At 64.1% G+C, this 55,638-nt stretch carries 52 protein-coding genes, 1 other RNA gene and 1 riboswitch (1 of these 54 only partly in view); of the genes, 10 read left to right on the forward strand and 43 right to left on the reverse strand.

Annotated elements, in window-relative coordinates; translation table 11 throughout:
- The coding region (locus tag B5E65_RS09380; RefSeq protein WP_275532866.1) for a transaldolase family protein at positions 1-234 on the forward strand (234 nt) is incomplete at its 5' end.
- A gap of 70 nt (positions 235-304) precedes the next feature.
- Here the strand turns inward: B5E65_RS09380 and ssrS are convergent.
- Positions 305-496, reverse strand: a non-coding RNA gene (gene ssrS / locus B5E65_RS09385) — 6S RNA.
- A 12-nt stretch (positions 497-508) separates the two neighbouring features.
- Complete coding sequence (locus tag B5E65_RS09390) at positions 509-832, reverse strand: DUF1292 domain-containing protein (RefSeq protein WP_087171515.1); 324 nt, start codon at positions 830-832, stop codon at positions 509-511.
- Positions 833-1,225: 393 nt separating this feature from the next.
- Here B5E65_RS09390 and B5E65_RS09395 point away from each other — a divergent pair, with 393 nt between their 5' ends.
- From B5E65_RS09395 to B5E65_RS09405, 3 genes are read left to right on the forward strand one after another with little or no spacing between them, the layout of a single operon-like run.
- A complete protein-coding gene (locus tag B5E65_RS09395) occupies positions 1,226-1,951 on the forward strand; it encodes a peptidylprolyl isomerase (RefSeq protein ID WP_087171516.1) in 726 nt (241 codons plus the stop codon).
- A gap of 33 nt (positions 1,952-1,984) precedes the next feature.
- Positions 1,985-3,523: a cardiolipin synthase gene (cls, locus tag B5E65_RS09400; protein ID WP_087171517.1), complete on the forward strand. Its 1,539-nt coding sequence runs from the start codon at positions 1,985-1,987 to the stop codon at positions 3,521-3,523.
- A gap of 25 nt (positions 3,524-3,548) precedes the next feature.
- A complete protein-coding gene (locus tag B5E65_RS09405) occupies positions 3,549-3,965 on the forward strand; it encodes a DUF3842 family protein (RefSeq protein WP_087171518.1) in 417 nt (138 codons plus the stop codon).
- 52 nt (positions 3,966-4,017) lie between these two features.
- On the opposite strand, the gene B5E65_RS09410 is transcribed toward B5E65_RS09405, so the two are convergent.
- The 5 genes from B5E65_RS09410 to B5E65_RS09430 form a co-directional block, all read right to left on the reverse strand.
- Positions 4,018-4,569, reverse strand: a complete 552-nt coding sequence (locus B5E65_RS09410; protein ID WP_087171519.1) for a DUF1836 domain-containing protein — start codon at positions 4,567-4,569, stop codon at positions 4,018-4,020.
- Positions 4,570-4,594: 25 nt separating this feature from the next.
- The gene (gene ruvX / locus B5E65_RS09415) at positions 4,595-5,023 is read right to left on the reverse strand and encodes a Holliday junction resolvase RuvX (protein WP_087171520.1); all 429 of its coding nucleotides are present in this window, start codon (positions 5,021-5,023) and stop codon (positions 4,595-4,597) included.
- A 189-nt stretch (positions 5,024-5,212) separates the two neighbouring features.
- Positions 5,213-7,222, reverse strand: a complete 2,010-nt coding sequence (gene lysS / locus B5E65_RS09420) for a lysine--tRNA ligase (protein ID WP_087171521.1) — start codon at positions 7,220-7,222, stop codon at positions 5,213-5,215.
- 176 nt (positions 7,223-7,398) lie between these two features.
- A complete protein-coding gene (gene greA, locus B5E65_RS09425; RefSeq protein WP_087171522.1) occupies positions 7,399-7,881 on the reverse strand; it encodes a transcription elongation factor GreA in 483 nt (160 codons plus the stop codon).
- Between the two features lie 323 nt (positions 7,882-8,204).
- The gene (locus B5E65_RS09430) at positions 8,205-10,283 is read right to left on the reverse strand and encodes an elongation factor G (RefSeq protein ID WP_087171523.1); all 2,079 of its coding nucleotides are present in this window, start codon (positions 10,281-10,283) and stop codon (positions 8,205-8,207) included.
- A gap of 284 nt (positions 10,284-10,567) precedes the next feature.
- Here B5E65_RS09430 and B5E65_RS09435 point away from each other — a divergent pair, with 284 nt between their 5' ends.
- Entirely contained in the window at positions 10,568-10,864 is a 297-nt protein-coding gene (locus B5E65_RS09435; RefSeq protein WP_087171524.1) for a YerC/YecD family TrpR-related protein, read from the forward strand.
- 77 nt (positions 10,865-10,941) lie between these two features.
- On the opposite strand, the gene B5E65_RS09440 is transcribed toward B5E65_RS09435, so the two are convergent.
- From B5E65_RS09440 to B5E65_RS09460, 5 genes are all read right to left on the reverse strand, one after another.
- Positions 10,942-12,060, reverse strand: a complete 1,119-nt coding sequence (locus tag B5E65_RS09440; RefSeq protein ID WP_087171525.1) for an SLC13 family permease — start codon at positions 12,058-12,060, stop codon at positions 10,942-10,944.
- A gap of 155 nt (positions 12,061-12,215) precedes the next feature.
- Entirely contained in the window at positions 12,216-12,602 is a 387-nt protein-coding gene (locus tag B5E65_RS09445; protein WP_087171526.1) for a helix-turn-helix domain-containing protein, read from the reverse strand.
- Positions 12,603-12,796: 194 nt separating this feature from the next.
- Positions 12,797-13,525 carry a pyruvate formate-lyase-activating protein gene (pflA, locus tag B5E65_RS09450; RefSeq protein WP_242957519.1) on the reverse strand — a complete coding sequence of 243 codons (729 nt, stop codon included), beginning with the start codon at positions 13,523-13,525 and terminating at the stop codon, positions 12,797-12,799.
- Positions 13,522-15,750 carry a formate C-acetyltransferase gene (pflB, locus tag B5E65_RS09455; RefSeq protein WP_087171528.1) on the reverse strand — a complete coding sequence of 743 codons (2,229 nt, stop codon included), beginning with the start codon at positions 15,748-15,750 and terminating at the stop codon, positions 13,522-13,524. The genes pflA and pflB overlap by 4 nt, the downstream gene beginning before the upstream one ends.
- A gap of 87 nt (positions 15,751-15,837) precedes the next feature.
- Positions 15,838-15,922: riboswitch (ZMP/ZTP riboswitch) on the reverse strand.
- 229 nt (positions 15,923-16,151) lie between these two features.
- Positions 16,152-19,436 carry a DUF5107 domain-containing protein gene (locus tag B5E65_RS09460; RefSeq protein WP_087171529.1) on the reverse strand — a complete coding sequence of 1,095 codons (3,285 nt, stop codon included), beginning with the start codon at positions 19,434-19,436 and terminating at the stop codon, positions 16,152-16,154.
- Positions 19,437-19,618: 182 nt separating this feature from the next.
- Here B5E65_RS09460 and B5E65_RS09465 point away from each other — a divergent pair, with 182 nt between their 5' ends.
- Positions 19,619-20,461 carry a helix-turn-helix domain-containing protein gene (locus B5E65_RS09465; protein WP_087171530.1) on the forward strand — a complete coding sequence of 281 codons (843 nt, stop codon included), beginning with the start codon at positions 19,619-19,621 and terminating at the stop codon, positions 20,459-20,461.
- A 175-nt stretch (positions 20,462-20,636) separates the two neighbouring features.
- Here B5E65_RS09465 and B5E65_RS09470 read toward each other — a convergent pair whose 3' ends face one another.
- The 3 genes from B5E65_RS09470 to B5E65_RS09480 form a co-directional block, all read right to left on the reverse strand.
- On the reverse strand, positions 20,637-21,689 hold the full coding sequence (locus B5E65_RS09470; RefSeq protein WP_087171531.1) for a substrate-binding domain-containing protein: 1,053 nt from the start codon (positions 21,687-21,689) through the stop codon (positions 20,637-20,639).
- 66 nt (positions 21,690-21,755) lie between these two features.
- Positions 21,756-22,742, reverse strand: a complete 987-nt coding sequence (locus tag B5E65_RS09475) for an ABC transporter permease (RefSeq protein ID WP_087171532.1) — start codon at positions 22,740-22,742, stop codon at positions 21,756-21,758.
- Positions 22,739-24,256 (reverse strand): sugar ABC transporter ATP-binding protein, encoded by a 1,518-nt coding sequence (locus tag B5E65_RS09480; protein ID WP_087171533.1) that lies wholly within the window; start codon positions 24,254-24,256, stop codon positions 22,739-22,741. Before B5E65_RS09480 ends, B5E65_RS09475 begins: the two co-directional genes overlap by 4 nt.
- A gap of 53 nt (positions 24,257-24,309) precedes the next feature.
- Here B5E65_RS09480 and B5E65_RS16205 point away from each other — a divergent pair, with 53 nt between their 5' ends.
- Both B5E65_RS16205 and B5E65_RS09485 read left to right on the forward strand, forming a co-directional pair.
- Entirely contained in the window at positions 24,310-24,654 is a 345-nt protein-coding gene (locus tag B5E65_RS16205) for a hypothetical protein (protein WP_158098555.1), read from the forward strand.
- Positions 24,641-25,552, forward strand: a complete 912-nt coding sequence (locus B5E65_RS09485) for an aldose epimerase family protein (protein ID WP_242957520.1) — start codon at positions 24,641-24,643, stop codon at positions 25,550-25,552. Before B5E65_RS16205 ends, B5E65_RS09485 begins: the two co-directional genes overlap by 14 nt.
- Here B5E65_RS09485 and B5E65_RS09490 read toward each other — a convergent pair.
- Positions 25,534-26,607: a uroporphyrinogen decarboxylase family protein gene (locus B5E65_RS09490; RefSeq protein ID WP_087171535.1), complete on the reverse strand. Its 1,074-nt coding sequence runs from the start codon at positions 26,605-26,607 to the stop codon at positions 25,534-25,536. The genes B5E65_RS09485 and B5E65_RS09490 overlap by 19 nt on opposite strands.
- Positions 26,608-26,772: 165 nt before the next feature.
- Here B5E65_RS09490 and B5E65_RS09495 point away from each other — a divergent pair, with 165 nt between their 5' ends.
- Positions 26,773-27,666 carry an AraC family transcriptional regulator gene (locus B5E65_RS09495; RefSeq protein ID WP_158098557.1) on the forward strand — a complete coding sequence of 298 codons (894 nt, stop codon included), beginning with the start codon at positions 26,773-26,775 and terminating at the stop codon, positions 27,664-27,666.
- 59 nt (positions 27,667-27,725) lie between these two features.
- On the opposite strand, the gene B5E65_RS09500 is transcribed toward B5E65_RS09495, so the two are convergent.
- From B5E65_RS09500 to hisS, 7 genes are all read right to left on the reverse strand, one after another.
- A complete protein-coding gene (locus B5E65_RS09500; protein ID WP_087171537.1) occupies positions 27,726-28,724 on the reverse strand; it encodes a GGGtGRT protein in 999 nt (332 codons plus the stop codon).
- An 18-nt stretch (positions 28,725-28,742) separates the two neighbouring features.
- Positions 28,743-29,435: an iron-sulfur cluster assembly scaffold protein gene (locus B5E65_RS09505; RefSeq protein WP_087171538.1), complete on the reverse strand. Its 693-nt coding sequence runs from the start codon at positions 29,433-29,435 to the stop codon at positions 28,743-28,745.
- 109 nt (positions 29,436-29,544) lie between these two features.
- Entirely contained in the window at positions 29,545-30,759 is a 1,215-nt protein-coding gene (locus B5E65_RS09510) for an MFS transporter (protein WP_242957521.1), read from the reverse strand.
- A gap of 84 nt (positions 30,760-30,843) precedes the next feature.
- Positions 30,844-32,640, reverse strand: a complete 1,797-nt coding sequence (gene aspS / locus B5E65_RS09515; RefSeq protein ID WP_206406298.1) for an aspartate--tRNA ligase — start codon at positions 32,638-32,640, stop codon at positions 30,844-30,846.
- A 153-nt stretch (positions 32,641-32,793) separates the two neighbouring features.
- Positions 32,794-33,120 carry a DUF4234 domain-containing protein gene (locus B5E65_RS09520; protein WP_087171540.1) on the reverse strand — a complete coding sequence of 109 codons (327 nt, stop codon included), beginning with the start codon at positions 33,118-33,120 and terminating at the stop codon, positions 32,794-32,796.
- Between the two features lie 58 nt (positions 33,121-33,178).
- On the reverse strand, positions 33,179-33,547 hold the full coding sequence (locus B5E65_RS09525; RefSeq protein ID WP_087171541.1) for a DUF2752 domain-containing protein: 369 nt from the start codon (positions 33,545-33,547) through the stop codon (positions 33,179-33,181).
- Entirely contained in the window at positions 33,544-34,812 is a 1,269-nt protein-coding gene (gene hisS / locus B5E65_RS09530; protein ID WP_087171542.1) for a histidine--tRNA ligase, read from the reverse strand. Before hisS ends, B5E65_RS09525 begins: the two co-directional genes overlap by 4 nt.
- Positions 34,813-34,957: 145 nt before the next feature.
- Between hisS and B5E65_RS09535 the strand changes: the two genes are divergently transcribed.
- Positions 34,958-36,511 (forward strand): glycosyltransferase family 39 protein, encoded by a 1,554-nt coding sequence (locus tag B5E65_RS09535; protein WP_087171543.1) that lies wholly within the window; start codon positions 34,958-34,960, stop codon positions 36,509-36,511.
- Positions 36,512-36,559: 48 nt separating this feature from the next.
- Here the strand turns inward: B5E65_RS09535 and B5E65_RS09540 are convergent, their stop codons facing one another.
- The 20 genes from B5E65_RS09540 to cbiE form a co-directional block, all read right to left on the reverse strand.
- Positions 36,560-39,229 carry an ABC transporter permease gene (locus tag B5E65_RS09540; protein WP_087171544.1) on the reverse strand — a complete coding sequence of 890 codons (2,670 nt, stop codon included), beginning with the start codon at positions 39,227-39,229 and terminating at the stop codon, positions 36,560-36,562.
- The gene (locus B5E65_RS09545) at positions 39,226-39,909 is read right to left on the reverse strand and encodes an ABC transporter ATP-binding protein (RefSeq protein WP_087171545.1); all 684 of its coding nucleotides are present in this window, start codon (positions 39,907-39,909) and stop codon (positions 39,226-39,228) included. Before B5E65_RS09545 ends, B5E65_RS09540 begins: the two co-directional genes overlap by 4 nt.
- A 109-nt stretch (positions 39,910-40,018) precedes the next feature.
- On the reverse strand, positions 40,019-41,032 hold the full coding sequence (locus tag B5E65_RS09550; protein ID WP_087171546.1) for a sensor histidine kinase: 1,014 nt from the start codon (positions 41,030-41,032) through the stop codon (positions 40,019-40,021).
- Positions 41,019-41,702, reverse strand: coding sequence for a response regulator transcription factor (locus B5E65_RS09555; protein WP_087171547.1), 684 nt, complete (start codon positions 41,700-41,702; stop codon positions 41,019-41,021). The genes B5E65_RS09550 and B5E65_RS09555 overlap by 14 nt, the downstream gene beginning before the upstream one ends.
- Positions 41,703-41,819: 117 nt before the next feature.
- Positions 41,820-43,283 carry a uroporphyrinogen-III C-methyltransferase gene (gene cobA / locus B5E65_RS09560; protein ID WP_158098558.1) on the reverse strand — a complete coding sequence of 488 codons (1,464 nt, stop codon included), beginning with the start codon at positions 43,281-43,283 and terminating at the stop codon, positions 41,820-41,822.
- A complete protein-coding gene (locus B5E65_RS09565) occupies positions 43,276-43,911 on the reverse strand; it encodes a precorrin-2 dehydrogenase/sirohydrochlorin ferrochelatase family protein (RefSeq protein WP_087171549.1) in 636 nt (211 codons plus the stop codon). Before B5E65_RS09565 ends, cobA begins: the two co-directional genes overlap by 8 nt.
- A gap of 12 nt (positions 43,912-43,923) precedes the next feature.
- Positions 43,924-44,679 (reverse strand): ABC transporter ATP-binding protein, encoded by a 756-nt coding sequence (locus tag B5E65_RS09570; protein WP_087171550.1) that lies wholly within the window; start codon positions 44,677-44,679, stop codon positions 43,924-43,926.
- A complete protein-coding gene (locus tag B5E65_RS09575) occupies positions 44,676-45,671 on the reverse strand; it encodes a FecCD family ABC transporter permease (protein ID WP_087171551.1) in 996 nt (331 codons plus the stop codon). Before B5E65_RS09575 ends, B5E65_RS09570 begins: the two co-directional genes overlap by 4 nt.
- Positions 45,661-46,656 carry an ABC transporter substrate-binding protein gene (locus tag B5E65_RS09580; protein ID WP_087171552.1) on the reverse strand — a complete coding sequence of 332 codons (996 nt, stop codon included), beginning with the start codon at positions 46,654-46,656 and terminating at the stop codon, positions 45,661-45,663. Before B5E65_RS09580 ends, B5E65_RS09575 begins: the two co-directional genes overlap by 11 nt.
- 25 nt (positions 46,657-46,681) lie before the next feature.
- Positions 46,682-47,353 carry a precorrin-8X methylmutase gene (locus B5E65_RS09585; RefSeq protein ID WP_087171553.1) on the reverse strand — a complete coding sequence of 224 codons (672 nt, stop codon included), beginning with the start codon at positions 47,351-47,353 and terminating at the stop codon, positions 46,682-46,684.
- A gap of 24 nt (positions 47,354-47,377) precedes the next feature.
- Complete coding sequence (locus B5E65_RS09590; RefSeq protein WP_087171554.1) at positions 47,378-48,847, reverse strand: cobyric acid synthase; 1,470 nt, start codon at positions 48,845-48,847, stop codon at positions 47,378-47,380.
- A 2-nt stretch (positions 48,848-48,849) separates the two neighbouring features.
- Positions 48,850-49,902 carry a pyridoxal phosphate-dependent aminotransferase gene (locus B5E65_RS09595; protein WP_087171555.1) on the reverse strand — a complete coding sequence of 351 codons (1,053 nt, stop codon included), beginning with the start codon at positions 49,900-49,902 and terminating at the stop codon, positions 48,850-48,852.
- A gap of 13 nt (positions 49,903-49,915) precedes the next feature.
- The gene (gene cbiB, locus B5E65_RS09600; protein WP_087171556.1) at positions 49,916-50,881 is read right to left on the reverse strand and encodes an adenosylcobinamide-phosphate synthase CbiB; all 966 of its coding nucleotides are present in this window, start codon (positions 50,879-50,881) and stop codon (positions 49,916-49,918) included.
- A complete protein-coding gene (locus tag B5E65_RS09605; RefSeq protein ID WP_087171557.1) occupies positions 50,878-51,477 on the reverse strand; it encodes a histidine phosphatase family protein in 600 nt (199 codons plus the stop codon). Before B5E65_RS09605 ends, cbiB begins: the two co-directional genes overlap by 4 nt.
- The gene (locus tag B5E65_RS09610; RefSeq protein WP_087171558.1) at positions 51,474-51,812 is read right to left on the reverse strand and encodes a bifunctional adenosylcobinamide kinase/adenosylcobinamide-phosphate guanylyltransferase; all 339 of its coding nucleotides are present in this window, start codon (positions 51,810-51,812) and stop codon (positions 51,474-51,476) included. Before B5E65_RS09610 ends, B5E65_RS09605 begins: the two co-directional genes overlap by 4 nt.
- Positions 51,809-52,588: an adenosylcobinamide-GDP ribazoletransferase gene (locus tag B5E65_RS09615; protein ID WP_087171559.1), complete on the reverse strand. Its 780-nt coding sequence runs from the start codon at positions 52,586-52,588 to the stop codon at positions 51,809-51,811. Before B5E65_RS09615 ends, B5E65_RS09610 begins: the two co-directional genes overlap by 4 nt.
- Complete coding sequence (locus B5E65_RS09620) at positions 52,585-53,133, reverse strand: bifunctional adenosylcobinamide kinase/adenosylcobinamide-phosphate guanylyltransferase (RefSeq protein ID WP_087171560.1); 549 nt, start codon at positions 53,131-53,133, stop codon at positions 52,585-52,587. Before B5E65_RS09620 ends, B5E65_RS09615 begins: the two co-directional genes overlap by 4 nt.
- On the reverse strand, positions 53,130-54,224 hold the full coding sequence (gene cobT, locus B5E65_RS09625) for a nicotinate-nucleotide--dimethylbenzimidazole phosphoribosyltransferase (RefSeq protein ID WP_087171561.1): 1,095 nt from the start codon (positions 54,222-54,224) through the stop codon (positions 53,130-53,132). Before cobT ends, B5E65_RS09620 begins: the two co-directional genes overlap by 4 nt.
- A gap of 19 nt (positions 54,225-54,243) precedes the next feature.
- Positions 54,244-55,596: a cobyrinic acid a,c-diamide synthase CobB gene (locus tag B5E65_RS09630; protein WP_087171562.1), complete on the reverse strand. Its 1,353-nt coding sequence runs from the start codon at positions 55,594-55,596 to the stop codon at positions 54,244-54,246.
- Positions 55,593-55,638, reverse strand: the 3' portion of a protein-coding gene (cbiE, locus tag B5E65_RS09635; RefSeq protein WP_087171563.1) for a precorrin-6y C5,15-methyltransferase (decarboxylating) subunit CbiE. Its footprint extends 1,163 nt past the window's final position; 46 of the gene's 1,209 nt are visible here — the last part of the coding sequence; the start codon falls outside the window, past its right edge; it ends in the stop codon at positions 55,593-55,595. The genes B5E65_RS09630 and cbiE overlap by 4 nt, the downstream gene beginning before the upstream one ends.

The following is a 55,638-nucleotide window of genomic DNA, read 5'->3' on the forward strand; positions in this document are numbered from 1 at the left end:
GGCATCGACCTGATCGAGAGCATCGCGGCGATTTTTGCCAACTACCCGGACATCGAGACCCAGATCATCGCGGCCAGCGTGCGCAACCCCATCCATGTGACCGACTGCGCCCTGGCCGGTGCGGACATCGCCACCGTGCCCTACAAGGTCATCGAGCAGATGACCAAACATCCCCTGACCGATTCCGGCATTGAGAAGTTCAAGGCCGATTACGTCAAGGTGTTCGGGGAATAAGCCCTCCGTCACAGATCCCGATACAGAAAACAGCCGCGAAGCAAATGCTTCGCGGCTGTTTGGATTTTCCACCTATCCCGCCATGGCCGTCTGCAGCCAAATCAAACCTACCGGTATGGCAGGTGGGTGCCCTGCCCCCGGGTTCACGCTCCCTTCGTCCGCCCGAGGGCGGGAGGTCTGCGATCTGCCGGGAGACCCGTGCTCCCTTTAATTGATTAGTAGGATTTTTCAGACTGCAACAAATCGAACCGGGCAGGATGCCTTGTGTCTGCTCTCAGGACTGGATGTCGAAGAAGTCTTCCAGACGCTTCTCGAACTCCTTGCTCACTTCCAGAAGTTCCTCATCGTCCTCCACGATATCCATGTACTCGCCTTCCTCATCCTCGCCCACCTTCATGATCAGCATCTGCAGATCTTCGTTCAGCGAGGCCTCGTCCGCCACATAGGGTACCAGGGCCATGTAGCGGGTTTCCTTGTAGTCCAGCGCGTCGATTACCTCAAAGGTATGCTCTTTGCCGTCCTCATCCTCCAGGGTGATGAGATCAGGTTCGTAGTCTTCTTCCTCCGGCTGCAGGGCCGGGTTGTTGGTTTCTGCCATGGGCTTCTCCTCCGTTTCGGGGGTTATTGTCTATACATAGTTTACCCTGTTTGCCCGCCGCCGTCAAGCGCCCGGACAGGAACAAAAAAGTTTTGCCTGTTTTTTCTATTTTACAGCCAAGTATGCTATAATAACCGCAGAGTGTCTGTTTCACGGCGCCCCTGCGGGGCAACCGAAAAAGATAGCAAATTATAGCATACTCGCTGACGCGGTATGCTATAATAGCCGCAAAGCGGCTATTATCCCTTATTTTAAATGCCCTTTTTCTCGCCCCTGCGGGGCAACCGAAAAAGATGGCAAATTATAGCATACCTGCTGACGCGGTATGCTATAATAGCACCAAAAGCACCAAACTCATTTTAGCACCAAACTCATTTTGCGCGGAGGTATACCATGCATAAATCGATCCTGCGCCTGGCCGGGCTGGCCCTGGCCGCCGGCCTGCTGCTGGCAGGCTGCGGCGGTGGCGGCGTGCTGTCCGGCGGCGTGAACCGCCCGGCTGTGGAGAGCACGGAACGCCAGTTCACGGGCCCGGCCGAAGGCGACACCATTGCTGTATTCAACACCTCCAAGGGGGAGATCCGGGCGGTTCTGTATCCGGACGCTGTCCCCATGGCGGTGGAAAACTTTATTGGTCTTGCCCAGCAGGGTTACTACGACGGCACCGTTTTTCACCGGGTTATCGAAGGGTTTGCGGTGCAGGGCGGTGACGGAACCGGCACCGGGACCGGCGGCACCTCCATCTGGAAGGGCAATCCCTACCCGGTGGAATGGAGCGACAGCCTGCATCACTACGCGGGAGCCCTGTGCATTGCTTTCAGCCCGGAGGACGAGACCAGCGGCCTGAGCCAGTTCTATTTTGTTCAGGCCCATCCCGGCATTACCGATGAGCAGAAAACCCAGCTGGCCGAAGCAGGCTACCGGCAGGAAGTCATTGATGCCTACGCCGCCGCGGGCGGCACGCCGTATCTGGACTATACCGACACGGTGTTTGGCCAGATCTACGAGGGCATGAAGGTAGTGGACGAGATCGCGTCGGTGGCAGTGGATGAGAACAACCGGCCCACTGAGGATGTGATTCTCAACTCGGTAACCATCGAGACCTATACCGCCGGATAAGCGCGGCGGAGACGAAAAAAGGAAGGAGCGTTCATGAAACGTTTATTGCGCGGGGTGCTGACCCGCACCTTCTTCGCGGTGGTGCTGGTCCTGCTGCAGATTGCATTGACCATCGGGCTGTTCCTGTGGGTGGGCAGCCTGGCCCCCTATGTCTACCTGGCATTGATCGTGCTGAGTATCCTGTTTATCGTGGCCCTGCTGGACCGGGACAATGTAAACCCGGCCTACAAGATCATGTGGATCCTGCTGATCGTATCCCTGCCGCCCACCGGAAGCCTGTTCTATCTGTTCTGGGCCAAACCCCGGCACCGGGGCCGCAAGGCACTGCGGTACGCCCAGTGTGAGGCCCGGGGCCGCCGGGCCTGCCCGGTGGACGAGGAACCCCTGCGCCGCCTGCGGGAGTACTCCCCTGCCATGGGCCGCTGCGCCCGCTACCTGGCCGACTACGCCGGCGCGCCGGTATACGGGGACACCTCCAGTCGCTATTTTGCCTGGGGCGAGGATTTCTTCCCGGTATTTCTGGAACAGCTGCGAAACGCCAAGCGGTTTGTTTTTATGGAGTACTTCATCATCAACCCGGGCTATATGTGGGACACCACCCTGGCGATCCTGAAAGAAAAGGCCGCCCAGGGCCTGGACGTGCGGGTGATGTACGACGCGGTGGGCTGTATGTTCACCCTGCCGGAGGGCTACGACCAGGTACTGCGCAGCTACGGCATCAAGTGCGTGGTATTTTCGCCGCTGGAGGTAAGCCGCCGCATCTCGGACTACCGGATGTTCAACCACCGGGATCACCGCAAAATCGCGGTAATTGACGGCAACGTGGGCTTTACCGGCGGGCTGAACTTTGCGGATGAGTACATCAACCGGAAGAAGCGGTTCGGTGTCTGGAAGGACACCGGCCTGATGCTGCAGGGCAGCGGTGTCTACTCGCTGACCTGTACCTTCCTGAGCAACTGGGACTACTGCACCGGTGCGGCCAGCCACTATGAGGACTACGCCCCCCAGCTGCGCTGCCCGGCAGACGGCTATGTGCAGCCCTATGCGGACAATCCGCTGGATCAGGAAAACATCTCGGAAAACGCCTATTTCAACATTCTGCATCAAAGTCAAAACTACGCCTATATCGTGACCCCCTATCTGGTGATCGACAGTGAGATGATCTCCAGCCTGAAGCTGGCCGCCAAGAGCGGTGTGGACGTGCGGATCATCACCCCCGGTATCCCGGACAAATGGTATGTCTACTGGGTGACCCAGAGCTTCTACCGCACCCTGCTGGAGGCGGGCGTCCGCATCTACGAATACACCCCCGGCTTCATCCACGCCAAGATGTATGTGTCGGATGACCGGATGGCGGTGGTGGGCAGCGCCAACATGGACTACCGCAGCCTGTATCTGCATTTTGAAAACTGCTGTGCTTTTTACGGCGGCAAAATGGTGCAGGATGTGCGCCGGGACATTGAGCGCTGCATGACCCAGAGCCGGGAAGTGACCATCGAGGATGTGGACCACACCCCCTGGCCCAAACGGCTGTTCCAGTTGTTCCTGCGGCTGTTTGCGCCGCTTCTGTGACCCATTGTATGCGAAAAGGAGACCTATGGAGACTGCAAAACCAATCCTGATCATTGACGGACAGGGCGGCGGCATGGGCCGCACCCTGATCACCCAGCTGCGGGCCGCGGGCTGCACCCGGGAGATTCTGGCTGTGGGGGCCAACGCGGCCGCAACGGCGGCCATGCGCAAGGCGGGCGCCAATGCCGGAGCCACCGGCGAAAACGCGGTGCTGGTAAACGCCCCCCGGGCGGCCGTGATCGCGGGCCCGTTGGGCATTGTACTGGCGGACAGCCTGCTGGGCGAATGCACCGCCGCCATGGCGGCAGCGGTAGCCCGCAGTCCGGCCCACAAGGTACTGGTACCGGTAAGCCGGTGCGGCGTGTCGGTGGCCGGCGTGGAGGAAAAGCCCCTGGCCGATTACATTGCCGACGCGGTGCAGCGCATTCTGGCGCTGGCGTAAGCACAGAAAAAACGTGCCCTTTTCTGCGGAAAAGGGCACGTTTTTTATTGGATTAAACTGTCTGCGTCTCCTGCTCCTGCCGGGCGGCAAACTGCAGGCGCTTTTGCACATAGACCTTGCCGGCACAGGCCAGCACGATGCGGCGCACCATGGCGCTGAGCTCGGTGGGCACCGAAGCGGTATCCGGCGGCTGGGTAATGTCGTCGCTTTCCAGCACGGCGCGCAGGGCGTTTTCCAGTTCGGCGCAGAAGTAGTCATAGGCCACCTGCGGCGGATATTCCGCCAGACCGGCCCGCAGGATCGCGTCCACCTCCGGGATGCTGAACACCTGCTTCATGACACAGAGCACCAGCAGGCTGGCCAGCTGCTGGCGGTCGTACTTCTTGTTCTGGGGCCGGGCAATCACCTGCTGCTTGACGTAGTTGTTCACCATCGCCTTGGTCAGGTTGTTCTCGCTGCCCACGCCCAGCGGGGCCAGGGCCTCGTTGATATAGCCGGTAAGCTGATCCATATACAGCTGAATTCCGGGCAGTTCCGCCCAGCGGGGGCAATGAAACTGCAGCAGCTGCTCGGCCAGCTGGCTTTGCCGAAAGGTTTGTTCCATCGTCAGTACCTGCTTTCCGGGGCGGTCAGGCCTCGTCCGGGTGGTTCTTGCGCCAGGCCAGGAAGCTGTCCAGAATCACTGCGGCACTCACCGCATCCAGCTTCTGCTTGCGCTTTTTGCCAAAGGTGCCGGCCTCGGTCAGCTGCGCCGCGGCGGTCACGGTGGTGCGGCGCTCGTCCCACAGGCGCACCGGCATCTGGGCGCCCAGTTCCACCAGCGCCGCCAGTTTGCGGGCTTTTTCCGCGCGGGCACCCTCGCTGCCGTCCATATTCCGGGGCAGGCCGATCACGATCATACCCACGTCGTATTCCCGGCTGGCATAGATGATCTTTTCCGCCACCTTGGCCATGCTTTTTTCTTCAATCTGCCCCACCGGAGTGGAAAGAAACTCGGTGCGGTCACAAACGGCCAGCCCGGTGCGGGCATCGCCGTAATCCACTGCCATGATCTTCATTGTTTATTCCGTATCCTCTCTGGAACGGGGCTGCACGCCCGCGTTCCCGGCATTGTGCGGCTCACAACCGCGTATGGTAGTATTGTACACCATATCCCCCGCCTTTTCAAGCGCGGGCAAAACAGCAAACCAGCAGGGTCCGGACGGGCCCTGCTGGTTTTTAGCACCGGCAAACTGCCGGACAATCAATCAATACAGCTTCGCGCCGGCGGGGATGCGGTCGTCCAGCATCAGCAGGTTCAGGCGCTCCTCGCCCTGTTCGCTGTGCACGGCGCTGATCAGCATACCGCAGGAATCGATGCCCATCATCTTGCGGGGCGGCAGGTTGGTGATGGCCACCAGGGTACGGCCCACCAGCTGCTCCGGCTCGTAGTACTCGTGGATACCGCTCAGGATCACACGGGGGGTGCCGCTGCCGTCGTTCAGCTCAAAGGCCAGCAGCTTTTTGCTCTTGGGCACGGCCCAGCACTTGGTGACCTTCACGGTGCGGAAGTCCGACCGGCTGAAGGTCTCGAAGTCCACCATATCCTGGAACAGCGGCTCGATCTCCACCTTGGACAGATCCAGGGTATCGATGGCCGGGGCGGGAATACCCGCGGTGGGCACGGCAGGGTCCGCTGCCGGGGCCGGAGCGGCTTCGGTTTCCTTCTTGGCCGCCTCGCCCGTGCCCAGCGGCTTCATGGTGGGGAACAGAATGACTTCCCGGATGGTGCTGGAATTGGTGAGCATCATGACGCAGCGGTCGATGCCCATGCCCATGCCGCCCGTGGGAGGCATGCCGTACTCCAGCGCGGTCAGGAAATCTTCATCCATCATCTCGGTCTCGTCATCGCCGCGCTCACGCTGCTCCACCTGCTTCTGGAAACGCAGGCGCTGATCGATGGGATCGTTCAGTTCGGAGTAGGCGTTGGCCAGCTCGCTGTGGCAGATGAACAGCTCGAAACGCTCGGTCAGGCGCTTGTCTTTCGGGCTGCGCTTGGTGAGCGGAGATACCTCCACCGGGTACATGGTGATGAAGGTGGGCTGCACCAGCTTTTCCTCGACCTTCTGGTCGAAGCAGGCGTACAGGGCGTTGCCCCAGGTCTTTTCCGCGGCATCGGCCAGTTCCACGCCGATGGCCTTGGCGGCGGCCACCGCTTCGGCGTCGTCGGTGATGGCACCGAAGTCCACGCCGGCGTACTCCTTGACCGCGTCCACCATGGTCAGGCGGCGCCAGCCCGGGGTCAGGTCGATGGTTTCGCCCTGCCACTGCACCTGGTAGGTGCCCAGCAGTTCCTTGGCCGCACCGGACAGAATGCCCTCGGCAATGTCCATCATGGTGTGGAAGTCGGCGTAGGCCTGGTACAGCTCCACGGTGGTGAACTCGGGGTTATGCTTGGGGTCCATGCCCTCGTTGCGGAAGATACGGCCGATCTCGTACACACGATCGATGCCGCCGATGATCAGCCTCTTCAGGGGCAGCTCGGTGGCGATGCGCATGTACATGTCGATGTCCAGGGTGTTGTGGTGGGTGATGAAAGGCCGGGCCGCCGCGCCGCCGGCGATGGTGTTCAGCACGGGGGTTTCCACCTCCATGTAGCCACGCTCGTCCAGGTAACGGCGCATATAGCGGATAAAGCCGCTGCGGACCTCGAAGGTCTTGCGGACTTCCGGGTTCATGATCAGGTCCACATAGCGCTGACGGTAACGGGTCTCCTGATCCTTCAGGCCGTGGAACTTCTCGGGCAGGGGCAGCAGGCTCTTGCTCAGCAGCACGATCTCGGTGACGTGGACGCTGATCTCGCCCATCTTGGTGCGGAACACAAAGCCGCGGACACCCACGATATCGCCGATGTCAAACTTCTTGAAAGCCTGGTACTCGTCAACGCCCACGTCCTCGCGGCGCACATACAGCTGGATGCGGCCGGTGCAGTCCCGCAGGTCGGCAAAGCTGGCCTTGCCCATGACCCGCTTGCTCATCATACGGCCCGCCATGCAGACAGCCGGGCCGTGCTCGCCCTCGGCCGGATCCACAAAGGCGTCCTTGACCGGCTGGGCGTAATCGCTCTGGGGCCAGCTGGTGCGCTCAAAGGGGTCCTGGCCGGCCTGCTGCAGCGCGGCCAGCTTTTCCCGGCGCACCGCTACCAGTTCGCTGTAGGAAGGTTCCGCCGCGCCGTTCTGCGGCTGGCGGGCGTTGGTCGTGTTCTCGTTCTGTTCCATCAAGGATTCCTCCCGTTTTTCACTTTATGGGATGGGCGGGGCAGAATACCCCGTCCCAATATCATACATAGATAGTATTATAGCATATTCCCACGGGCTGCGTACAGGGCTTTTTCCCGGATTTTCCGCCAAAAAACAAAAAAAGAGAGGCCGAAGCCTCTCTTTTTTCGTTGGGATTACAGCTGCGCGCGGGAGATCTCCAGAATCTTGTACACGCAGGTAGCGCCGTTGGGCAGCTGGATCTCGGCGGTTTCGCCCACCTTTTTGCCCAGCAGACCCGCGCCCACCGGGCTCTCGTCGCTGATTTTGCCGTTCATCGGATCGGCCTCGGTGGAACCTACGATGTCGTATTCGTCCACGTCGCCGTCTTCATCCTCGATCTTTACATGGGAGCCTACCGACACCGCGTCCAGATTCAGATCCTCGTTGTCGATCACCCGCACGTGCTTGAGCATGGCCTCCAGCTGGGCGATCCGGCTCTCGATAAAGGCCTGTTCGTTCTTGGCCTCGTCGTACTCGCTGTTCTCGGACAGGTCACCAAAGCCGCGGGCGGTCTTGATCTTCTCCGCCACGTCCTTACGGCGCACCGTCTTGAGTTCTTCCAGTTCCTGCTCCAAAGCGGTCAGACCCGACCGGCTGATCACGATCTCTTTCGCCATAGTATCCATTTCACTCCTTGCTTTGCGGGGGCTTGGACAACTTTCCCTCCGGGCGCCCGCCCCGCTAATTTTGATATTATAGCCTACGCACATACTTCTGTCAACCAAAGTGGGTATTTTTGGACAGATAAATAAAAAACGACTTCTTTTTTTGGCAGACGCTTAGGATCTGCCGGGGGAATTTTGTCGTGCGTACGGCAAAACAGGCGGAAGGGGCCCTTCTTCCACTGTTTTGCCTTTCGCAGGCAGAACGGCAAAAAGCCCCGGGCAGCGCCTGCCCGGGGCTTTGCTGTCGATTGGATTGTATGCGCGGGGTATCCGGATTATTCGTCGTCGGCGGGGCCGTTGCCCAGTTTCTTGGCCTCCTCGATGACCTTTCCTTCCAGCATGGAGGGCAGCGGCTCATAGCGGGTGAACTCCAGGGTGAACCAGCCGCGGCCCTGGGTCAGCTGCCGCATGAAGGTGGTGAAGTCCTGCATTTCGGCCATGGGCACCTCGGCCTCCACGACCTGCAGGCCGTCCTCGTCCGGGTGCATGCCCAGCACACGGCCGCGGCGCTTGGTCACGTCGCCCATGATGTCGCCGGTGTTGTCGCCGGGCACGTGGGCTTTCAGGGTGCCCACCGGCTCCAGCAGGATGGGGCCTGCCTGGGGCAGAGCCGCCTTATAGGCCAGCTTGGCCGCCATGATGAAGGCCATTTCGCTGGAGTCTACCGGGTGATAGCTGCCGTCCAGCAGGGTGGCTTTCAGGCCCACCACCGGGTAACCGGCCAGCACGCCATGGGCGGACGCCTGATGCAGGCCCTTTTCCACGGCGGGGAAGTAGTTCTTGGGCACGCTGCCGCCGAACACCTTCTCTTCAAAGACCAACTCTTCGCTGTCGCAGGGCTCGAACTCGATCCACACGTCACCGAACTGGCCATGACCTCCGGTCTGCTTCTTGTGGCGGCCCTGGGCCTTGCACTTCTTGCGGATGGACTCACGATAGGCCACACGCGGCGTTTCCAGGGTGATCTCCACGCCGAACTTGGCTTTCAGCTTGGCCACCACCACGTCCAGGTGCTGTTCGCCCAGGCCGCTCAGCAGCTGCTGGCCGGTCTCGCTGTCCACACGGTAGCGGACGGTGGGATCTTCCTCGATCAGGCGGGCCAGAGCCGCGCCGATCTTGCCCTCATCCCCTTTCTTGGCCACCTTGACCGCCATGGACAGGGTGGGCACCGGGAACGCCGGGGCGGGCAGCGCCGCCACGCGGGCGGGATCGCACAGGGTATCACCGGTCTGGGCGGCGGGCAGCTTGGTGATCGCGCCCATATCGCCGGCGGGGATCATTTCGGCATCGGTCTGCTTTTTGCCGCGCACGGTGAGCAGCTTGCCCAGACGCTCGGTCTCGCCGGTACGGGCGTTGACCAGGGTGCTGGATGCGGTCAGCTTGCCGCTGAGCACACGCACATAGCTCAGCTTGCCCACAAAGGGATCGGCTACCGTTTTATATACGTATACGGCGGTGGGATCGGCCTCATCGCACTTGAACTCCACCTCTTCGCCGTCGGCGTTGACGCCGGTACGGCCGCCCGCGCGCTCGGCGCTGGGCAGCAGACGGACCATGTTGAGCAGCAGCATATCCAGCGCCTGCAGGTTTACAGGGCTGCCGCAGAACACCGGGGTGATGATGCCGTTCTTAACGCCCAGGCGCATGCCTTCCACGATTTCCTCGGTGGTAAAGGGCTCGCCCTCAAAGAACTTCTCCATCAGCGCGTCGTCGGTTTCGGCCACGGCTTCGCTCATGGCTTCCACCAGGCCTTCCAGGCGGTGGCCCATGTTGGGCAGTTCGATCTGGATCTGCTTGCCGCCCTCATACTTGAAGGCCTTCTGGCTGAACAGGTTTACATAGGCAACCGTGCCGTCGTCCAGGCGTACCGGCACCACGCAGGGGCAGATGGACGGACCGAAACGGGTTTTCAGATCCTCCAGAATCTTATAGAAGTTGGCATTCTCCAGATCCATCTTGGAGATGAAGATCATGCGGCTCTTGCCCTGCTTTTCGGCCATCTTGTAGGCCTTTTCCGCGCCTACCGACACGCCGCTGCGGCCGGACACGCAGATCAGAACGCTTTCCACCGCGGGCAGGCCCTCGTACATGCCCACCTCAAAATCAAACAGGCCGGGCACATCGATCAGGTTCAGCTTGATGTCCTCGTACTGCACGGGCGCCACTGCGGCCGACAGCGAGGCGTGGCGCTTGGCCTCCTCAGGGTCGAAGTCGCAGACGGTGTTGCCGTCCTCCACACGACCCATGCGCTCCAGCGCACCGGTGGTGTAGAGCAGAGATTCCACCAGGGTGGTCTTGCCGCAGCCAGCATGGCCCGCGACGAGGATGTTGCAGATTTTGTTCGCTTGGTTCATGTCGTTACCTCTCCCCGCTGCCGCCTGAGTTTGCCCCGACCGGAACGCGGCAGCGCTTATGCAATAATTTTACCATAATACTTTTCATATTCAAATACAAAACTGGTAACTATGGACGAAAACCCATCCAAAATTTCCCGTATGGCTTTGTACATTGTGCCGAAAGCAGACAAAAAAACAACAAAGTTTTCGTCGATTCAGGATTGTAGAGTGCAGCAAAAGGTGGTACAATATATAAGAGAAAATGCGCGGCCGTGTGTGCCGCGCCAAAAAGGAGAAAGGCTATGCCAAAAAAAATCGCCGCTGAGCGCAACATGGAATTTTACCGGGCGATCCTGCTGCTGAAAGACGAGGACGAGTGCCGCCGCTTTTTTGACGACATCTGCAGCGCCGCGGAACTGAGCTCCATGGAGCAGCGCTACCAGGTAGCCGCCCTGCTTACCGAGGGCAAGGTGTACACCGACATTCTGGAACGCACCGGCGCTTCCAGCGCCACCATCAGCCGTGTGAACCGCATGCTGCAGGGGGGCACCGGCGCCGTATCGGAAATTTTAGAGCGCAGTAAAACTTCGACTCGCTAAATTCAGAAAGCATACTGTCAATTAAAAGCGCGTGCCCTGTACAGAGGGCACGCGCTTTTAATTTGTTGCTTTTGTCGTTACGCCAGGCCCATGGCCCAGGCCATGGCCAGCAGCACCACCAGGCCCGCCAGGTTGACAGCGGCAAACCAGCCCAGGAACCGGCCCATCCGGGCGTTGGGGCTGCGGGCGTACAGTTTCAGAGAGATCAGGCTGGCCAGCGAGGCCACCGGGGTACCCAGACCGCCCAGATCGGTGCCCAGCAGCAGGCCTGCGCCGTCATTGGTGAAACCGGACAGCAGCACCGCAGCGGGCACGTTGCTGATCAGCTGGCTGGCCGCGGCGGCGGTGAACAGGGTGCTGCGGGCCAGCATGGCCTCCAGCAGGCCGCGCACCGCGGGAATGGCCCCCAGATTGCCCGAGAAGATAAAGAAGCAGACAAAGGTGGCCAGCAGGCTGTAGTCCACCGTGCGCAGGGTGCTGCGGGAGAGCAGCAGCAGGGCTGCCAGGGTTACCACGAACACCACCGGCACCGGCAGAACATGCAGCACCGACAGCAGGCAGAGCACAAACAGCGTGCCGAACAATGCCAGGCTGCGGGCCGCAGGGGCCGGGGCGGGGCTGTCCATCCGCACCTGTACCGACTGGTTGGGCAGCAGCAGGCAGGGCAGCAGAACGCCCACCAGGCTTACCGCCGCAAAGGGGCCTACCAGCGCCAGGAACTCGCCAAAAGAAAACCCGTACCGGCTGTACAGGTACAGATTCTGCGGGTTGCCCATGGGCAGCGCCATGCTGCCCAGGTTGGCCGCCGCGGTCTGCAGCACCACCACCAGCGGGGCCTGTTCGGTCCGGCCGCAAAGCCCCAGCAGCAGCACCGCAAAGGGCACAAAGGTAAGCAGCGCCACGTCGTTGGTGATGAGCATGGAACTGAAGAAAGGCAGCAGCACCAGCACCCCGCAGAGCAGCCGGAAGCTTTTGCGGCCTGCCAGCAGGCGGCGGCCCATCCAGTCAAACAGGCCGCTGGCCTGCAGCCCGGCCACCACCGCCATCAGGCAGAACATCTGCATAAGCACGTTCCAGTCGATATACCCCAGCCAGGCTGCGGTGGGCGGCACCCAGAACGCGCTTACCGCCGCGCACACAAAGGCGATGCAGAGCACCGCCTCCTTTTTCATCCATCCCCACACCTTTGCCGCCATCTGCCGCACACTCCTCTTTTTTCCGCACAAAACCCGCCGGTGGTCCTGCCGGCGGGCGTTTTTTCTACAGCCGGTTTTCCGGCGTTTGTTAGCATAGCACATTTGTCCGGGAAAAGAAAGGTTTTTGCGCAAACCAGCGGCAAAAAATCGCATTTTCAGAGGATTTTGGCATACCGCAGAAGCAGCCCCAGCACCAGCGCGAGAGCCGATATGCCGATGATTGCCCAGCCAAACAGGCACAGCCACCGCCAAGCAAGGCGCAGCAGTTCCTCGGCCTTTTCGCTCCTTTGCAGCAGGGCATCCACCTTTTGAATGGTCTGGCTATCGTTGCGCACCGCCTGCAGATCCACATCCCGCACCAGTTCATCCAGCGAAAGCTGAAAGTAATCCCCCAGCAGCACCAGCTTCTGAAAATCCGGGTAGGACTGGCCCGCCTCCCATTTGGATACCGTCTGCCGGGATACCCCCAGCTCCAGCCCCAGTTCCTCCTGGGACAATCCTTTCTGCTTGCGCAGCCGAACGAGTTTTTCACAAAACAGCATGGTTCTCTCTCCTTTTCCGCCGCCGCAGCGGCTCTGTCTGGTTCACAGAATACCCCGGCGTCGTTTTTCCGGCAAGCAACAAGGGTTGGCAATCTGTCAACCGGGCTGTTCATCCGGCCCAAAATCCGCTTTGGGCGGCAAACGACCCGCTTCTCCCCTGCCGGAAACGGCGGAAACAAGCGGGTCGTGGTTTGTCAGCCGGCCAGATTTCCCAGCGCGGCGCGCAGATTGGTCAGATGCTCCGCCGACGCGGCAGGCACATCCGCCAGCGGGAACGGCAGACCCAGATTCTCGTACTTGTGCAGGCACAGTTTATGGAACGGCAGCAGTTCCACCTTTTGCAGGGTGGGCAGGGTGCGGGCCAGAGCGGCGAAGCGGGCGGCGTGTTCCGGCCCGTCGGTCAGGCCCGGCACCACCACATGCCGCAGCCAGACGGGCACCCCCATCTCCCCGGCCAGGGCCAGCACCTCCATCGTGTGGGACAGGCTGCCGCCGGTATAGCGGCGGTAGTCCTCCTCGGTGGAGAATTTCAGATCCGCCAGCAGCAGGTCGGTGTGTTCCAGTGCCGCCCGGGCAGCGGCCAGAGGGGCGGCGCAGGAGGTATCCAGCGCGGTGTGGAAGCCCTCCGTCTGCAGAGCCGCCAGCAGCGCAGCGGCAAATTCCGGCTGGGCCAGGGGTTCGCCCCCGGTGAGGGTGACTCCGCCGCTTTCCTTTATATAGGGCGCACAGCGGCGCACCTTTTGCAGCACCTGTTCCACCGTAGCCGGCTGCCCGCCGGAAAACGCCCAGGTATCTGGGTTATGGCAGTAGGCACAGCGCAGCGGGCAGCCCTGGAAAAACACCACATACCGCAGGCCGGGGCCGTCCACCGCCCCCATCGACTGGAAGGAGTGGACCCGGCCGGTCATCGCCCCGGCGCTCACAGCGCCTCGTGGAAGGTGCGCTGGATGACCTCCCGCTGCTGTTCCCGGCTGAGTTTGTGGAAGTCCACCGCGTAGCCGGATACCCGGATGGTCAGGTTGGGGTACTTGTCCGGGTCGTTGTAGGCGTCCACCAGCTTCTGGCGGTCCATTACGTTTACATTCAGATGGTGGGCCCCCTGGGCAAAGTAGCCGTTCAGCAGCTGCACCAGGTTGGCGTACCGGTCCGCGTCGGTGCGGCCCAGGGCGGCGGGCAGGATTGAGAAGGTGTTGGAGATGCCGTCCTTGCAGTAGTCGTACCGGATCTTGGCTACCGAGTTCAGACTGGCCAGCGCGCCGCTCTTTTCCCGGCCGTGCATGGGGTTGGCGCCGGGAGCAAAGGGTTCGCCCGCCTTGCGGCCGTCCGGGGTGGAACCGGTCTTTTTGCCGTAGACCACGTTGGAGGTGATGGTGAGCACCGACAGGGTGGGTTCGGCGTTGCGGTAGAGAGGATGCTTTTTCAGTTCCTCAAAGAACAGCCGGGCCTGCTCGGCGGCCAGGGAGTCCACCCGGTCGTCGTCGTTGCCATAGGCGGGGTACTCCCCTTCCACCTCAAAGTCGGTGATCAGGCCGGTTTCCTCGTCCCGGATGCAGCGCACCTTCGCGTACTTGATGGCCGACAGGGAGTCCGCCAGCACGCTCAGCCCTGCGATGCCGAAGGCCATATACCGGTGCACGTCGGTGTCGTGCAGGGCCATCTGCAGCTTCTCGTAGGCGTATTTGTCGTGCATGTAGTGGATCACGTTCATGGTGTTGGCGTAAACGCCGGCCAGCCACTCCCGGTAGAAGTCCAGGCGGCGGCAGACACCCTCGTAATCCAGGTACTCGCCCTGCCAGGGGGTGGTGGCGGGGCCCACCTGCTGGTTCTTCTTTTCATCCTTGCCGCCGTTCAGGGCCATGAGCAGCATCTTGGGCAGGTTGGCCCGGGCGCCGAAGAACTGCATATCCTTGCCCAGCCGCATGGCGGACACGCAGCAGGCAATGGCGTAATCGTCCCCGTAGATGGGACGCATCAGATCGTCGTTCTCGTACTGGATGGCGTCGGTCTGGCAGGACACCCGGGCGCAGAACCGCTTGAAGCCCTCCGGCAGAGCGGCGGCCCAGAGCACCGTCAGGTTGGGTTCCGGCGCGCTGCCCAGGTTATACAGGGTGTTCAGTACCCGGAAGGAGTTGCGGGTGACCAGGGTGCGGCCATCCTGGCCCATACCGCCCACCGCCTCGGTGATCCACATGGGATCGCCGCCGAACAGCTCGTTGTACTCGGGGGTGCGCAGGTGGCGGGCCATCCGCAGCTTGAGCACGAACTGGTCCATCAGTTCCTGGGCGCCGGTCTCGTCCAGGATACCGGCCGCCATGTCCCGCTGGAAGTAGATGTCCAGGAAGGTGCTGACACGGCCCAGGCTCATGGCCGCGCCGTTCTGCTCCTTGATGGCGCCCAGATAGCCGAAGTAGGTCCACTGCACCGCCTGCCGGGCGTTTTCGGCAGGGGCGGAGATGTCAAAGCCGTAGAGCCCGGCCATCTTTTTCAGCTTGTCCAGGAAGTCGATATGGCGCCAGACCTCCTCCCGCAGGCGGATGGTGTCCTCGTCCATATCCCGATGGCCCAGGGCGGCGTAGTCGGCCTTTTTGGCCTCGATCAGCATGTCCACCCCGTACAGGGCCACCCGGCGGTAGTCGCCGATGATTCGGCCCCGGCCGTAGGCATCGGGCAGGCCGGTGATCAGGCCGCAGTGCCGGGCGGCACGGGCCTCTTCATTATACACGCGGAACACCCCGTCGTTGTGGGTGGTGCGGTAGCGGAATTCTTCTTCGATCTTGTCGGACAGCTTGTAGCCATAGGCTTCGCAGGCCTGCCGGGCCATCCGGATACCGCCGAAGGGGTTCACCCCCCGGCACAGCGGCGCGCCGGTCTGCAGGCCCACGATCAGCTCATTCTCCTTGTCCAGGTAGCCGGGGCCGTAGCTGAGCAGGCTGGACACGTTCTCGGTATCCACGTCCAGCACGCCGCCCTTGGCCCGCTCTTCTTTCAGCAGGGCGTTGAACTTCTCCATCAGCCCTTTGGTGCGGGCGGTGGGCCCGGCCAGGAAACTGTCGTCCCCCTCATAGGGGGTATAGTTGCGCTGGATAAAATCCCGCACGTTGATCTCGTTCTGCCAGACGCCGGGCACAAAACCGTTCCACTGCTGCATAGTTGTTCTCCCTTCCCCTGCCTGCGGCAGGCGCTCCCACATCGCTGTGCCGCCCTGGACAAAACAAAATGGGCAGCACCGCAAACGCGATGCTGCCCAGACGGTCGGCAATGTATGGGACGGCCTGTTCCCCTGTGGTAGTTCCACTGATCCGTCAGTCACAGGCGTCTGCCCCCTATATATGGTGGCGGGCGGAACGCCGCGCCGGTGGGGGCACTTCATATGGTACGCCATTTTGCGGGTGCTTGTCAAGCGGCAGACTGCACGAACCGGGCCACCCGCAAACGGAAAACGACCGGCGGGGTACACAAAAGGAAATCTTTTCCGGAAAACCCAAACGCCCCTGCCGAAACAGGGGCGCTTGGGTGTCAGTTGAGAGAAAAAGAGGATAGCAAATTGTTTCAGTTGCACAGATGGCTGTGCAGGATAGCCCCCTGATGGGCACAGTCGATGCGCAGGGTCTCGGCAAAGCTGGCGGCGGCGCGGGCGGTATCGCCCAGGCCGTAGCTGCCCAGACCGATCAGGTAGTGGCAATGGCCCTGATTGCGGCGGGTCAGGTCTTCCTCAAACAGCTGCAGTTCCGGCAGGGACACGGCAAAGTAGTCGATCTTGACGGTGTCGAACAGGTGCTTCTCGCCGTAGTCCACCAGCTTGTGGAACCGGGCCAGGGCGGCTTCCTCCCGGCCCAGGGCGCGGTGTGCCAGGCCCTGGTACAGGATCATGTCGGCGGGCTGGTCGTTATAGTACATCATGCCCGCAGGCTCCTCGGTGCCCACGCTGGCGCGCTCAAAGTAGACCACGGCCTGCTCCTCGTTGCCCAGCATACGCTCGGCACAGCCCAGCGCGTAGTAGATGTCGTTGTCCTTGGCGCCTTCCAGCTTGCCCTCGCCCAGGTTCTCGGGGAATACCAGCGCTTTGAGCAGCAGGTCCCGGGCGCCGGCGGCGTCACCGGCGTTCAGCTTGGCCAGGCCCATCTGGGTCAGGGCGGTGGCGTACTGCTTGGTCACCTTGCCTTCACCGCCCTCCCAGGGATGGAAATGACGGCCCATGATGATGGCATAGGCCTCTTCATAGCGGCCCAGCAGGTTGAGCAGGGTTACATATTCCACGCACAGATCGTCCCGCTTGACCCTGGTCTCGGGGTACTTGTCCAGATTGGCCAGACGCTCGGCGGGGGTCACGCCGGTCTTTTTGTACAGCTGATCCAGTTCCAGCAGGATACGGGCGTCGGTGGTATCCAGGGCAAAGGCCTTTTCCATGCCTTCGCGGGCACGGACGGGATCCTTGGAGTTGTTGAACCAGGTCAGGGACAGGTTGCGCCACACGGTGGGGAACGCCGGATCCAGTTCGGCGGATTTCTCCCACAGCTGACGGGAAGTCTCATACTGCTTCTTGTCGTAGTACAGGCAGCCCAGGTAGTAGGGGGCGCGGGGATCGGTGGGATCGGCTTCCATAGCCTGCTGCAACACACACAGATCCTCCAGCTTGTTGGGGAAGCAGTACAGCGGGCTGCGCCCCTTGGCCTCGGCAAAGGCCTTGCGGCTGGCGTCCTCGTCGCCCAGGCGGGCCAGATAAGCGCCCTCGTAGTACTTGAGCATGGGGCTGCCGGCGGTGCACAGGCGCAGCATGGCCACCGCGGTATCCCACTGACCAGCCTCGGCCAGGTCGATGGCGCACTCGATAAAGCTGCTGGCACGATTGCCCATCAGGTGCAGCAGTTCCTCGTGGCCGGTGCCCTCCCACTGGCCCAGCAGGTAGCGGGACACATAGCAGAAGGGATCCAGTTCCAGATCGCTGCGCAGCTGATCCAGGGCCTCCACGCGGCGGCCCAGCTTATCCAGCAGGATGGCGCGCAGGCTGCGGGCTTTCAGGTTGTGGGCGTTGCGCACCAGGCTGCGCTCCACATGGGCCAGGGCCTCCCGCCACTCGCCGCGGCGGGTGCTGATGGCAGCCAGGTAGTAGAAGCTCATCTCCTGCTGGGCGGCGGTCCAGGTGGCCTTGTAGAAGGCGTCGAAGGCCTCGTCGTTACGGCCCTGGTAGAACAGCGCCAGGCCCAGATCGTAGTAGGCTTCGCTGTCGTAGGGGTTGGGGTTCTTCCAGGTCAGGCGGGCGATGGCGGCACGGAAGTGCTTCTCCGCCTGGGCGAACAGGCCCCGGCGCAGCAGCAGCAGGCCGTAGCCGGTGTTCAGGCGGATGTCGCCCGGGTCACGCTTCAGACCTTCCAGATAGTAGGGATCGGGATCGTAGGTGGCGTGGCGGTACTGTTCCAGATGCTGGGCAGTCAGGTACAGTTCCTCGCAGGTGGCGATCTCCTCCGGCTCCTTGGCGGGCTGGGCGGGATCAGGCACCTTGTCCACATGGGGCGCGGCGGCGGTGTAGTCCAGCAGCAGACGGCCGTCGGCATCGTAGACCGACAGGGTCAGCTCATGGGCGGCCAGGTCGCCGGTCTCGGCGGTGGTGCAGAGCACCTGGGTGGGCGACAGGTCGTTGGTGCGGTCCAGCCAGGTCTTGCCGCCGCCGGTCAGGACGGTGCGTACCCCGGCACGGGGGCCGGTGGCGTAGACCACCACATGGGACACCCCGTCCGCAACTTCCAGGTTCAGCACGATCTCGGTGCTGGCGTTCTTGACGCTGCCCGCCTTTTTGTAGGGCATGAAATACTGGGTGAAGGTCTTTTCCTCAAAGGGCTTGAGCCAGGTGAAGTCGGGCTGGTTGTCGGTGAACATACCGGTCATCAGCTCGATGTAGGGGCCGTTCTCGTCGGTCAGGTTACGGTCCCAGGCCTTGCCGAAGTCGCCGCAGCCCCAGGTCCACTGCTTCTTGCCGGGGGACACATGGTGGTCGGCAATGTGCAGGATGCCGGCCTCCACCTGGTAGTCATAGCCGCCCACGAAGTTGTAGTCAGAGTGGTAGGCCATGTAGGAGGTGGGTACCGGGATGTTCTTGTAGCGGCTGATGTCCACGCCCGCGCCGTAGTCGTGCTTGTAGTACACGCCGGTGGCGATGGGGAAACGGGAGACATCCCGCTTGCCGTGGTCCATAACCGCGGTCACGTCGGGCGGGAAGATGGACTGGGTGTAGTCGTTGACCGGTACCGCGGGGTTGGCCCACCACAGGAAGGTCTGGGGGGTGTTGGTGCGGTTGTACAGCTGGCCCTTGATCTCGATGTAGGCTTTATCCGGGTAGAGGGTGAAGCTGGCCATACCCTTGGTGCCGTACATCTGGTCCACCTCGCTCACCTGCACGGTGGCGCTGCCGTCCGGATTGTTCTTCAGCACAAAATCGGTGGGGGCATAGGTGGTAGGACGATGATGCTGGGGCCAGTTGAACTCGATACCGCCGCTGATCCAGGGCCCGGTCAGGCCCACCAGCGCGGGTTTGATGACCTCGTTGTAGTACACGAAGTCGTAGCCGTTGGTCTTATCATAGGCGCGCTGGATACGGCCGCCCAGCTCCGGCAGAATCATGACCTTCAGATAGTCATTTTCCAGCCAGACCGCCTGATAGGTCTGATCCTGCTTCTCGTCCAGAATTTTATCGATCACAGGATAGGGATACACACGGCCGGAGCTTCCCTGGTAGACCCGCTTTTCCAAAAACATGGGATTGCGGTCCGGTTTGCCCACGCCATAGGTGGGGATGACCAGAGCTTCCTGCCATACACGAACTTTACCCGTTTGCTGCATAGCGCGCTTCCTCCTTTGGGCGTTTTCTTTGCCTTTATCCTACCACAAACAAAGGGGTTTGTGGTTCTCGTTACTTGCTTACTTATTTCAAAAAATTGCGGTATTGATTGGGGAAAATCCCTCCTTGAATTGACACCTTTCGTCCCGTCTCCTATAATGGCTTTAGAGGGAGGGCGATCGGCATGAAAGTGTACAGCAAGGGTGTGCTTCCCAGCTCGGAAATTTACTTTCACACACCCAGCGAAACGGCGCGTAATCTCTTCTTTTATCCGCTTTGTGTAGGGCATTACTGGTGCAGCGGCGAATACCGGGTGGACCGCAGCAGCTACAACAGTTACCTGGCCCTGTTTGTGGAAAAGGGAACCGGCTATGTGCAGGTGGACGGCAGGCGGAGGACGGTGGGTGAAAATTCCGTTTTTTTGCTGGACTGCTACCAGTCGCACATCTATGGTTCCGAGGAGGGCTGGGAGATTTACTGGCTGCATTTTGACGGCACCCAGGCCCAGGCTTATTTCCGCACGCTGTGCCCCATATCCAACTGCCTGGTGATGACCCCGCCGGACCCCCGCAGCGTCCGCCGCAGCCTGGTACGGATCTACAATCTGTTCCATGACCGGGGCAAGGTGAGCGAATCGATGGTAAACAAATACACCGTGAGCCTGCTGACCGATTTCTTTACCGGCAGCCCGGCAACCGCCGACCGGGGCGAATCGGTCTCGGAAGAGCTGCTCAGCTACATTGCGGAAAATCTGGAGCAGCCGCTGACGCTGACCGATCTGGCGCGGCGGGCTTCCCTGAGTCCGTATCACTTTACCCGCCAGTTTAAAAAGGAGACCGGCTATACCCCGCACGAATACATCATCTTTGCCCGGGTCAATGCCGCCAAGTACTATCTGAAAACTACCTCGCTGCCTGCCAAGGCAATCACCCACAAGTGCGGTTTTTCCAGTGAAGCCGCTTTCTGCACCACCTTCAAACGGGTGGTGGGGGTCACACCGCTGGAATACCGCCGTTCTTCCCTGTAATATTTTCGCCCGGGTCTGCAGGCCCGGGCTTTTTTGATACGCCGGACACAGCACAGGGGCGGACCTTTTCAAGGCCCGCCCCTGTGTTGTAAATTCCTGCATGCAAAGCGGGCCCGGCATAAGCCGGGCCCGTTTTGCACAAGGGGTGTGGTTTTATAGCGTTGAATCCGGGAAATTACTCAGCGTACTTGCCCATGACCTCAACGTAGTTCTCCGGGGTGACAACCACGGCGTCCACAGCGGTCTCCATCTCGGGCTCCTCGCCGTTGATCAGCTGCAGCAGAACCTCGATGGAGCCAGCGCCCACGTCCTCAGCGGAGAAGTAAGCGGAAGCCTTCACGCAGGAGAAGTCCTTCTTGAACTCGTCCTTGGCCATGTAGCCGCCCAGACCTACAACGCAGGCGTCCTTATCCAGGCCGGCGCTCTCCAGAGCACGGGCAGCGCCGATGCAGCCTTCCTCGTTGGCACCGGTAACCAGCCAGGTCTTGATTTCGGGATGAGCGGTGATCACGGCAGCGGCCTGGGTATTGCCCTTGTCGGTGGTGCCGTCGTAGTCAGCCTTGAAGATGCGGGCGGTGTCAAAGTCGGGGCACAGCTCGGTGAACTTGTCGTACTCGCCCTCAGCACGCGGCACGCAGCTGGACACGGTGTCCATGGTCATGATCAGCAGGCCAACGTCTTCCTTGGTGGCCAGGTCGTTCTCGTTCACGTAGTTGGCCAGCCACTCGCCGTTGGCTTCGCCGATCTTGTAAGCGTTGATGCCAACCCAGGGAACCAGCTTCTCGCCGTCAACTTCCAGGGCGTCGTCGGCGGCAACCACGGGGATGCCAGCCTCGTTCATCTTGTCCACAACAGCCTGGGACATGGTCTGGTCAGGCACGCAGGTCACAACGCCGGCAGCCTTGTTGGCGATGGCGTTGTCCAGAGCCTTCAGGTACTCTTCGGGGCTCATCTTGGCGTCCACATAGGTGAACTCGTAGCCAGCGGCCTCGGCAGCAGCCTTGGCAGCCTCGCCCTCATCGATGAACCAGGTCTGGTCGCCGGCCTTGTAGATGCCGTAGATCATACCCTTGCTGCCGCCCTCCGTGGCGGGCTCGCTGGTGCTGTTGCCCGCAGCGGCGCTGCTGCCGCTGGCAGCGGGAGTGCTGCTGGATTCACCAGTGCTGCAGCCGGCCATCAGGCCCAGGCACAGCGTAAGAGCCGTTACCAGTGCAAGTGCTTTTTTCATGTTTGTTTCCTCCAATATGTATTTTTCGCCGGCAAATACCGGCACTCGAACCAGAATAAAGGAAGATCAGGCGTTCTTCTTGCTGGCCTCCAGCAGGCTGCGCTCACGGTTGCGGCGACGGATGAAGTCAGAGGTCAGAGCGAACAGCAGCAGGCCGCCGCGGGCCACGTACTGCCAGAAGGTGGGGATGTTGACCATGGTCAGGCCGGAGTTGAAAGCCTGGATCAGGAACACGCCCAGAACGGTGCCGGTCATGCCGCCGACGCCGCCGCTGAAGGACACACCGCCCAGGATAACGGCGGTGATGGCGTCAAACTCCAGGTTGAGGTTGCCAGAGGGCTGGCCGGAGTTTATTCGGGCAGCAAACAGGGTGCCGCCCAGGGCGCAGAAGATGCCCATGACAACGTAGCAGATCAGAACGATGCGCTTGGGGTTCAGGCCGGCCAGACGGGCCGCGTCCTTATTGCCGCCGATGGCGTAGACGCTGCGGCCGAACTTGGTCTTGGCCAGGATAAAGCCGAAGGCCACATAGCACAGGATGGTGATCCAGACAAACAGCGGGATGTCCAGGAAACGGATCTTGCCGATCCACAGGAAGGTGCTGTCGCTGATGGCGATGGGCTTACCGTCGCAGATGATGTAGGCAAAGCCACGGATCACGGACTGGGTAACCAGGGTGGCGATGAAGGCTTCCAGCTTGATGCTGTTGACCATCCAGGAGTTGAACAGGCCTACCACGATGCCCGCCACGATGGTGACGATCAGGGCCAGCCAGAAGTTCAGGCCCCAGCTGACCAGCAGGGCTGCCAGCACGCCGGAGAAAGCCGCCACAGAGCCGGGAGACAAATCGTTCTGACCGGCAATGATCAGATAGGTATGGCCGATGGCCACCAGGCCTACCAGATGGGAGGCCACCAGGATATTCACAAAGTTTGTCCATCTGAGGAAGTTACTGTTCAGCAGGGTGAATACGATATATACCACGACGATCGCACCGATCAGGATCAGCTTGTCGCCGCTGATGATGCCGCCCAGCTTTTTCTTTTCGCTCATGCCTCATTCTCCTTTTTCGTTTTTTCCATCATGCCCAGGCTCAGCAGCCGGTCCTCGGTGGCGTCCTCGCGCATCACTTCACCGGTGATCTCACGCCCGCGCATTACAATGATGCGGTCGCTCAGGCCAATGACCTCCGGCAGTTCGGAGGAGATCAGGATCACGCCCAGGCCCTGCTTGGCAAAGTTGCAGATCATCTGGTAGAACTCTGCCTTGGCACCCACGTCGATGCCCTTGGTAGGCTCGTCCAGGATCAGCACCTTCGGCTCGGTGGCCATCCAGCGGGCCACGATGCATTTCTGCTGGTTGCCGCCGGAGAGCTCCACGATCTTCTTGTCGGCCGAAGGGGTCTTGATGCGGAAATCCCGGATGCCCTTTTCGGCGGTCTCCTGCTCGGCTTTCCGGTTCAGGATGCCCAGCGCGTTGGAGTGCTTATCCAGCAGGGAGATGTTGATGTTATCGGTGATGTCAAGGTTCGCCAGGATGCCCTGCATCTTGCGGTCTTCCGGCACCAGCACGATGCCGTTTTTCATAGCATGATAGGGCGAATGGTTGTGAATGGGTTTGCCTTCCAGCAGCACCTCGCCGCCGGTCATCTTGTCGGCGCCGATGATGGCGCGCATGGTCTCGGTACGGCCTGCGCCTACCAGGCCGGAGAAGCCCAGCACCTCGCCCTTGTGCAGGGTGAAGGAGACGTCGTCCACGTAGTCCGAGGAGATGTGGCGTGCTTCCAGCAGCACCTCGGTTTTGGGGGCGGTGTTGCGGTCCAGCTTTTCGTAGATGTCGCCCAGGTCGCGGCCCACCATCATACGGATCATATCCGCTTCGGGGGTGGTGCGGGCGTCCACGGTGTCCACATACCGGCCATCCTTGAAGATGGCCACCTTATCCGCGATGGTCTTGATTTCACTCATACGATGGGACACGTAAATGATGATCTTGCCCTCGCTCTTGAGCTTGCCGATGATCCGGAACAGGCTGTCGATCTCGGCGTCGGACAGGCTGGCGGTGGGCTCGTCAAAGCAGATGACCTTCAGGTTATCACGGCTGTACGCCTTCATGATTTCCACCATCTGCTGGTAGGCGATGCTCAGATCCTTGACCTTGTCCGTTGCCCGGATGGGAAGCCCGAAATCCTCGATGATCCGCTGGGCGTTTTCGTTAGCCTTACGGGTATCGATCATGATTCCCTTGGTCGGCATCCGGCCCAGATAGATGTTCTCGGCCACACTCAGCTCCATCAGGATCTGACGTTCCTGGTAGATCACGCTGATGCCGGCCTCGATGGCCTCATGCGGATTGCGGAAATGCGCCGGCTGCCCGTCCACCAGGTACTCGCCCTCGTCCGGCTGATAGTCGCCGTTGAGGGTCTTAAGCAGGGTGGACTTGCCCGCCCCGTTTTCGCCCAGGAACGCCAGCACTTCACCGCTGCGCGCCTGGAAACTGACCCCGTCCAACGCCTTTACGCCGGGAAAGTACTTGGTGATCTTCTTGAATTCAAGCGTATGCTGCACTTTCCAGACCCCTTTCTTTTGTATCGCCGCCGCGCAGGGATTCTTTTGCCATTTTGCAACAGATTCCCGTCACAGCGTTGACTGTTTTTGTCTCTTTTATTATACCGCTGATTCCTGTCTTGTCTTTCCAAAAACTTGCGCAGTTATTTCAAAAATTTGCTCTTTATTTTACCAGACTTGTGAAATACTCACCTGTGCCGTACAATAAAGCCGAACCTTTTTTCTTGAGGAAAGGCTTGCAAAAAGTGCACAAAGAAAGCGGGACAAGCCATGGATTTTTTTTACAAATATGCAAGGATTTTTGGGGAACCTGCCCAACAGCACCGATGTTTTCTGTTGGAAACGGACAAGATTCGTATCAAAACGGTTCCAAATGGGGCGGCTTTGTCTCGGGTTGAAATACTCGACAAAACCGGCAGATTTTCAAATATTGCGCTGCCTTTACCCTCTCCGGATGCCTGTATCCGCAGCGGCACCCATGCGGGCACCACGTTGGGCCCGGTTGCAGGCCGTGTGGAGAACGGGCGGCTGCAGATTCCTGACAGATCGCTTCAGCTTGCCCAAAACGAGGGGCGCAACCATCTGCACGGAGGGCCCGGCGGTCTTTCCCGCCAGGTCTGGCAGACGGTGCATGCCCGGCCGGATCAGGTAGCCTACCGGCTGGATCTGCCGGACGGGCTGGACGGCTATCCGGGAAACCGGACCTTTTGGGTGGGGTACGCCCTGACCGGGCCTGCCCAGCTGACCATCCGCTACCGGGTGGAAACGGATGCGCCGACCCCGGTAAGCCTGTCCAACCATACCTATTGGAATCTGAGTGGTGATTTTGCCCATCCCTGCACCGGCCACCGGCTGCAGATTGCCGCCCGGCAGGCCTGCTGGAATGACCAGGAACACCTGCCCCGGGGCGTGCTGGATGTTGCCGGTACGCCGCTGGATTTCACCTGTTCGCAGGAACCTGCGCCCCATGCGGATCATCCGCAGCTGCACAACGCGCTGGGCTACAACAACGCCTATCTGCTGGAGGGCTCCCCTGCCGTCCGGCTGGAACACCCTGCCAGCGGCCGGGTTTTAACCATGGAAACCGACCTGCCGGCGCTGGTGTTTTATTCCGGCGGGTATCTGGCCGGCGAACCGCTGGAGGGCGGCTGTGCCGCCGAAAGCGCCGCTTTTGCCCTGGAGCCCCAGGAACGGCCGGGACTGCCCGCGCTGGTGCTGCCCGGCCAGCCCTGGGAGCGCTGGATCCGTCTGACCTTCTCAGCGGAGCAAATGCCGCGTCAGCGGTTTTTCACCTGATAATCCCGGCAGGCCTGTACATAGGCCAGCACGTTCTCCCAGGGCACTTCCGGCTCCAGCATATGGGTCGGGGTGACAAAGAGGCCGCCATCCTTGGCCACTTCCAGGTTGTGCCACACCGCCTGGCGCACCTCTTCCGGCGTGCCGAAGGGCATAACGGTCTGGGTGCCGATGGTGCCGTGGAAAGACAGCCGGTCATGGTACTTCTCGTAGATCTCGGCAAAGTCCATGCACTCGCTCTGGATGGGGTTCAGCACATCCACGCCCGCGTCGATCAGGTCGTCGATAAAGGGCTCGATAAAGCCGCAGGAATGGTAGAACACCAGGATGTCCGGCCGCTCGGCCTTGACGGCCTGAATCAGGCGGGTCAGGCGGGGTTTGATCCAGGTGCGGTACAGCTCGGTGCTCATCATAATGGTGTGCTGCATGCCGATGTCATCGCCCAGATACAGGATATCCACACCGGCGCGGGCATACAGCAGCGCCCGGGACAGGCTCATCTCGGTGATGCGGTCCAGCAGAACGGTGGCCATGGGGTCGTCGCTCATCATGTCCATCATCAGGTTTTCCATGCCCCGAATGTACCAGGACTGCTCCCAGATGGTCATCTGCATGTTGCCCACAGCAGCCAGGCCGCGGGCCTGCACCGCCTTGACCTTTTCTGCCAGGTCCGGGTTGCCCTTTTCGGTATACACCGGCAGCGGATAGTTCTCGATCTCTTCCACGTCCTCCGCGCTGTCCAGCGGGCAGAGCATCTTGGTCATGTGCATGGAACTGGGGGTGGATTCATGGCCTACGCCCCACTCGTCGATGGTTACCCGATCGTTCATCCGGTGGGCGTGATACGGCAGGAAGCGGTCGGTGGTAGGATCGTCCGGAACCAGCGGAATGTCCCGCCAGGGGAAGCCGAAGTACTCCCGGTAATCGGCATTGGGATCACCGGTTTTCTCCCGCAGAACATCCTGCAGGTGGGGACAGAATACAAATTCCACCGGCTGGAACTCGTAGGGCTGGCGGCGCAGCAGTGCCAGCAGGTTTTCGCGCTGGGTCATCATAGTCGGTTCATCCTTTCGCTTGGGCAGCGCCCTTTATTGACTTCATTGTAACATCCGCCGCCGTTGCTGGCTTGCCGAAAACGGAAAATTCTTATACTTTTTTGCTATTTTAGGAACACAGACGCCTCAGATTATGGTATACTATATATAAAAAAGGAGGCGAATGTGTTGAAAGATGACGCCACAACGCTGCTGTTCCACAGTTCCGGCCTGGGCCAGGCAGGCAGCGCTTCGGTAAAGGCTTTACCCGCAAACTACACCTTTGCCCCTCATCTGCACGCGGAAGCGGAGATCAACTGCTGCCTGTCCGGGCAGGCGGTGATCACGCCGGACGGGGCGCCCGTAACGCTGGAAACCGGGCAGTTTCTGCTGCTGTATCCGGAAGTTCCTCACGGGGCTGCCAGCCAGGAGGGCTGTGTACTGCTGCAGATGCATTTTCAGCCCGGGCATTTCCAGCTGCCGCTGAGTGACCGTCTGCGGGAGCAGCAGCTGTATTTTCCGCTGGATCTGATGCTGGGGCGGCGGCGGTACTTTCTGGGGGAAACCACCCCCCAGCTGCGGGACACGGTGGATTACCTGCAGCAGGAACTGCACAACCGGCAGCCCAACTACCAGCAGATGTGCGAGCTGTACCTGCTGCAGCTGGTGATGCTGCTGAGCCGCCAGATCGGCCGGGAGGACGGGCCGGGCGGCACCCTGCACAACCGGCATCTGGTGGTGGCGGCGGAATACATTGCCGCCCACTATTCGGAAAAACTTACGGTGGAGCAGGTGGCCCAGGAGTGCGGCATCTCCGCCCGGCAGCTGAGCGGCCTGTTCCGCCGGGAACTGGGGGTAAGCCCCGGGGCCTACATCACCGGTATCCGGATCAGCCGGGCCATCCAGCGCGGAAGCGCCGAGGGTGATCGGATGCCCATGGACCGGCTGGCACTGGAATGCGGCTTCAGCAGCCAGCAGCAGTTCTGCCGGGTGTTCAAGGCCTATGTGGGCATGAGCCCGGGCCGGTATTTTTCTCACCGGCAGGGCGGCGATCCCCTCTATGATACGGCACCCTTTTGATCGGCATACAAAAAGCCCGCGGGCCAGATGGCCCGCGGGCTTTTTATGCGGAAAAAGAATTACTGATTGACCTGAGAAGCAGCCACAGCGCAAGCCACGGTCATACCGACCATGGGGTTGTTGCCGGCGCCGATCAGACCCATCATCTCCACGTGAGCAGGCACGCTGGAGGAGCCGGCGAACTGAGCGTCGCCGTGCATGCGGCCCATGCTGTCGGTCAGGCCGTAGCTGGCGGGACCAGCGGCCACGTTGTCCGGATGCAGGGTACGGCCGGTGCCGCCGCCGGAAGCCACGGAGAAGTACTTCTTGCCGTTCTCGATGGCCCACTTCTTGTAGGTGCCGGCAACCAGGTGCTGGAACCGGGTGGGGTTGGTGGAGTTACCGGTGATGGAAACCTCCACGGCCTCCTTCTTCATGATGGCCACGCCTTCCAGCACGTCGTTGGCACCGTAGCACTTCACGGCGGCGCGCTCGCCGTCGGAGAAGGCCTTCTCACGGACAACCTTCAGCTCGCCGGTCTTGAAGTCGTAGTCGGTCTCCACGTAGGTGAAGCCGTTGATACGGCTGATGATGTAGGCAGCGTCCTTGCCCAGGCCGTTCAGAATGACGCGCAGCGGGGTCTTGCGGGCCTTGTTGGCGGTGCGGGCGATACCGATGGCGCCCTCGGCGGCGGCGAAGGACTCGTGGCCGGCCAGGAAGGCAAAGCACTTGGTGTCGTCGCTCAGCAGCATGGCGCCCAGGTTACCGTGGCCCAGGCCCACCTTGCGCTGCTCGGCCACAGAGCCGGGGATGGTGAAGGCCTCCAGGCCCTCGCCGATGGCAGCGGCGCACTCGGCGGCGCTGGTCAGGCCGCGCTTCACGGCGATGGCGGTGCCCAGGGTGTAGGCCCACACAGCGTTCTCAAAGCAGATGGGCTGCACGCCCTTGACAATAGCCTCGCAGTCGATGCCCTTCTCGAGGAGCATATCGCGGCAGGCGTCCAGGGATTCCAGGCCGTTGGCCTTCAGGCATGCCTCGATTTTGGGCATGCGGCGATCCATAGATTCAAAAGTAGCCATTGTTGTACTCCTCCTCTCTTATTCTTCGCGCGGGTCGATGTACTTGGCAGCGCCATCGAACCGGCCGTAGGTGCCGATGTTCTTCTCGAACGCGGTCTTGGGATCCTCGCCGTGGCGGATCGCCTCCAGCATCTTGCCCAGACGCACGAACTGATAGCCGATGACCTCGTTGTTCTCGTCCAGAGCGGTCTTGAGGATGTAGCCCTCGGTCAGCTCCAGGTAACGAACACCCTTGGCCTTGGTGGAGAAGATGGTACCGGTCATGCTGCGCAGACCCTTGCCCAGGTCTTCCAGGCCGGCGCCGATGGGCAGGCCGTCCTCGCTGAAAGCGGTCTGGCTGCGGCCGTAGACGATCTGCAGGAACAGCTCACGCATAGCCACGTTGATGGCGTCGCAAACCAGGTCGGTGTTCAGGGCTTCCAGAATGGTCTTGCCGGGCAGGATCTCGCCGGCCATGGCGGCAGAATGGGTCATGCCGGAGCAGCCGATGGTCTCCACCAGGGCTTCTTCGATGACGCCGTTCTTCACGTTCAGGGTCAGCTTGCAGGTACCCTGCTGGGGGGCGCACCAGCCCACACCGTGGGTCAGACCGGAAATGTCCTTGATCTCATAGGCTTTTACCCAGTTGCCCTCCTCCGGAATGGGGGCGGGACCGTGGTGCGGGCCTTTGGTCAGAGGACACATACGCTCTACTTCATGAGAATAGGTCATAATAGTACTCTCCTTTTCTGCTGAAAAATGATTGGCACTGCTCATACTATTATACGGTGGACAAGCCTTTTTTTCAAGCGTTTGCGCAGACAGGACTGCGGAAATTTTGTCAATTTTTTCTCAAGGATTTGTCAAAGCCGCCTTTCCCGCCGGTGGGACGCAATGCCAGCAGGCAGACAAAGCCCGCAGCGGCCGCCGCCACCGCCACCCAGTGCCGGGCCAGCTGCCAATGCAGCGCCCGGGCCGCCAGCGGAAAAGCCAGCCCGCCCGCGCTCATGCCCAGGGCCAGGAATCCGTAGTTGACCCCGGCATGGGGCATGCCGAACAGGTCGGTGCCCAGCGCGGGCAGCAGCGCCGCCTGGCCGGAGTAGCAGAAGGTCAGTGCCGTGTACCCGGCCACGAACCAGCCGCCCCGGGCAAAGGCAAAGGCCACGGACAGGCCCGCCAAGGCAGCAAACAGGCCCAGATAGGTGCGGCGGCGGCCCAGCCGATCGCTGAGCAGGGGCATGAGCAGCCGGCCGGCGGCGCTGCCCACGCTGCCCACCGCCACCGGCAGCGCCGCCCAGGCATCGGGCAGGCCCCGCTGGCGGCCCAGTTCCAGCAGGATGGGGCTGAACAGCAGCACGGCTGGCGAAGCCATGGCCACCACCGTGACGCAGAGCCAGTACTGTCGGGTACGCAGCATCCGGGCGGGGGTGTAGTCCTGCCCGTCGGCGGGCGATGCCGCGGGTTGTTTTGTGGTTTGCGGCGGGTTTTTGAGCAGAGCCGCCCCGCCGCCGCAGACCACCGCCAGTACCCCGGCCAGCACCCACAGGCAGGCCCGGATGCCCCACCGGCCGTTCAGGCCATTCACCAACAGGGAGAGCACCGCGCCGCTGGCCCCGGCCGCGCCGCCGATCACGCCGGTGGCCAGGCCCTTTTTATCGGCGTACCATTTCTGGGCGCAGCTCATGACCGCCGGGTACAGGAACGCGCACCCCATCCCCACCGGCAGGCTGAACGCCAGCGCGAACACCGCCGCGCTGCCCGCCGGAACTGCCGCCCCGGCGGCAAAACCTCCCGCCAGCAGCGCCGCCCCGGCCAGCCCGGCGGGGCGTGGGCCGAACCGGTCCTGCAGAAAACCGCCCAGCACACAGCCCAGCCCGAACGCCCCGATGATCAGGCTGAACACCCACTCGGCCCCGGCTTCGTTCAGCCGGTATTCGGCGGCCACCGGTTCATGGAACACGCCCCAGGCCGCCGGGATGCCGGTAAGGGCCTGGATGGCCGCCCCGGCCGCTAAGATCAAAACGCCCCGCTTGGACTTTTTTGACAATGCACTCACCCGCTTTCTCCCGGAGAGTATACCCCGGCGGGGAAAGTTCCATACAAAAAGCGGGTCGGGATAACTCCCGGCCCGCTTTTGTACTTATTCTTTGTTAATAAGCTCAAGCAAAACTTTTTCAAGGTGAAGTTCGGTCAGCTGCTTGGCGTCCACCACGTCGGGGGCGCCGCTCATCAGCTCGCTGGCGTTCTGCACCTTGGGGAAGGCAATCACGTCCCGGATGGAATCCCGGCCCAGCATCAGCATGACCAGACGGTCCAGGCCGTAGGCCATACCACCGTGCGGGGGCGCACCGTAACGGTAGGCATCCATCAGGAAGCCAAAGCTCTCCCGGGCCTTCTCCTCGGTGAAGCCCAGCGCCTTGAACATACGGCCCTGCAGTTCCGGATCGTTGATACGGATGGAACCGCCGCCCAGCTCCACACCGTTCAGCACGATGTCGTAGGCGTTGGCGTAGCAGGCCGCCTGGTCGGTTTCCACCTTGTCCAGGCTGTCCTCGGTGGGCATGGTGAAGGGATGGTGCATGGCCATGAAGCGGCCCTCCTCCTCGCTGTACTCGAACAGCGGGAACCGCACCACCCACAGGAACTCGAACTTGCTGGGATCGATCAGGTCGCAGCGGCGGGCCACTTCCAGACGCACCTGGCCCAGAGCGGTGCAGGCGCGGGTGTTGTTGGCGTCGCTGACCACCAGCAGCACGTCGCCGGTCTCGGCGCCGGCAGCGGCACGCAGAGCGGCCTTCTCCTCCTCGGTAAGGAACTTCTCAAAGCTGGAGGTCTCGCCTTCCTCGGTCAGGCGGGTGTAGGCCAGGCCCTTGGCGCCGTAGGTCTTGGCCACCTCGCCCAGCTTGTCGATGGTCTTGCGGGTGAGCTGGGCGGCCAGGCCCTTGCAGTTGATCAGGCGCACACTGCCGCCCGCGTCGATGGCGCTGCGGAAGGGCGCAAAGCTGCTGGAACGCACCGCGTCGGTCACGTCCATGAGCTCCAGGCCGAACCGCATATCCGGCTTGTCGGAGCCGAAGCGGGCCATGGCCTCGTCCCAGGGAATACGGCGGAACGGGGTGGTCAGATCGATGTTCAGGATCTCTTTCCAGAGCAGCTTGATCAGGCCCTCGTTCAGGGTCATGATGTCGTCCTCGGTGACGAAGCTCATCTCCAGGTCGATCTGGGTAAACTCCGGCTGACGGTCGGCGCGCAGGTCCTCGTCCCGGAAGCAGCGGGCGATCTGGAAATACCGGTCAAAGCCGGACAGCATCAGAATCTGCTTGTACAGCTGGGGGGACTGGGGCAGGGCGTAGAAATGGCCCGGCTGCACCCGGCTGGGCACCAGGTAGTCCCGCGCGCCTTCCGGCGTGCTCTTCATCAGCATGGGGGTCTCGATCTCGCAGAAGTGATGGTCGCAGAAATAGTTGCGCACGATCTGGCAGATGCGGCTGCGCAGCACCAGCGGCTCGTGCATGCTGGGACGGCGCAGGTCCAGATAGCGGTATTTCAGCCGCAGTTCGTCCTTGACCTTGATCTCGTCCCGGATCTCGAACGGGGTGGTCTCCGCAGCGCTGAGCACACGCAGCTCGCTCACGTACAGCTCCACCTCGCCGGTGGGGATCTTATCGGTCTTGGCGTCCCGCTCCCGCAGGGTGCCGCGGGCAATCACCACATACTCGCTCTTCAGGCTCTGGGCCTTGGCAAAGACCTCCCGGTCGGTGCCGTCGTCAAACACCATCTGCAGCACACCGGTGGTGTCCCGCAGGTCGGCAAAGATGATGCCGCCCTTATCACGGCATTTGGCGATGGAGCCGGCCACCGTCATCTCGGTGCCCGCGTCCGCCAGGCGCAGCCCGCCCACATAGTGGGTACGGCGCAGGTTCCCCATGGTTTCCATAGTTCGTAAAACCCCTTTATCTCGTTGTTCGGGGGCACAGAAGGCCCCGTGTTTCCATACCGCCCCATTATAGCGCGTTTGGGCGGATATTACAAGGTGCGCGCAAAAGGAAAGCCGCCCGGCGTCTGGGGACCGGGCGGCCATAAAGCAATATCAGACCGGGTAGGCGCGGTTCACATCGCTCTGCATGATGCACATGTTCACGATGCCCAGGCCGAAAAAGTGCAGGATGATGTACAGCAGGCTGTTGTCGGAAGAACCGGGCACCACCGCAAAGGCCTTGCCCATCTTATAGTTCCAGTAGATGCTGTAAATGCCGCAGGTAACGATGCTCAGCAGAATGACCATGCCGCCGGAGGTGTTCCACTCGGCGGGGTTGATCTGGCAGGCGGCCTCGTTCAGGGTGTACAGCCAGTAGATGCCGTAGATACCGCAGGTAACGATGCTCAGAATGACGCATACCGCAATATTCTTGTTCATTGGTTTCTCCTTATATCTTCTTTTCGTGTGTGGATGGCGCCGCCGCAGGCGGCTCGATCTACAGAGACAGGTTGCGAACGATGCCCCAGACTACAAGAAAGATGACCAGCCCCGCGCCCGCGATGCGCAAAACCGGTTTATCGGCCTTTCGGCCGGTGAGCCAGAGCCACAAAGCCCGGCCCAGAAACAGCGCCAGAAACGGCGACAGGTAAAACAATCCCGCGTTGGCGGCACGGGCAGAAGCCCAGTCCCCCCGGGAAAGGGCGGTGAGCATGCGGGTAATGCCGCAGCCCGGGCACTCCAGCCCGGTGACAGTGTGAATCGGACAGGGAATGCCCCAGCCGGTGGCCCGCACCCAGATCAGGTAAACAAGGCCCACCGCCAGCCAGATTCCCAGCACCCGCAGACGGTCGTGGCGCAGGTTCACAGGTTCTGGCAGAGGAACTCGCCCAGATCGTCCAGGCTCAGTTCGGTCTCGGCGCCGTCCTCCATCCGCTTGACGCGGGCGCGGCGGGCATTGACCTCATCGTCGCCCAGCACCATGCTGTACACAGCACCCAGCTTGTTGGCGTACTTCATCTGGGCTTTCAGGCCACGGCCCACGATGTCGGTTTCCACATACAGGCCCCGGCTGCGCAGCTCAGTCGCCAGCCGGATGGCTTCGGTCTTGCCCGCTTCGCCCAACGGGGCCAGATAGAGCGCGGGCACCGGGTCGCCGCCCAGCTCCACGCCCTCGTCCTCCAGAGCCATGAGCAGCCGCTCAACGCCCATGCCAAAGCCCACCGCGGGGGTGGCAGGACCGCCGAACTGCTCCATCAATCCATTATACCGGCCGCCGCCGCAGATGGTGCCCTGGGTGCCCACGGCGGTGTGGATGAACTCAAACACGGTGTTGGTGTAGTAGTCCAGGCCGCGCACAATGGTGGGGTTCACCACGTACTCGATGCCCTGGGCGTCCAGCAGCGCCTTGACCTGATCAAAACGGCTCTGGCAGTCCTCACACAGGTAGTCCAGCACCACCGGCGCACCGGCAGCCACCTTGCCGCAGCTTTCCACCTTGCAGTCCAGAATGCGCATGGGGTTGCGGTCGAGACGCTCCAGGCAGGTTTCGCAGAGCTCGGCCTTGTGGGCGCTGAAATATTCTCGCAGGGCCTCGTGATACTTGGGACGGCAGTGGGGGCAGCCGATGGAGTTGATCTCCAGCCGCACCTGCCGCAGACCTGCGGCGGACAGGATCTGCCGGGCCACCGCGATAACCTCCGCGTCGGCGGCGGGATCGTCGGCGCCATAGCACTCGATGCCCAGCTGGTGGAACTCCCGCAGGCGGCCTTTCTGGGCCTTTTCATAGCGGAAGCAGCTTTGCAGGTAATAGGCTTTCAGCGGGGCCGGGCTGGAACCCAGCAGGCCGTTTTCCAGAATGGCACGGGCCACGCCGGCGGTGCCTTCCGGCCGCAGGGTGATGCTGCGGTTTCCCTTGTCCAGGAAGGTGTACATTTCCTTGGACACAATATCGGTGGTATCGCCCACACCCCGGGCAAACACCTCGGTGGCCTCAAAGGTGGGCAGGCGGATCTCCTTGTAACCGTACAGGCCCACGGTACGGCGCATGAGTTTTTCCAGACGCAGCCAGCGGCCGCTCTGGCCGGGCAGTACGTCCTGGGTACCGCGGGGGCGGGTATACTTTACAGCCATGAACATGCTCCTTACTCGGATTTTATCGAATTTCTGTCATTATACCGCTTTTTGCCCCGGCTTACAAGGGGGCCACCCATGGCTTTTCATTACACAGAAATTGTGATAAAATTATGAATATCAAAATTGTGTGGAGGGCTTTTTCTTGAACAAGATCACCCCTTTTTGCGAGCGGATTTTTTACGCTCTTGCGGCGGTATCCTTTTTCTATCTGACCGCGGTTGCCCTGTACTGGAATCGCGCCGATCCGGTGGCCATCACCCTGGCCACGATATGTGGGCTGGTGCTCCTGGCCGGTCTGTGGCGGTTAAGCTGCAGCGAGCGTTTTGACGCCTTTGCGGAAAATGGCCGGCAGCGGCGGATTGCTTTCTGGATAATTTCCGGGCTGTTCCTGGCGCTGTGCCTGGTCAGTGCGCTAATGCAGCTGGAGGACTTTCCCCGTGCTGACTGGGATATCTGGGTCATCCATTCGGAGGCGGCTAACATTGCGTCAGCCCCGTTTCCCGAACGGATGCGCAATGCGGAATATTTTTATCGGTTCCCCCAGAACGGCGCGATCCTGATGCTGTTTACCGGCTGGTACCGGTTGTGGTATCTGATCGGCGGCGAAGCGGTGGACTTCAATCTGGCGGCGGCGGTGCTCTGCGCGCTGTTTTTGTGGGTGGCACATCTGCTGTTCTATCTGGCTGTCCGGGTGCTGCTGGGCAACCGGCAGGCGCTTCTGTGCGCGGTGGTCTGGGTACTGGTGCTGCCTTTTTACGGATATGCCGCCACCCCCTACTCCGACTCCATGTCGCTGCCTTTCTGCACCGGAATGCTGCTGTGCCTGGCCAAGCTGCGCCAGACAAAACGCCCGCTCTGGGGGGTGGGTGCCGGGGTGCTGGCCGGGCTGGCGCTGCGGATGAAAGGCACCTACGCGGTGCTGATCGTGGCGGCGTTGATCTGGCTGGTCATGCTGTCTCTGGATGGAATCCGGCGCAAGCTGGCCGCCCTAGCCGCCTTCGTGATCTGTCTGGGGGCGGTGGCCTGGGCACTGCCGGTATTCTTTGCCGAATCCGGTATCTGGGGCCGTTTCTCCCGGGAATACGTCAAGCAAGAATGGCAGGTGCCGGTGACCCACTATTTCATGATGGCCCAGAATCCGGACGGTCCCTGGGTGTATGAGGACAACGAATTCACCTTCAATCTTCAGCAGGGAAAATTCACCTTTGAGGCCCGCACCGCCATCTGCCTGCAGATGTGCTTTGACCGGATCGCCGCCCGCAGCCCGCTGGAAAATCTGCTGTTTACCAACCGCAAGGTGGTAGAAACCTGGAAAGACGGAACTCTCCAGGTAAACCAGTACGACCGGGATACCTTCTATTGGCCCGACACGCCTGTGCGGGAATTTTTCAAACCCGGCACAGCTTTATATCAGGTATTTTACTATTGCTCCAACGCACTGCATTTCGCGTTTCTGATCTGCCTGACCGCGGGCGCTGTGCGGCGGCTGCTGCAAAAGGGTGCGCTGCTGGTGGATGGAATCTTCTTTGCCCACCTGTGTGTGTTCGGCATGTTCCTGCTGGAGCTGGTATGGGAATGGCGTTCCCGCTACCTGTTCGGCTATCTGCCGTTTTTCATACTGGCGGCGCCCGCCGGGCTGGAGGCCCTGCAGGCCGGATTTGCCCGGCTGCGCCGCGGCAAAGGGCAATCCGCCTGAATCACACAAAAAACGTGCCCCCGGCAGCTGCCGGGGGCACGTTTTGGTTTACAGCACCGTGGTGTGTATCGCCTCCACGATGGTCTGGCGGACCAGACGCCGCCGGGCTGCCCAACCTGAAAGGCCGCAGACCCCAAAGACCACCGCTGCCGCCAGGACAAAGCCCCAGACCGGCACGCTGAAGGCGGAATAGAAATTCAGGTTGATGGCCCGGTGTTCCGCCACCAGCACCGCCAGCCCCACCGGCAAGCCCCAGCACAGGGCCTTGATGCCGTAGAACAGGCTTTCCAGCCGGAGCATCCGGGCAAAGCCCCCGGGGGTGACCCCCACGCTGCGCAGCATGGCATACTCCCGGGCACGCAGTTCAAAGCCGGTGGTGACGGTGTTGTGGATGTTGGCGGCACAGACCAGGCACAGCAGCACCACAAAGCCGCCGCAGAACACCCGAAGCAGGAAAGCAAAACTCTGCATACTGCTCATGTCGCTGACACCGGCACTGCGGTAGGAATTCTCCTGGCCGTCACCCTCGCCGACCCATTCCAGCAGGCTCTCCTGCAGCTGCACCGGGTCCTCCGCGTCGGTGTAGAGCACCGTCCAGAAATAGCTTCCGGTGCGGCCGGCGGCCGCCTGCCGGGCCAGGAACGCCTCAAACACCGTGCGGCTGGTGACCAGCTGCACCGTGAGCCCGTCCCCCGCCAGGGTCGTGTCCCCGCTGTTGGCCGGGGCCTCGGCGGCCAGGGCCGCCACCCGCCAGGTATCGGCAAACCGGCCCTCCCCCTGGTCAAAGGTCTGGGAGAATCCCGCTTCGATCCGGAGGGCGTTTTTCAGCTGGGCAAAGCTGCCCAGATCGGCCAGGTAGTTGTCGGTGACCAGCACACAGTCCAGCAGATCGGTGCGCAGGGTCACGTCCCGGCCCGCCCAGGCGGCGAAGTCCTCGTCCTCCAGCACCAGCAGCGTGGGCTGAACGGTATAGGCGCCCTCCGACGCCAGCGGCTCAAGGCCCATCTGCACCCGGTATTCGCTGCGCTCGGTCAGCCAGCGGCGGGCCTCGGCGCTCAGGTCCTGCTCGCTCACCTGCCAGGAGCCCATCATGCCCACGTCGATCCCGCCGGTAATCTGGCAGGTTCCGGCGCCGGGCAGCGACTGCATCTCTTCCAGCAGTGGCGCCGGGTCGACGGCCGGGTCGCTCAGGCCCACCGTGGCGTGGGCCGGCGGGATGTCCCGCCCGTAGCGCATGGCCACCGACTGGTCCACGTAGTAGGACAGGCCGCTGGCGGCCAGCAGCATGACCACGCTGAGCGCCAGGGAGAACACGATGGAACGGTACCGGCCCCGGCTGCGCTTGCAGTTTTTCAGCGCCAGGGCGCCGGTAAAGCCGAACAGACGCCGGGTGATCCCGCCAATGCGCAGGTCCCGGGGCCGCAGCCGCACCTCCCCCGCGCCGCGGATGGCGTCGATGGGGCTGACACGGCTGGCCCGGAAGGCCGGCTGCAGGGCGCTGACCAGCAAAGCCAGCGCCGCCAGGGCGGCGGCCCCCAGCAGCGGCAGCGGCCGCACCGAAAGGTAAAGCGGCACATGGAACCGGAACAGCTCCTGCACCTGGGTGCTGACCAGCGGCAGGGTTACGGCCATGCCCGCGCAGCCCGCCGCCAGGCCCAGCGGGATGCCCGCCAGGCCCAGCAGCAGCGCCTCAAACAGCACGCTCTGGCGCTTCTGGGCGCGGGTGGCCCCCACGCTGGCCAGCATGCCCAGCATGCGGGTGCGCTCGGCCAGGCTGATGGAAAAGGCGTTGCGCGCCAGGGACACCGCCCCGATCAGGATCACCGCCAGCACCACCCCCATCAGGCTGTAAAAGGCGGTAAGCAGCCAGCTGCCCTCCTCATCCACCCCGGCGTAGAGCAGCAGCGACCGGTTGGTGGCGCGGCCATTGTACCCGGCGTCGTACTCCGGGTCCTGGCTCTGCTGCAGGGCGGCAATGTCGTCCATCACGTTCCAGATTTCATTGGAAAGGGTCCCCATGGTGAAATAGACGTTCCAGCGGCTGCTCGCGGGGGCACTGTCCAGGGTGGTGAAACAGGGCCACCAGACACCAAAACCGTTGTCAAACGCCCCCATCTCCACCACACCGGTAACGGTAAAACGTGCGCTGCCCACCTCTTCTGTGTGATCAAGGCCGGTGGGAGAGGGGCTCCACTGGCCGGTTTCTGCATGGTAAAAAGGGGTTCCGTCCGCCTCGAGGCCCGACACCGACCAGGCCCGCACCAGATCCAGCGTGACCTGGCTGCCCACGGTCCAGCCGGTCAGATGGGCAAGTTCGCTGCTGATGGCCAGCTGGCGGGAGTTTTCGGGCAGGGCGCCCTCCATGCACTCCACCCCCAGCAATTCATAAAAGGCATCGTTGACCCCAAACAGGGACGTACCGGCAAAGCTGCCGTCCTCCGCCGGGTCCAGGCCCCAGTTGGCGGCCAGGGCCACCTGGTTCAGCCGGTCGTCCTCCGCCACAGCCTGGGCCACCGCTCCGCTGGTGTTGCTCACCTGGCCGTGCCAGCTGCCCAGCGTGGCCACCGCCTCGCGGCGCATCAGGTCCAGAAAGGAATCCGCCCCGGCAAACACCGCCGTGAGCATCGCCACCGACAGCGCCACCCCGATCAGGGTGGTCAGGGTGCGGCGGGGCTTGGCCCGCATCTGGGCCAGGGTAAGGGAATGGATCACATTCATGGCCGCACCGCCTCGTCCCGGGTGATGCGCCCGTCTTCAATGGTGATGAGCCGGTCGGCCTGGCGGGCGATCCGCTCGTCGTGGGTGATGACCAGCAGGGTCTGGCCCTTTTCTTCATGGAAATGGCGCAGCAGGGCCATGATCTCGGCGCTGTTGCGGCTGTCCAGGTTGCCGGTGGGCTCGTCCGCCAGCATCAGGGCCGGATTGGCGATCAGCGCCCGGCCGATGCTCACCCGCTGCTGCTGCCCGCCGGACAGCTGGTCCGGCAGATGGGTCAGCCGGTCGGTCAGGCCCAGCGTTTCGGTCAGCCGTTCCAGATAGGCCTTGTCCACCCGCCGCCCGTCCAGCAGCAAGGGCAGGGTCAGGTTTTCTTTCACGTTCAGCACCGGGATCAGGTTGTAAAACTGGTATACCAGGCCGATCTGACGGCGGCGGAAGATGGCCAGTGCCGTTTCGTCCATGGCGTACAGGTCGGTGCCCTGCACCAGCACCCGGCCTGCGGTGGGCCGGTCCACCCCGCCCAGCAGGTGCAGCAGGGTACTTTTTCCGCTGCCGGAGGGGCCCATGATGGCCACGAACTCCCCTTTTTGCACCGAAAAGGACACGTCGTCCAGCGCCACCACCCGGGCCGCGCCCTCGCCGTAGTGCCGGGTCAGGTGTTCCACGCGAAGCAGTTCCATAAAGATGTTTCCTCCTTGTTTTGCGCTGGGGCGGGGTGTTTCCCCTGCCCGCATCCTCAGTGTACCGCGCGCGGGTGACCGGGCCGTGACCGGGCGGGTGACAGTTTACTCACAGTGCACCGGGGCGCATGGGCAGCCGCAGGGTGAAGCAGGCGCCGGGGCCGTCGGCACGGTTGGCCGCCGTGACCTCGCCGCCCTGAGCCCGGGCCAGCTCCCGCGCCAGGGCCAGGCCGATGCCCGCGCTGCCGGGGGCCGCGTTGGAACCCCGGTAGAACCGCTCAAACAGGCGGGGCCTGTCCGCCGCCGGGATGCCGGGGCCGTTGTCCTCCACGGTGATGCGGGCGGCCAGCGCGTCCTGTCGCAGCCGCACCGTTACCCGGCCGCCCTCCGGGGCGTGCTCGGAGGCGTTTTTGATCAGGTTGGTCACCGCCTCGGCGGTCCATTTTTCATCCCCCTGCCAGGCCGGGCCCTCGGGGCAGTCCAGTTCCAGCGTCTGGCCCCGCAGTTCCAGCGCCACCCGCACCGGGGCGGCGGCCCGGCGCACCAGCGCGGGCAGGCTGACCGGGGCGGACTCCATCACCAGGCAGCCCGCGTCCAGCCGGGAAAGAGTCAGCAGCCGTTCCAGCAGCCACTGCATCCGTTCCAGCTGGGCGGTAAGCTGGCCGGTGAACTCCGCCCGCTTTTCGTCCGGCAGGTCGGGCCGGGCCAGCAGATCGGCCATGACCAGCATCCCGGTGAGCGGGGTGCGCAGCTGGTGGGAGATGCTGCCCAGAAGCCCCTGCAAAAACTGCTTGTCGTGGGCCAGCTGCTCGCTCTGCTGGCGCAGGGTGACGGTGATCTTGTGCAGGTCGTTTTTCAGCAGGCTCAATTCGCCCTCCCGGTTGTCCCGGATGTCCAGCAGCTCGCCCCCGGCGTAGACGCTGGCCAGGTACTCCCCCAGCTGGCGCAGCCGGGCATACCGGCGGGCGGTGACCGCCAGCCACACCGCCCCCGCCAGCGCGGTACAGACCGCCCCGGCCAGCCCGGCGGCCATGCCGCCCAGCGCGCCGCACACAAGGCCCGACGCAGCGGCGAGGGCCAGGGTTATCACAAAGGGCCCGATCAGTTCTTTATTGCGCAGCATGGGTATCCGCCTCCAGCCGGTAGCCGATGCCCCGCACGGTGACGATCAGCGGCTTGTCCGGGGATTCCAGCTTTTCCCGCAGCCGCTTGATGTAGACCGACAGGGTGTTGTCGTTGACAAAGTTGCCCGCCACGTCCCAGATGCCCTCCAGCAGCTGACCCCGGGTAAGGGTCTGGCCGGGGTGCGCCAGAAAGGTGAGCAGCAGCCGGTACTCCAGCGCGGTGAGAAGCACCGGCTGGCCCCGGCGGCTTACCTGGGCCCGCTGCATGTCGATGGTCACATCCCCCAGGCGGGCGATGTGTTCCCCGTCCCCGGCGGCGCGGCGCAGCACCGCCCGGATGCGGCTGGCCACCTCCCGCAGGCGGAAGGGCTTGACAATATAGTCATCCGCGCCCATGTCCAGCCCCAGCACCACGCTGCCCTCGTCCCCCCGGGCGGTGGCAAAGATCACCGGGATGCCGCGGCTTTTGGCGGCGGCGCACAGGTCGTAGCCGCTGCCGTCCGGCAGGCCCACATCGGCCAGCAGCAGTTCAAAGGAGCCGGTTTCCAGCGCGGCCCGGCCCTCGGCCAGGGTACCGAAACAGGTGACCGTCCAGCCCTCCTGTTCCAGGGAATAGGCCAGCCCCCGGGCAATGGTGTCGTCGTCTTCGATCAGCAGGATACGGGTCATAAAGGTTCCTCCGTGCAGACAGGTTATACGGTTTTATTATACGCCATCCGGGCCCGGTGCGCGTGACCGTTTTGTAAGAAAAAGCGCCCCGCCCGGCAGAGGGGCGGAGCGTGTTGCTTACAGCGTTTCCAGGCAGGCCAGGATGCCGTCGGCCGAGATGTTCGGCGCGGTGGCAAAGGGCGCGGCAGTATGGCGGGCCAGCTCGGCGGCGGTGACGGGGCCGATGCAGACGCATTTCACCCCGGCCCCGGGCGCGCCGAAGGCCTCCGCATAGGCACGCACCCCGGCGGCGCTGCCGAATACCAGGGCCTCGCCCTCCTGGGCGGGGCGCAGCGGCTGGTACACGGTGCGGTAGAGGGAGTGCTCCTCCACCGGGTAACCGGCCTCGCGCAGCATTGTATGCAGCAGCGGGGTGCTGTTTTCCGCCCGCAGCAGCAGGATGGGCTGCCCGGCAGGCACCGACGCGATGAGCAGGCGGCCCAGTTCCTCGCCGGTGGCGGTGGCGGGGCAGAGATCCGGCTGGATGCCCTGTGCCGCCAGAGCGGCGGCGGTGGCGGGGCCGATGGCGGCAAACCGGCAGCCGGCCAGTTTGCGCAGGTCCACCCGGTTTTCCCGCAGCAGGGCAAAGAGCCGTTCCACCCCGTTCACACTGGTCAGCACCAGCCAGCGGGGGGTGCCATCGGTCAGGGATTCCCAGTCCAGGGATACCGGCAGCGCCTCGGTGCGGGCGGCCACGCAGAGCCGGGGCTCGGCCCCGGCGGCGGTGAGTTTTTCGCCCAGGCGATCGACAAAAGTGTCGGTGCCTACCAGCCCCACCCGCTGCCCGGCCAGCGGCCCGGCGGGCGGGTCGGCCAGTTCCAGCGCGGCGGTCTGCCCCACCAGGATCACCGCCGGGGCCTGCACCCCGGCAGCCCGGGTGCGGGCGGCGATGTCGGCCAGGGTGCCCCGCACGGTGGCGGGATGGGGGGCGTTGCCCCCGCTGACCACCGCCGCCGGGGTATCGGCCGGTTTGCCCGCCGCCATGAGCCGGGCGGCGATGGTTTCCAGCGCGCCCAGCCCCATCAGGAACACCAGGGTACCGTTCAGCCGGGCCAGGGTGTCCAGATCTTCGGGCAGGCCGTCGGTGCCGTCGGCGGTGTGGCCGGTGATCACATGAAAGCTGCGGGCGGCCCGCCGGTGGGTGACCGGAATCCCCGCCGCGCCGGGCACGGCGATGGAGGAGGAGATACCCGGCACCACCTGGCAGCGGATGCCCGCTTCTCGCAGGGCCAGGAATTCCTCCCCGCCCCGGCCAAAGACAAAGGGATCGCCGCCCTTGAGCCGCACCACCTGCTTGCCGCTCTGGCCCAGACGGACCAGCAGCTCATTGATTTCGGGCTGGGGCATGGAATGGCGGCCCGCCCGCTTGCCCGCGCAGTACCGCTCAGCACTCAGGGGAACCTGCGCCAGCAGGGCCGGGTCGATCAGATCGTCGTAGACCACCGCTTCACAGATCTGCAAAAGGCGCAGACCCCGCAGGGTGATCAGGTCGGCGGCGCCGCAGCCCGCGCCCACCAGATATACACAGCCGGTTTCAGCCATGGGTGTTTTCCTCCGTTTTCGCTTGATCCAGCAGAGCGGCGAACTCCTCATCGGTGAGGGGCCGCTCCTTTTCCATACAGGTATCGAACAGCCGGGCAAACAGCGCCGCGCGGGTGGTTTCACTCGCCAGCGCCGCCTTGACCGGCTGGCGGCAGTCGGCCAGCCAGGTAAGGATGGGGCCGAAGGTTTCCTCCGGCAGAACAGCCTCGATCTGCCGTTTCACCCAGGCCGCCGCCACCGGGCTGGCGCCGCCGGTGCAGACCCCCACCGTAAGCGGGCCACGCCGGGCCAGCGCCGGAAAGATAAAGCTGCCCGCGTCCGGGTTATCCACCACGTTGACCGGGATGTGCCGGGCCCGGCAGGCCGCGGCGATGCGCCGGTTCAGGGCCGCGTCATCGGTGGCGGCGATGACCAGCGTCTGGCGGCGCAGATCCCCCACACGCACCCGGCGGCGCACAAACCGCACGCCGGGCACCGCCGCCAGCTGCGGGCATACCGACGGGGCCACCACCGTGATATGGGGGCCAAAGGGCAGCAGCTTCTGCACCTTGCGCAGCGCCACCTTGCCGCCGCCCGCCACCAGGCAGGGGCGGCCCGCCAACTCGATAAACAGGGGGAAACATCCCATGTGTATGCCTCCTTACTCGCAGAAATACTGCCAGCTGCCGTCCACTTCCACCCGGCGCACCCGCACGCCGAACGCCGCATCCAGCGCGCCGCTCTCGTACACCCGGTCGGGGGTATCGGTCATGCGCAGGGCGCCGTCGGCCAGCAGGGCCACCGTGTCGGCATTGCGCAGCGCCAGACACAGGTCGTGGCAGACCAGCGCCACCGCCTTGCCGCCCGCGGCCAGCCGCCGGGCGGTGGCCATGACCTCCAGCTGATGGCGCACGTCCAGCCAGGTGGTGGGCTCGTCCATGAAGATGGTGCCGGTGCGCTGGGCCAGCGCCATGGCCAGATAGACCTTCTGCCGCTGGCCGCCGCTGAGCTCCTGCATCAGGCAGCCGGCCAGATCGGCCGCGCCCGCCTCGTCCATGGCCTGGGCCACCGCCTGTTTATCCTCCGGCCGGTAGCGCCGGGGAAAGGACAGGTAGGGAAAGCGCCCGTGCAGCACCATCCGCCTTGCCTCGATGTGAGGCACGCTGCGGCTTTGGGCCATATAAGCCGCCTGCCGGGCCACCTGCACCGGGGCCAGGCTGCCCAGCGGCACCCCGTCGTAGAGCACCTGCCCGCCCAGCGCGGGCAGCAGCCCCAGGGCGGTTTTGAGCAAGGTGCTTTTGCCGCAGCCGTTGGGCCCCAGCAGCACCGTGACCTGCCCCGGCCGGAACGCCAGGTTCACCCCCCGCAGCACCGGTTCGCCCCGGTAGCCCACCGAGAGGTCTTGCAGTTCGATCATAGATGCGCCCCCTTTTTCTGAAACAGCAGCCACAAAAAGAACGGCCCGCCCGCCAGGGACAGCACAATGCCCACCGGCAGCTCAAAGGGCGCAAAGGCCAGACGGGAAACAAGATCGCAGAAGGTGAGCAGCGCCGCGCCGCACAAGGCGCACCCGGCCACCAGCCGCAGGCTGCCGCCGCCCAGCATCCGGCGCACCATATGGGGCACGATCAGCCCCACAAAGCCCAGAAGACCCGCAAAGCTGACCGCCGCGCCCGCCAGCGCCGCCGCCAGAGCCAGCAGAATCACCCGCACCGGTCGCACGCGCAGGCCCAGGCTCTGGGCGGTATCGGTGCCCAGGGCCAGCAGGTCCATCTCACTGGCCAGAAGCAGGGAGAGCAGGATGCTCACCAGAATCACCGCACCGGCGGGCAGCAGCTTGCCCATATACAGGTTGGCCATGCCGCCGATGCGGAAATCGGAATAGCCGATCAGGGCGTCCGGGTAGAGGGTGACCACCGCGTCCACCCCGGCGCTGAACATGCTGGACAGCGCCACGCCCGCCAGCACCAGGGTGATGCGGGAAGCGCCGGCCTTTTCGGCCAGCAGCAGGATGAACAGCACCCCCACAAAGGCCCCGAGGAACGCGGCCAGCGGCACCGCCGCCAGCGCGCCGGGGGCCAGCGCGCAGCAGAGTGCCACGCCCAGCCCCGCGCCGGAGTTGACGCCGATGGTGCTGGGGGCGGCCAGGGGGTTGGCCAGCACCGTCTGGATAATGCCGCCGCTGACCGCCAGCGCGGCCCCGGCCAGCAGGCAGCCCACCGTGCGGGGCAGCCGCACATAGGCCAGGATGGACGCGCCGTCCCCCTGCCCCCACAGGCCCTGCCACAGCTGCGCCGGGGTCAGGGACACCGGGCCCAGGCACAGGCTCAACATGGCGGCCAGCAGCACGGCCAGCGCCATCAGGCACAGCCGCACCGCCACCCGGCCGCTCTTTGCGTTATTCGCCATACAGAATCTCCGCCAGTTCCTGGTACGCCTGGCCCCACAGGGCGTTGGGCTTCACGTTATAGAGCCGCTGGTCCATGTAGTAGACCCGGCCCTCCTTCACGGCAGTAAGCTGCTGCCAGGCGGGGTTGGACAGCACCGCTTCCTCCAGGCTTTTCTGGGGTTTGGAGGGGTCGGAGCCCTGCAGCACGATGAAGATGCTGTCCGGGTCGGCCTGCAGGATCACCTCCATGGACAGGTTTTCCAGCAGGCTGGTCTCGCTGTCGGCGATGTTGGTGCAGCCCAGGTCGGCCAGCATCTCACCCAGCACGGTGTTTTCGCTGTTCTTGACCTTGCAGCTGCTGCCGGAGGCCCGCAGATACAGCACCGAGGGGCCTTCCTTGCCCTCGGCCAGGGCGCGGGCGTCGTCGATCTGCTGCTGAATCGCGGTGCCGTTTTCCTCGTACAGGTCAGCCCGGCCGGTCAGCTGGGTGCAGATCTCCAGCATGGCCAGATAGTCCTCAAAGCTGCTGATGTCAAAGTAGGCCACCGGGATGCCCGCCGCTTCCAGGGTGGGCTGCAGATCCACGTCGGCGGCGGTTTTGGCGCTGCCCAGCACAAAGTCGGGCTTGGCGGCCAGCAGGGTTTCCAGGTTGGGCTCCTTGATTTCGCCCAGGTTGGCCACCGATTCGTCCAGTTCCAGGCTGAACTGGGTCCAGCTGTCGTTGGCCGCGGCCACCAGGGTATCCTCGCCGCCGGCCAGGCACCACACGTCGGCAAAGCTGCCGATCAGGGCCGCCACCCGCTGGGGCTTGCCCGTGACGGTGACGGTGCGGTCCAGCGCGTCGGTAAAGGTGATGGTATCGGATGTTTCCTCACTGGCCGGAGCGTCGGAGGAAGCGGGCTGCGACGAAGAGGAAGCCCCCGCGGGCGCGGCGGCGGTGCAGCCGGTGAATGCCAGAGCGGCGCAGGCCAGCGCCAGAATCAGGGCCAGAACACGTGTTTTCATTGGTACGTCCCTCACTTGTTCGGTGTTATCCCTGCCAGCCCCGGGCAGCCGGGTCCAGCGCGTTTGCGGCGGAATAGAGCAGCGCGTTGCAGATGGCGGCCGCCACCCCGCTGCCCCCTTTGCGGCCCATTGCCACAATGGCGGGCACCCCGGCGGCCTGGCAGGCGGCCAGGATACGCTCCTTGCTTTCCACCACGTTCACAAAGCCCACCGGCACCCCGATCACCAGCGCCGGGCGGGCGCCGGCACGGATGTGCTCTTCCAGCTGCAGCAGGGCGGTGGGGGCGTTGCCCACCGCCAGCACCGCGCCGGGGTATTCGGCCACGGCCTTGTCCATGGCGGCGGCGGCCCGGGTGGTTTGCTTCATGGCGGCCGCGGCGGCCACCGCCTCGTCCCCCATAAAGCAGAGCGCCTGCCCGCCCAGTTTTGCCAGGCTGGGCTTGCTTACCCCGGCCTGGGCCATGCGGGTATCGGTGATGATGGGAGCCCCGTTCTGCAGGGCCTCGATGCCCCGGGCAACCGCCCCGGGGGTGAAACGCAGGTTTTCCGCGTAGTCAAAATCCGCGGTGGTGTGGATCACCCGCCAGACCACCGGGGCCACATCCTCCGGCACCGGGATGCCCCGCTGGGCCAGTTCGGCCCGGATGATGGACATGCTGGTGCGCTCGATGTCGGCGGGCAGGGTATGCTGCTGCATGGAAACTCCTTCTTTCCTGTGGGTTCAGTGTTTGTCCAGAATGCGGTAGACCGCCTCCATGTCCAGCGCGGCGCGCACCGCGTCGGCCAGCAGGTCGTACTGCCGCTGTTTATAGGCGGTGTGGCTTTCGGCCCGGGCGGCCGCGGACGGCAGGCCCCGGCGTTCCAGCAGCCAGGCGGCCAGCTTGTCGGTCAGCTCACCGGTGTCAAACAGGCCGTGCAGGTAGGTACCGAACACGCAGCCTGCCGCCGCCCCCTCCGGCGTGCCGTCCGCCAGCCGGGCAAAGGGTTCGGCATCACCGGTATCGGTGCGGCCCATGTGAATTTCGTAGGCGTCCAGACCGGCCCCGGCCAGCGGCCCGGCCAGGGTGCGGCCCTGCACACGGGTGCGGGTCTTCTGGCCGGTGAACCGGGTGACGCAGGGCAGCAGGCACAGGCCCGGCTGGCTGCCCTGCTGCTCCACCCCGTCCGGATCGTCCAGACGGCGGCCCAGCATCTGGTACCCGCCGCATACTCCCAGCACCGGATGCCCGGCGGCGGCCAGGTTCTGCACCGCCGAAGCAAAGCCGCTCTCCCGCAGCCAGACTAAATCCCCCATGGTGTTTTTGGTGCCGGGCAGCACGGTCAGATCCGGCTGGCCCAGCTCGCCCGGGCGCTGCACATATCGCACCCCCAGGGCGGGATGGCTTTCCAGCGGGGAAAAATCGGTAAAGTTGGAGATATGGGGCAGCCGGATCACCGCCACGTCCAGCGGCCGGTGGGTGCGGGTTTCCTCCAGGCGGGGGGCCAGGCTGTCCTCGTCGTCGATATCCGCCCGGGTGTAGGGCACAACCCCCAGCACCGGCACGCCGGTGAGCTGCCGCAGCTGTTCCAGACCCGGGGTCAGCAGGTTCACATCCCCCCGGAACTTGTTGATGAGCAGGCCCTTGACCCGGGCCCGGTCCTCCGGCTCCAGCAGGGCCACCGTGCCGTACAGCTGGGCGAATACCCCGCCCCGGTCGATGTCCCCGGCCAGCAGCACCGGCGCGTCCACCAGACGGGCCAGGCCCATGTTCACGATATCCCCTTTCAGGTTGATCTCGGCCGGGCTGCCCGCCCCCTCGATCACCAGGATGTCGTTTTCAGCGGCCAGGGAGTTGTAGGCGGCCAGGATATCCGGCACCAGGCTTTCCCGCATCCGGAAGTACCGGGCCGCGTCGTACTGGCCCCGCACCTCCCCGTTCACGATCAGCTGGCTGCCGGTGTCGCTGGAGGGCTTGAGCAGGATGGGATTCATCCGCACGTCCGGCTCCTTGCCCGCGGCCTCGGCCTGGGCCACCTGGGCCCGGCCCATCTCCAGGCCGTCCCGGGTGATATAGCTGTTCAGGGCCATGTTCTGGCTTTTGAACGGGGCCACCCGCCAGCCGTCCTGGCGGAAAATGCGGCACAGGGCGGTGACCAGCAGGCTTTTGCCCGCGCCGGACATGGTGCCCTGCACCATGATGCATCGTGCCATCCTTACAGCACCTCCTTCATTGCCTGCAAAAAGGCGTTGTTTTCCTGTTCGGTGCGCACCGCCGCCCGGTACCAGCCGGGGCCCAGGCCGGGATAGTTGGCGCAGTCCCGCAGCAGCACTCCTTTGGCCCGCAGCCGGGCGGTCAGGTCCGGTTCCGGGCGGGAGAACAGGATGTAATTGGCTTCACCGGGTATCACCCGGCAGCCCAGCGCCGCCAGCCCCGCCGTCAGGCGCGGCCGCTGCCCGGCTACAAGGGCCCGCAGGCGGGCGCTGTACTCGGTTTCCTGCAAGGCGGCCAGGCCCGCCGCCTGCGCCTCCACCGACACCGCCCAGGGCTGGCCGCAGGCCCGCATCCGTTCCAGCAGTTCCGTGTCGGAACAGAGGGCGTAGCCCAGCCGCACCCCGGCCATGCCGTACCACTTGGTAAAGGCATTCAGGATCACAAGGCCCGGATGGGCGGCCAGTTCCCCCCGCAGGGTATGGGCCGCCGGGTCGGCGAGGAATTCATTGAAGCACTCGTCCACCACCAGCTTTGCCCCCGCCGCTTCGCAGGCGGCCAGGATGCGCCCCAGCAGCGGCCGGGGGGTGGTGCGGCCCGTGGGGTTGTTGGGCTCACACAGAAACACCAGATCCACCCCGGGGCGGATGGCGGCGAGAAAATCCTCGGTCAGGAGAAAATCGTTCTCCGGCCGCAGGGTATACCGCTGCACCCGGCAATCGGTAAGGGCCAGGGCCTGCTCATACTCGGCAAAGGTAGGGGCGGTAACCAAGGCCGTTTTGGGCCGCACCGCCAGCACCAGCCGGAAGATCAGGTCCGCCGCGCCGGCCCCGCACAGGATCTGCTCCGCCGGCTGGCCCAGATGTTCCGCCAGCCCGGCGCGCAGCGCCCGGCAGAGCGGGTCCGGGTAGAGATGGGCATTTTCCAGCGATTGGGCCATGGCCCGGCGCACCCCGTCGGGCAGGCCCAGCGGGCTTACGTTGGCGGAAAAATCCAGCGGCATCCCGCCATACTGGGCTTTATACCCGGCCCAGTCGCCCCCATGGATCAGCGGCATCGTCCATCCCCCTTTACAGAATCCACGCAATCACAAACCGCGCCGCCGCCAGCAGCGCCACGGCCAGAAAACCCGCCGCGTACAGCATCCGCCCGGCGCGGGCGATGTCCACCGGCTCAATGGGGCGGCTGTCGTCCCCGATGGTGGGCTTTTCGTACAGCTTGCCGAAATAGTAGGCCGGGCCGGCCAGCTGCACCCGCAGCGCCCCGGCCATGGCGGCCTCGGTCTGGGCCGAGTTGGGGCTGGCGTGGCAGCGCCGGTCCCGCCGCCAGATGCGAAAGGCTCCGGCTGCCGACTGCCCGGTCAGGGCCGCCGCCGCCACCAGCAGCAACGCCGCGCCCCGGGCGGGCAGATAGTTGGCCACATCGTCCAGCCTGGCGGCTGCCCGGCCGAAGTACAGGTACCGGTCGTTCTTATACCCCACCATGCTGTCCATGGTGTTGATGGATTTATAGCACAGCGCCAGCGGCGCGCCGCCCAGGAACATATACAGCAGCGGGGCGGCCACCCCGTCGGCAAAGTTCTCGGCCACCGTTTCCACCGCAGCCTTGGTGACCCCGGCGGCGGTAAGGGCGCCGGTATCCCGCCCCACGATGCGGCCCACCGCCTTGCGGGCGGCGTCCAGCGTGTCGCCGGTGAGGGCCCGCTGCACGTTGCGGCTTTCGTCCCGCAGTCCGCGCATGGCCAGCGCCTGCCAGCACCAGAACGCCTGCACCGCAAACCCCAGCGCCGGATGCACCCGGCCGCAGATCCAGACCACCAGGCCGGTAACCGTCAGGGTGCCCAGCGGCAGCACCGCCGCCAGCACACAGCCCGCCGCCAGCTCCCCTTTCGGGGTGGCGGGGAACACCCGGCGCAGAACTTTTTCCAGCCGGGTAATGCACCGGCCCATGAACACCACCGGATGGGGCATCCAGGCCGGGTCGCCCAGCGCCAGGTCCAGCACAAAGCCGCAGACAGCGGCCAGCAGCACGGTCATCGGGTTTCCTCCTTTGTGTAGCACACCTCTCCCACAAGGCGCAGGGTGCGGCGGGCGGCCCAGTCGTCCGCATCCAGCACATACCCTGCCCCGTTGCCGGAGCACCACTCATAATAATCCCGCCGGGGCTCGGCGTACCGCTCCATCACCGCCATCTGGGTGCCGCCGTGGGCCAGGATGACCAGCTCAGATTTTCCGGCGGCCAGGGCCTCTTCCAGCAGCTGCACGAAGGCGGCGCAGGTACGGTCGGAGAACTCGTCCCGGCTCTCGCCGCCGGGGCAGCGGCCCCGGCAGTCCTCCCCCACCCAGGCAATGTAGTCCGGGTCGCGCTCCATCTCGATGTAGTTGCGGCCCTCAAATATTCCGAAGCACATCTCCCGCAGATCGGGCACCGGAACCAGCTGAGAGTTGGGGAACAGCACGCGGGCGGTATCCACGGCCCGGCTCAGGGGGGACACATATACCGTTTCCGGATCCCACCCGGCGCAGCGCAGGGCAGCCCGGCCCTCCGGGCACAGGGGGATGTCCCGGGTGCCCTGGTATTTTTTCACCGCGTTGTAGGCGGTAAGCCCGTGGCGAAGCAGATAGACCTTCATTCCGGCAGCCCCCCTTTCAGCGGCAGGGGCAGGCCGCAGAACACCCGCACCACCCGCTCGGCCCGCGCCGCCAGCAGGCATGCCAGACGGCCCGCGGCTTCCCGGGCGGCCCGCTCGGCCGGGTCGGCGGGCACCACGCCCGCGCCCACCTCGGTGGCGATGACCACCTCATACCGGGCCAGTTCGTCGGCCAGAGCGGCCAGATCGGGGGCGGTGGCGGCCCGTTCCTGCACATCCCAGACGGCGCGGGCGGGCAGCTGCTGTTCGGTGCAGCCCAGAATTTTTTGGGCATAGGCCCGTTTGCCGCTGTACAGCGGCCCTGTAATGAAGATCATACAAGCCTCCCCGCGATCAGCTGCCCGGCGGCCAGCGCCGCCAGCATCCAGAGTTCCGCCCGCTGCACGAACCACCCGGCCAGATCGCCGGACAGCCCGCCGAAGCGGCGGCAGATGTCAAACCGGTATTGGGCAAAGGTGGCCAGCACCGCCAGCATCATGGCCGCGCCGATGGCCCCGTAGGCCGCCGCCATGCCCAGTGCCGCCGCCGCGGCCACTACCGTCAGCACCCGGCGGCAGCGGCGCTTGTCTGCGCCGGTGGCAAAGGTGTGGGCAAGGCCCGTGTTCTTGGACAGCGGGAATGTGGCGATGGCCCAGCCGGAGAGCGCCCGCTCCAGCACAAAGCCCAACCCCATGGCCAGTACCGCCCGGGGGGTGGGTTCCACCGCGGCGCAGAGGGCCAGATAGGCGGTAAAGTAGACGCACAGCCGGATCACCGCAAAGGCCCCGCAGTGGGGGTCGGCCAGAATCTCCCGCTTGCGCGCCGGTTCGGCGCAGCTGGCCAGGGCGTCGCTGGTATCGGCGTAGCCGTCCAGGTGAATGCCGCCGGTGATGAGCACCGGGGCCAGACACAAGCCGCCCGCCCGCAGCAGGGGCGGAAAGGCCAGCGCCCCCGCCAGCCAGGCCCACCCGGCCCAGGCCAGCCCGCACACGATCCCGATCAGCGGGAAGGCGCAGAGGGCGTAGCGCATATTGCGCTCGTTCCAGACCGGCTGCGGCACCGGAATGGCGGAAAACATCGCAAAGGCCACCGCAACCGTGGCAAGTGCCGTCATACAAACACCTCGTTTTCGCTTTTATACCAGACCGGCAGCCCGCAGACCACCTCGCACACCTCGTCCGCCCGGGCGGCCAGCGCCCGGTTGACCCGGGCCAGCAGCCGCAGATAGGTGTCGGTATCCCCGGCGTACTGATTGCCGCCGCTGAACACCTCCCCGGTGACGATCACCAGCCGGGCGCAGGTGGACAGGATCTTGTCCACCCCGGCCAGGATGGAGGCTTCGGCCGCTTTGGCGCTGCCCGCGCCGTTGGGACTGAACAGCTCGTTGGCGGTCAGGTTGGTCATGCATTCCAGCAGCACCGCCCCGCCGGGGGGAACCAGGGCGCCGGGCAGGTTTACCGGGCTTTCCACGGTGGAAAAGCCCTTGGTGGCCCGCATGGCCCGGTGCCGGGCCACCCGGGCGCGGCACTCCTCGTCAAAAATCTCCATGGTGGCGATGTAGTGGCGGGGCAGCGGACCGGATTCCAGGATCAGCCGCTCGGCAAACTCGCTCTTGCCGCTGGCCGCGCCGCCCGCCACCAGGGTGAACCGGCCGCTCATAGGGCTGCATCCTCGCCGCCCAGGGGCAGATAGGTGGGGATGCCGCTTTCGCTGAAGGTATAGCACCCGGCGTAGACCGCCAGCGCCATATCCAGCAGCGGCATGGCCGCCACCGCGCCGGTGCCCTCCCCCAGCCGCATCCCGGCGGTGATGAGAGGCTTTTTATCCAGCGCCGCCAGCAGCAGATGCCCGGCGGGCTCGGCGGAAACATGGCTGGCCAGAATGGCCTTGGCGGCGGCCGGGCACAGGCGCACCGCCAACAGGGCGGCCACCGCGCTGATCACACCGTCCGCCAGCACCGGCACCCCATAGAGCGCCCCGCCCAGGAACGCCCCGCACATGCCGGCGATGTCAAAGCCGCCCACCGCCGCCAGGACCCCCAGCGGGTCGGCGGGATCGGGGGCGTTGACCGCCAGGGCTTTGGCAATGGCGGCCTTTTTGCGGCGCAGCCCTTCATCCGAAAGGCCCGCGCCCCGGCCGGTCATGGCCTCCACCGGCTGGCCCAGCAGCACGCAGGCCACCGCGCTGGCGGTGGTGGTGTTGCCGATGCCCATTTCCCCGGTGGCGAACAGCCGCACACCGGCCTCTTTATGCTGGCGCACCAGCTCGATGCCGGTCAGGATGCCCTGGGCGGCCTGCTCCCGGCTCATGGCCGGGCCCTGGGTCATGTCGGCGGTGCCGTTGGCGATCCGCCGGTCCAGCACGCCGGGGGTGGCGGGGAAATCCTCCACCCCCATGTCCACCGGCACCACCGTGCAGCGGGCCGCGGCGGCCATCTGGCAGACCGACGTGTTATGAACCGCCAAATTGCGGGTGACGATGCGGGTGACCGAGCTGTCGCTCTGGGCCACGCCCTGGGCCACCACCCCGTTGTCGGCGCAGAAGACCAGCACCTCCCGGGGCTGGAGTGCGATATCCGCGCTGCCGGTGAGGGCGGCGATATCCTCCAGCGCCGTTTCCAGCAATCCCAGGCTGCCCAAAGGCTTGGCACAGGCGGCCCAGCGGCGGGCCGCTTCGGCGCGGGCCGCTTCATCCGCGGGGCCGATCCGGGCCAGCAGCGCGGCCAGACGATCCTGTTGTGTTGTTTCCATCCTCATTTCCCCTCGATTCTCACAATATCCCGGCCCACTGCCGGGCGGCGTTTACAAAGCGGGCGGCCATGCCGGGCGTGCCCGCCATATACAGATGGCCGAACGCCGCGTACAGCCCGGGGCGGGAAAAGCCGCAGCCCCAGCTTCGGCCGGTCACCGGCTTGCGGGCGGTGAAGTCCGTGCCGCAGGCGGTGCTGTCCCAATGATGGAATTCATGGATGGGGGCGGTTTGCCCCGCCTCCAGCAGCAGGCCGGAGGTTTCGGCAGTGATGCGGGCGTAGCCGAACCGCACCAGCCGCCCTTTTTTGTAGCCCGCGCCGGGCAGCGCCCCGGCCATGGGCCAGTGGCGGCCCCCGGTGTCCTCCAGGCTTTTGCCCAGATAGAGAAAGCCGCCGCACTCGGCCACGGTGGGCATCCCCTGTGCCACCGCCCCGGCCACCGCCCGGCGCATGGCAGTATTCAGGGCCAGCGCCGGCGCGTGGAGTTCCGGGTAGCCGCCGGGCAGGTAGAGCCCGGCCGCCCCGGCGGGCAGCGCCGCATCCCGCAGCGGGCTGAAAAAGCAAAGTTCCGCGCCCGCGTCCCGCAGCGCGTCCAGCGTTTCTTCATAGCAGAAGCAGAACGCCTCGTCCCGGGCCACCGCCAGCCGCACCGGCGTTCCGGGGCGGGGCGACAGGTGGGCGGGCGGTATATCCGGCTGCTGGCAAGCGGCCAGGAAAGCGGGCCAGTCCAGCGTTTTGCCCAGCTGGTCGGCCAATGCGTCGATGCGGGCGGTCAGGTCCTGCACCTCGGCGGCGGTGTAAAGGCCCAGATGGCGGCTGGGGAACCGGGCTTCGGGCATGGGCGGCAGCCAGCCCAGCACCGGCAGGCCGGTTTCCCGGCGGATGACCGGCGCCAGCGCCGCCGCCATGGAGGGGCTGCACTCGTTGAGCAGCACCCCGGCGATGTGGCTGGGGGCGCGGAAGGTCTGCAGCCCCCGGATCAGCGCCGCCAGCGTCAGGCAGGAGCCGCCGGGCCGCAGCACCAGCAGCACCGGCAGGTTTAACGTGTTTGCCAAATGCCAGGCCCCGGCCTCGGGGGTGGAGCCGCCCACCCCGTCGTAGAAGCCCATGGCCCCCTCCACCACCGCGGCCCCGTGCCCGGCGGCGTAGCGGGCGTAGAGGGCGCGCACGGTGGATTCATCCGACAAAAACAGATCCAGGTTGTGGCTGGGCACCCCCAGCACCGACCGGTGGAACATGGGGTCAATGTAATCCGGCCCGCATTTGAAGGCGCAGGGGTCAAGGCCCCGTTTGGCCAGCAGGGCCAGCAGCGCGCAGGTAAGGGTGGTTTTGCCGCTGCCCGAGGCGGGCGCGGCCAGCAGACAGCCGATCATGGGCAGTTTGCCGCAACCAGCGTGATGGGGTTCGCGGCCTCC

Source organism: Gemmiger sp. An120, from assembly GCF_002160955.1.
GTDB classification, from domain to species: Bacteria; Bacillota; Clostridia; order Oscillospirales; family Ruminococcaceae; genus Gemmiger_A; species Gemmiger_A avium.

What these genes read in the sequence shown, in the direction of transcription:
- B5E65_RS09390 (WP_087171515.1), bottom strand. Translation starts at nt 832, where the DNA reads ATGGCAGAAACCAACAACCCGGCCCTGCAGCCGGAGGAAGAAGACTAC.
- B5E65_RS09395 (WP_087171516.1), top strand. Translation starts at nt 1,226, where the DNA reads ATGCATAAATCGATCCTGCGCCTGGCCGGGCTGGCCCTGGCCGCCGGC.
- cls (WP_087171517.1), top strand. Translation starts at nt 1,985, where the DNA reads ATGAAACGTTTATTGCGCGGGGTGCTGACCCGCACCTTCTTCGCGGTG.
- B5E65_RS09405 (WP_087171518.1), top strand. Translation starts at nt 3,549, where the DNA reads ATGGAGACTGCAAAACCAATCCTGATCATTGACGGACAGGGCGGCGGC.
- B5E65_RS09410 (WP_087171519.1), bottom strand. Translation starts at nt 4,569, where the DNA reads ATGGAACAAACCTTTCGGCAAAGCCAGCTGGCCGAGCAGCTGCTGCAG.
- ruvX (WP_087171520.1), bottom strand. Translation starts at nt 5,023, where the DNA reads ATGAAGATCATGGCAGTGGATTACGGCGATGCCCGCACCGGGCTGGCC.
- lysS (WP_087171521.1), bottom strand. Translation starts at nt 7,222, where the DNA reads ATGGAACAGAACGAGAACACGACCAACGCCCGCCAGCCGCAGAACGGC.
- greA (WP_087171522.1), bottom strand. Translation starts at nt 7,881, where the DNA reads ATGGCGAAAGAGATCGTGATCAGCCGGTCGGGTCTGACCGCTTTGGAG.
- B5E65_RS09430 (WP_087171523.1), bottom strand. Translation starts at nt 10,283, where the DNA reads ATGAACCAAGCGAACAAAATCTGCAACATCCTCGTCGCGGGCCATGCT.
- B5E65_RS09435 (WP_087171524.1), top strand. Translation starts at nt 10,568, where the DNA reads ATGCCAAAAAAAATCGCCGCTGAGCGCAACATGGAATTTTACCGGGCG.
- B5E65_RS09440 (WP_087171525.1), bottom strand. Translation starts at nt 12,060, where the DNA reads ATGGCGGCAAAGGTGTGGGGATGGATGAAAAAGGAGGCGGTGCTCTGC.
- B5E65_RS09445 (WP_087171526.1), bottom strand. Translation starts at nt 12,602, where the DNA reads ATGCTGTTTTGTGAAAAACTCGTTCGGCTGCGCAAGCAGAAAGGATTG.
- pflB (WP_087171528.1), bottom strand. Translation starts at nt 15,750, where the DNA reads ATGCAGCAGTGGAACGGTTTTGTGCCCGGCGTCTGGCAGAACGAGATC.
- B5E65_RS09460 (WP_087171529.1), bottom strand. Translation starts at nt 19,436, where the DNA reads ATGCAGCAAACGGGTAAAGTTCGTGTATGGCAGGAAGCTCTGGTCATC.
- B5E65_RS09465 (WP_087171530.1), top strand. Translation starts at nt 19,619, where the DNA reads ATGAAAGTGTACAGCAAGGGTGTGCTTCCCAGCTCGGAAATTTACTTT.
- B5E65_RS09470 (WP_087171531.1), bottom strand. Translation starts at nt 21,689, where the DNA reads ATGAAAAAAGCACTTGCACTGGTAACGGCTCTTACGCTGTGCCTGGGC.
- B5E65_RS09475 (WP_087171532.1), bottom strand. Translation starts at nt 22,742, where the DNA reads ATGAGCGAAAAGAAAAAGCTGGGCGGCATCATCAGCGGCGACAAGCTG.
- B5E65_RS09490 (WP_087171535.1), bottom strand. Translation starts at nt 26,607, where the DNA reads ATGATGACCCAGCGCGAAAACCTGCTGGCACTGCTGCGCCGCCAGCCC.
- B5E65_RS09500 (WP_087171537.1), bottom strand. Translation starts at nt 28,724, where the DNA reads ATGGCTACTTTTGAATCTATGGATCGCCGCATGCCCAAAATCGAGGCA.
- B5E65_RS09505 (WP_087171538.1), bottom strand. Translation starts at nt 29,435, where the DNA reads ATGACCTATTCTCATGAAGTAGAGCGTATGTGTCCTCTGACCAAAGGC.
- aspS (WP_206406298.1), bottom strand. Translation starts at nt 32,640, where the DNA reads ATGGAAACCATGGGGAACCTGCGCCGTACCCACTATGTGGGCGGGCTG.
- B5E65_RS09520 (WP_087171540.1), bottom strand. Translation starts at nt 33,120, where the DNA reads ATGAACAAGAATATTGCGGTATGCGTCATTCTGAGCATCGTTACCTGC.
- hisS (WP_087171542.1), bottom strand. Translation starts at nt 34,812, where the DNA reads ATGGCTGTAAAGTATACCCGCCCCCGCGGTACCCAGGACGTACTGCCC.
- B5E65_RS09540 (WP_087171544.1), bottom strand. Translation starts at nt 39,229, where the DNA reads ATGAATGTGATCCATTCCCTTACCCTGGCCCAGATGCGGGCCAAGCCC.
- B5E65_RS09545 (WP_087171545.1), bottom strand. Translation starts at nt 39,909, where the DNA reads ATGGAACTGCTTCGCGTGGAACACCTGACCCGGCACTACGGCGAGGGC.
- B5E65_RS09550 (WP_087171546.1), bottom strand. Translation starts at nt 41,032, where the DNA reads ATGCTGCGCAATAAAGAACTGATCGGGCCCTTTGTGATAACCCTGGCC.
- B5E65_RS09555 (WP_087171547.1), bottom strand. Translation starts at nt 41,702, where the DNA reads ATGACCCGTATCCTGCTGATCGAAGACGACGACACCATTGCCCGGGGG.
- cobA (WP_158098558.1), bottom strand. Translation starts at nt 43,283, where the DNA reads ATGGCTGAAACCGGCTGTGTATATCTGGTGGGCGCGGGCTGCGGCGCC.
- B5E65_RS09565 (WP_087171549.1), bottom strand. Translation starts at nt 43,911, where the DNA reads ATGGGATGTTTCCCCCTGTTTATCGAGTTGGCGGGCCGCCCCTGCCTG.
- B5E65_RS09570 (WP_087171550.1), bottom strand. Translation starts at nt 44,679, where the DNA reads ATGATCGAACTGCAAGACCTCTCGGTGGGCTACCGGGGCGAACCGGTG.
- B5E65_RS09575 (WP_087171551.1), bottom strand. Translation starts at nt 45,671, where the DNA reads ATGGCGAATAACGCAAAGAGCGGCCGGGTGGCGGTGCGGCTGTGCCTG.
- B5E65_RS09580 (WP_087171552.1), bottom strand. Translation starts at nt 46,656, where the DNA reads ATGAAAACACGTGTTCTGGCCCTGATTCTGGCGCTGGCCTGCGCCGCT.
- B5E65_RS09585 (WP_087171553.1), bottom strand. Translation starts at nt 47,353, where the DNA reads ATGCAGCAGCATACCCTGCCCGCCGACATCGAGCGCACCAGCATGTCC.
- B5E65_RS09590 (WP_087171554.1), bottom strand. Translation starts at nt 48,847, where the DNA reads ATGGCACGATGCATCATGGTGCAGGGCACCATGTCCGGCGCGGGCAAA.
- B5E65_RS09595 (WP_087171555.1), bottom strand. Translation starts at nt 49,902, where the DNA reads ATGCCGCTGATCCATGGGGGCGACTGGGCCGGGTATAAAGCCCAGTAT.
- cbiB (WP_087171556.1), bottom strand. Translation starts at nt 50,881, where the DNA reads ATGACCGTGCTGCTGGCCGCTGTCTGCGGCTTTGTGCTGGACCTGGCG.
- B5E65_RS09605 (WP_087171557.1), bottom strand. Translation starts at nt 51,477, where the DNA reads ATGAAGGTCTATCTGCTTCGCCACGGGCTTACCGCCTACAACGCGGTG.
- B5E65_RS09610 (WP_087171558.1), bottom strand. Translation starts at nt 51,812, where the DNA reads ATGATCTTCATTACAGGGCCGCTGTACAGCGGCAAACGGGCCTATGCC.
- B5E65_RS09615 (WP_087171559.1), bottom strand. Translation starts at nt 52,588, where the DNA reads ATGACGGCACTTGCCACGGTTGCGGTGGCCTTTGCGATGTTTTCCGCC.
- B5E65_RS09620 (WP_087171560.1), bottom strand. Translation starts at nt 53,133, where the DNA reads ATGAGCGGCCGGTTCACCCTGGTGGCGGGCGGCGCGGCCAGCGGCAAG.
- cobT (WP_087171561.1), bottom strand. Translation starts at nt 54,224, where the DNA reads ATGGAAACAACACAACAGGATCGTCTGGCCGCGCTGCTGGCCCGGATC.
- B5E65_RS09630 (WP_087171562.1), bottom strand. Translation starts at nt 55,596, where the DNA reads ATGATCGGCTGTCTGCTGGCCGCGCCCGCCTCGGGCAGCGGCAAAACC.